Below are 40,681 nucleotides of genomic sequence, written 5' to 3'. Positions count from 1 at the left end.
CTATGATAGGCGGCCACCGCCCCCCCCGGAGTCAGCCCCCGCAATGCCCCAGATCACCCACTTCAAAACCCCGTGCCCCGAGCACATCAATAGCCAGATCCTGCAGATGGTGGTCGACTACCTGACCGACATCAGCCTGGTCGCTATCCCGCCGAGCAACCTGCTGTACAACGTGTACCAGTACGCGATCGGCTACGAGGTTCACCTCTATCTGGAGGCGTTGAACGGGGCGAAAGGGCTTGCCGTGGAGCTGCTCGTCGCGACCGACGATGACGACCCGGAGAAGGTCGTCGGCTTTTTGCTGTACCTGCCAGTCAAGGACGATCCCGACGCCTGCGCCGTGGCCTATATGGCCGTGCAGGCCGGTCATCGACGTCAGGGTATTGCCCGGCGCATGTTGCGGGAGATGGTCGGTCGCTATCCGCATGCCGAGCTGACCTGTGCCGTGGCCAAGGTGCCGTATTTTGAGTCGATGGGCTTTCAGGTGCTGGGCGTGCGCGGTACTCAAGTGCTGATGAACACCCGCGATCACGGCACCGATGGCTTGAGGGCCCTGCTGGACGTGGCGTCGATCTACAGCTCGCTGGAGGTGCGGCAGATTCATACGTACCTGCTGCAAAAAAACGGCAAGCGGGCGATGCTCGATGCGGAAAAACAGCGTGACCGGCATCTGGACCAGATGACGCGCAAGGCCAATGAATTTGTCCGCCAACGATTGGGCCAACTTGATTAACTGTGGGAGCGGGCTTGCCCGCGATGAGGCCATCACATCCAATAATGATGTCGCCTGACACACCCACATCGCGGGCAAGTCGAATCGTCGCACCGCCGCTCCCACAGGGGATTTATGTTGGCTTTTCGAATGTGCAAAGCCCGGCCAAATGCCGGGCTTTTTCTTGTCTGGGATTCACGCAGATAAAAAAAGAGCCTCAAAGCTCTTTGATGGGGAGGAAGTAGAGCCTTCGAGGCTCAAGATGCGCATGAAGCAAGTGGTGAGCTTGGTAGGGGTTCAGTGCACTCACCACTTACGCAACGGCTTGAGCAAACAAGCGGCTGCGTAGTTCTATCGTAGAAAAGTGAGGTTTTGTGCTCAAGTACCGCTAGTCGAATCCCCCCGCCAGCCGGCGTTACGCAGGGCTTTGAGCAGCGTTTCGGCATCCAGTCCCGGCACCGCATGGCCATTACCCTCGGCAGTGTCGGAAGCCAGCAAGGCATTGATGATCGCTTCCTCCACGGCTTCGGTCGCGGCGAGGAACAATTCGCTGATGTGGTCGTTGTTGACCATGCTCAGGTTGTCGGTTGTCGGCGCCTTCTTGCTTTCATAAGCGGCGGGTGGCACATCATTGCCGGTGGCGAAGGCGATAAAGATGTCACCGCTGTGGTCTTCATTACCGCCGCCGGTGCGCGCGAGTCCGAGGCTGGCACGCTGCGCGAGACGCGTGCACTGATGCGGCAACAACGGTGCATCGGTGGCCAGGCAAACCACGATCGAGCCCATGCCGGGATGCGGCAGCGAAGCCTTGAGGAACGGCGAGTCAGCCTGTTCCATGTAGCGCCCGACCGGGTAACCGTCGACGCGCAATTCGTTGCGGATGCCGTGGTTGGCCTGAACGATCGCGCCGACGGTCCAGCCGCCCTGAGCGCTGTTCAGCCGGCGCGAAGCGGTGCCGATGCCGCCCTTGAATTCATGGCAAATCATCCCGCTGCCGCCACCGACGCATCCTTCCGTCACCGGGCCGTCCACCGCTGTGCGCAGGGCTTCGGCCACATGCTCGATTTTCACATGGAAGCCATTGATGTCGTTGAGCAGGCCGTCGAAGGTTTCCAGCACCACGGGCATGTTCCAGTAGAGCCGCCCGTCGTCCGGCTGCTGCTCACGGTCCAGCACGATCAGCGCGTCACGCACCACGCCCAGGCTGTGGGTGTTGGTGAAGGCGATCGGGCTGGTCAACAGGCCGGCCTCACGGACCCACTCAAGACCGGTCGCGTCGCCGTTGCCGTTGAGCACGTGGACGCCGGCAAAGCACGGTTGTTGGCTGGTTGAACCGGCGCGCGGCTCGATCACGGTGACGCCGGTGAGGATGTCGCGTCCGTTGGCGGTGCGTCCTCGCACATTGCTGTGGCCGACTCGTACGCCAGGTACATCGGTGATGGCGTTGAGCGGGCCGGGTTGCAGTTGGCCGAACTGAATGTTCAGGTCGCGGGCACGTGGTTTCATAGGTTTTCTCATCTTCAATTCCTGGCAGAAAAAAGTGGTCTCGCCCCCTGTAGGAGCTGGCTTGCCAGCGAAGACGCCAGCACATCCAGCATTGCTGTCGACTGACACACCGCTTTCGCCGGCAAGCCAGCTCCTACAAGGGATTACAGCCCCGGACGCAACCTGTAGGAGCTGGCTTGCCAGCGAAGACGCCAGCACATCCAGCATTGATGTCAACTGACACATCGCCTTCGCTGGCAAGCCAGCTCCTACAAGGGATTACAGCCACGGACGCAACCTGTAGGAGCTGGCTTGCCAGCGAAGACTCCAGCACATCCAGCATTGATGTCGACTGACATACCGCCTTCGCTGGCAAGCCAGCTCCTACAAGGGATTACAGCCCCGGACGCAACCTGTAGGAGCTGGCTTGCCAGCGAAGACGCCAGCACATCCAGCATGGATGTCGACTGACACACCGCTTTCGCTGGCAAGCCAGCTCCTACAAGGGATTACAGCCCCGGACGCAACCTGTAGGAGCTGGCTTGCCAGCGAAGACGCCAGCACATCCAGCATTGCTGTCGACTGACACATCGCCTTCGCTGGCAAGCCAGCTCCTACAGGGGGTTTTGCGGTGGGTTTACTGGCCGTTTTTCACATTGCTCCAGATCCGCGTGCGGACGCGCTCGATTGCATGGGGCTGCGGTTGCAAGATGAACAGCTTGGCGATCACCTCGGCGGTGGGGTAGATATTCGCGTAGTCATGCACCTCGGCCGAGAGCAGTGCAGTCGCGTCCATGTTGGCGTTGGCGGTGAGCGCCAGATTGGTGGCAGGTGCTATCACTTCGGGACGCAGCAGATAGTTGATGAACACCAGCCCCTGCTCGGGGTTGAGGCTGTCTTTTACGACGACCAGGTTGTCGGACCAAAGAGGCGCGCCTTCGACAGGGATGCTGTACTCGATGTTCACCCCCTTCGCGGCTTCGTTGGCGGCTTGCTTTGCACCAAACACTGTTCCTGACCACGTCAGCGCCACGCAGATATCGCCATTGGCCAGGTCGCTGCCGATCTTCGACGAATTGAAGTAGGTGATGTACGGACGCAACTTGAGCATCAGCGCTTCGGCTTTTTTATAGTCTTCGGGGTTGCTGCTGTTGGGTGGCAGACCGAGGTAGTGCAGGGCTATGGGCATGATCTCGGCGGGCGCGTCCAGAATTGCCACGCCACATTGGCTGAGTTTGGCCAGGTTCTCTTCTTTGAACAGCAAATCCCAGGAGTTCACCGGTGCCTGATCACCGAGGACTTCGCGGACCTTGTCAACGTTGTAGCCAATCCCGTCGGTGCCCCACAGGTAGGGTATGGCGTACTGATTGTCGGGGTCGTTCGCGCGAAGTTTTTCCAACAGCACCGGGTCGATGTGCTTCAGATTGGGCAGTTGGCTGCGATCGAGTTTCTGCAAGGCGCCCGCCTTGATCAGAGCCGGCAGAATGAAGTTACTGGCGACCACTACGTCGTAACCGCTATGGCCTGTCATCAGCTTGGCTTCCAACACCTCGCCGCTGTCGAAGGTGTCGTACACGGGCGTGATGTTGGTGTCGCGCTGGAAGTCCTTGAGGGTGGTCGGGCCGATGTAGTCATACCAGTTGTAGACGTGCACGGTCGGGCCCTCGGCGGCAACCGCCGACAGCGAGACCGCCAGGCAGGCGCCCATCCCCAGATTGAAATACGAGCGGTGACGACTCATGATGCGGCACTCCTGGCCTGCTGCAGGCCGGTGATGAACAGGTGCTTGCAGCGTATCGGCAGGGGCTGGATTCACCCATTCCCATCATGGGTTACTCGAAAGGGGTAGTGCGTGGACGCGTTGTTGAAAGAGTTACCGGTGCACCAAGGGCTGGCGCGGGTATTTGCCGCGGTGGGCCAGGACGGATTCTGGCGCGCGCTGGTGGACACCTTGCGGTTGCTGGTGCCGCTGGACAACGCGTTGGTCGCGGTAATGCGGTCGGGGCGAGTGCCACGCCTGCTGATCGATTTCGACTCCAAGGGCAGCGGCGACGAGCATGAAGAACTGGCCGACTACAGCGCCGGCATGTACCTGCTCGATCCATTTTATCAGGCGGCGTGCGCCGGCATTGCCGACGGCCTGCACAGCCTCGAATCGGTCGCCCCCGACCAGTTCCAGCACAGCGAGTATTACCTGAGCTACTTCCGCACCGTGGTCGGCGGTGACGAGTTGCAGTTCATGGTCAATGTCGATGGCGCTGTACTGGGTTTATCCCTCGGTCGCTCAACGCGCTTCACCCTTGAAGAGCAGGGTCGTCTGCTGTGCGTGCGCGACTGGGTGCTGGCGGCGATGCGCCGACACCTGCAATTGCTGCCGCCGGACGGGCCGGTCGCCGAGGCAGTGGCCGGTGACCTGGCAACCCTTTTGGATCGCTTCGACGCACGCCTGTCGGTCCGGGAAATCGAAACAGCGCGGCTGATTCTGCAGGGCTTCTCCAGCAAAGCCATCGCCCAGCAAATGGGCATCTCCCCGGAGACAGTGAAGGTGCATCGACGCAACCTCTATCACAAGCTCAACGTGAATGGCCACGGCGAGTTATTTGCCCTGGTGTTGCAGCCACGCTGATCCCCCAATCCCCTGTAGGAGCTGGCTTGCCAGCGAAGAGGCCGGTGCATCCAACATCGATTCAACCTGCCACACCGCCTTCGCGAGCCTGCTCGCGAAGGCAGCGCCTCGGTCCATCTGAAACACAGTCGCCTGGTGCTCAATCCGCCAGCGAGAACACCAACGCCTTCAACCCGGCCTCGACATCCGCATCCGGAAACTCCGGCGGATTCTCCAGCCGTTGCTCAAACCGCAGGCTCGGCGCTTCGCGGGTGACGCCGTCGATGAGGAAGTCCGAACCGAACGCCGGGTCGTTCATGCAGGCCAGCACCGCGCCCTGAGGGCTGAGCAGTTCCGGCAGGCGGCGCAACACGCGCTGGTAGTCCTTGGTCAGCAGAAAACTGCCTTTCTGAAACGACGGCGGATCAATGATCACCAGGTCATAAGGGCCTTTGCCGATCACCTTGCCCCAGGATTTGAACAGGTCGTGGCCGAGAAACGTGACCTTGCCCAAATCGTGCCCGTTGAGGCGGTGGTTGTCGCGGCCACGGCTCAGGGCCGGGCTGGACATGTCCAGATTGACCACATGCGTCGCGCCACCCTCGATGGCCGCCACCGAGAATCCGCAGGTGTAGGCAAACAGATTCAACACCCGCTTGCCTTCGGCATTGGCCCGCACCCAATCGCGGCCGTAGCGCATGTCGAGGAACAGGCCGGTGTTCTGTTTGCGGCCCAGGTCCACCCGATACTTCAGGCCGCCCTCGGTGATCGTCAGTTCGTCGATCTCTTCGCCCAACAACCACTCGGTGGTGCTTTGCAACAGGTAGCGGTGTTGCAGGGCCAAGGTGTGCGCGGCGGATTTCTCCCACTCAGACGATTGAGTGAGGTCCATCAGCTGCTGCTTCAACGCTTGCAGTTGCGCAGGTTCAGGCTCTTTGAACAGCGACACCAGCACCACACCCTGCAGCCAGTCGACCGTCAATTGCTCCAGTCCCGGCCAGCAGCGGCCGCGACCGTGGAACAGCCGGCGGGTTTCTGCGGGGGCCGTTGCCAGGGCCGTCAGCAAATGGGCGTTGAGGGTGGAGAGGGCGTCTGAGTTCATCGGGCAGCGTCGGCAATGTGAAGGGGCGGCATTTTAACCACAATCGGGCCAAAAACGGATTACACAAAACCTGTAGGAGCGAGCTTGCTCGCGATGGAGTGTCAGTCACCACGCCGTATCTGACACACCTTCGCGAGCAAGCTCGCTCCTACAGGATTTTTTTGCGCTTAGTTATCACGATTAATTTAACTCTGCGTGAGGATTTGGCGATCTACCGGCCCCCATACTCGGCTCCAACGAACAACAACCGGGAGCCAGCCATGTCGACGTCAGCTGCTTCACCCAAGCCCAGTCATCCGCGCTGGCTACGGTTGACCCATTGGCTGAACGCCCTGGCGGTGCTGGTCATGGTCACCAGCGGTTGGCGCATCTACAACGCCTCGCCCCTGTACGACTTCAGTTTTCCCAAATCGATCACGCTGGGCGGCTGGCTCGGCGGTGCGCTGCAATGGCATTTCGCGGCGATGTGGTTTCTGGCCGCCAACGGGCTCGTCTATTTGATCATCAACCTCTTCAGTGGTCGTCTGAAACGGCGCTTTTTCCCGGTTTCGCCATCAGGTGTTCTGCATGACTTGGGCGCAGCGTTGAGAGGGCGGTTGGGGCATGCCGATCTGAGTCATTACAACCAGGTGCAACGGCTGGCGTACCTGTTCGTGATGCTCGATATCACGCTGTTGGTGGTCTCCGGGCTGGTGCTGTGGAAGTCCGTGCAGTTCCCGCTGTTGCGTGAACTGCTGGGCGGCTACGAAGGGGCGCGGCAGGTGCACTTCATCGCGATGTCGCTGTTGGTGGCCTTCGTCGCGGTGCATCTGGTGATGGTCGCGCTGGTGCCCAAAACCTTATTGGCGATGATCGTCGGTCGCAAGGAGCCGGTATGAAAAAGCGCATCGAAGGCTCTGGGCTGGACGAATCATCCATCCTGACCGACGCCAGGAAAATCATCGCCCCACAGATCGAGGACCGTTCACGCCGCGCCTTCCTGATGCGTGGCCTGACCCTCGGCGGCGTGGCGATGTTGTCCGGCTGCAACCTCACCGACAACGAAAGCGTCGAGACCGCGCTGTCCTCCATGTCCCGGTTCAACGATCGGGTGCAGGGCTGGTTGTTCAACCCCAATGCGCTGGCGCCGACCTATCCCGCGTCGATGATCACCCGGCCGTTTCCTTTCAATGCCTTTTACGGCATCGACGAGGCGCCGACGGTGGAGGAAGCGGGTTATCGACTGGAAGTCACCGGCCTGGTGGCGGACAAGCGCAACTGGCGGCTCGAAGAGCTGCGCGCCATGGCCCAGACCGAGCAGATCACCCGGCACATTTGCGTCGAAGGCTGGAGCGCAATCGGACGCTGGGGCGGTGTGCGGTTCAGCGATTTCCTGAAACGGGTCGGTGCCGACACCGATGCCAAATATGTCGGCTTCAAATGCGCCGACGACTATTACACCAGCATCGACATGGCCACCGCACTGCATGCGCAAACCCTGCTGACGCTGACCTACGACGGCGCGGTGTTGCCTCGCGAGTACGGCTTCCCGATGAAACTGCGCATGCCCACCAAGCTGGGCTACAAGAACCCCAAACACATTCAGGCGATTTTCGTCAGCAACACCTACAGCGGCGGCTACTGGGAAGACCAGGGCTACAACTGGTTCGGTGGCAGCTGACGACGCTTGGCAACTTCATCGCGCAGCCACCGCTGCGCTCATTCGTAACCTGTGCTTCAAGGAGTTTCATCATGAAAAAGCTGACCACCGTTGTGCTGTCCATGTGCCTCGCCGTAGGTGCCGCCAGCGTGTTCGCCGCCGACACCATGAGCAACGACAGCATGAGCAAGGACTCGATGTCCAAAGACGCCATGCACAAAGACACGATGAAAAAGGACGCGATGTCCAAGGACATCATGAAGAAAGACAGCATGAAGAAAGACAGCATGTCGAAAGACGCGATGAAAAAAGACAGCATGAAAAAAGACGCCCCATCACAGTAAATCCAAACACCCGCAATCCCTGTGGGAGCGGGCTTGCCCGCGAAGGCGTCATAACAGCCGACATCAATATCGACTGTCAGGCCTCTTTCGCGGGCAAGCCCGCTCCCACAGGTTTTCCACCCGGTTTTAGGGGGTATGACTTCAAGTCATGCCCTCATGACTTTTAATGGTTACAGCCCCGCAAACCCCCAGTGTTAAAAAATCGCAAACACAGCTCATCAACTACAAAAAAGAGCGTTTGCACCCATGACTCATCCTCATCGCCACGTCTTGCGCTCTTCGAACCCCGACATTTGCCACGCGACCCCAACGGTCCGCGTGCACCTCTGATCAACCAAAATCCCTGAAGAGAATGCCCCATGAAAGAACTCGACTTGTACATCGGTGAAGGTTTCGAAGGCCCTGGCGTGAACGCCGCGCACATCAACATTCTGATCGGCCCGCGCAACGGCCCGGCTGGCCAGGCTTTCGCCAACAGCCTGGCATCGCCAAGCCAGGGCCATTGCCCGTTCATGGTGATTGCCCAGCCGAACATTCCGGTCAAGCCAATGACCCTCTACGTGAACAAGGCCGCCATCAGCAGCGACCTGCACGGCAACGCCACCTGGGGCGCCTCGCAAGCCGGTATTGCCAAGGCTGTACTCGAAGCGCTGCTCGACGGCACCTTGCCGCCGGAAGCCGAAGACGAGTGGGCCATCGTCACCGCCAACTGGGTCAACCCGGCCTGCGATGACCTCGATGCCGTTTACCTGAACAACTACAACGCCTGCCGCACGGCGATTCGGGCAGCGCTGACCGGCAAACCGGAAACCGCGCAACTGGCGGATGTGGTCGACCACATCAGCAACCCTTTCTACACGCCAAAAGCCTGAGGTCTGCGCCATGCAATACATCCGTTTGGGCAACTCCGGCCTGCAAGTCTCCCGCCTGTGCCTGGGCACCATGAATATGGGCACCCCGGACTGGAAGCCGTGGATCTTCGATGAGAAGAAGAGCGAACCGATCGTCAAGCACGCGCTGGACAACGGCGTGAACTTCATCGACCTCGCCGACTTCTATTCCGCCGGTGTCGGCGAAGAAGTGGTGGGGCGCATCGTCAAGCGCCTGGCCCGTCGCGAAGACCTGGTGATCACCACCAAAGTCGGCTACGGCACCCGCACCGGGATCAATGCCAGCGGTCATTCGCGCAAGCACATCATGGACAGCATCGACGCTTCGCTGAAGCGTCTGGACATGGATTACGTCGATGTGTTCATGCTGCATTACTTCGATGTGAACACCCCGGTTGAAGAAACCATGAGCGCCATGAACGACATCGTGCGCTCCGGCAAGGCTCGTTACATTGGTGTGTCGACCATGCTCACCGGGCAACTGGCGAAGATCCTCATGGCCTGCGAGCGCAATGGCTGGGTCAAGCCGATCAACATGCAGCTGCAACTGAACTGCGCCTACCGCGAAGAAGAGCGCGAGATGATTCCGTTCTGCCGCGACCAGGGGATTGGCGTTTCGGTGTTCAGCCCGTTGGCCCGTGGCTTGTTGACCGGTGACGCGCAGTCGACGCGCAACCAGACCGACTTCTTCACCCAGCAGATGTACAGCGACGAAGCCTCGTTCCAGATCGCCCATTCGGTACAACGCGTGGCCCGCGCCCGTGGCGTGTCCAACGCGCAAATCGCCCAGGCCTGGGTGGCCAACCATCCCGGCGTGGATTGCATGCTGGTCGGCGCCGACACCACCGCGCAATTCGACAGTGCGCTGGCGGCGCTGGAGACCCACCTCGATGCCGAAGAACTGCACGAGCTGGAACGCAATTACACCCCGTGCGACGTGATCAACGATTACACCGCCGGCAAACGTATTTTGCGTTCGGCCCGTCCGGGTCTGGAACGTTTCAATCTGACCGAGGCTGTGGCATGAGCGCGCTGATCCGTAACGGCAACTTCATCGATGGCCAATGGTCCAGCGGTGGTTCGACGTACCCGGTGCTGAACCCGGCCAACGGCGAGTTGATTGCCGACGTGCAAAAGGCCGGCGCCGAGGAAACCAACCGTGCCATCGACGCCGCCAACCGGGCGTTGCCCGCCTGGCGCAAGCTGACCGCCAAGGAGCGCAGCCAGAAGCTCAAGCGCTGGAGCGAGCTGATGTTGAGCCACCAGAAGGATCTGGCGACCTTGCTCAGCCGCGAACAAGGCAAGCCACTGGCTGAAGCCATGGGCGAAGTGGTCTACGCCGCGAGCTTTCTGGAATGGTTCGCCGAAGAAGCCAAACGCGCCTACGGCGACGTGATTCCGAGCCACAAGGCCGATGCGCGGATCATCGTGGTCAAGGAAGCCATCGGTGTAGTCGCGGCGATCACCCCGTGGAATTTCCCGCTGGCGATGGTCACGCGCAAGGTCGGCCCGGCATTGGCGGCCGGTTGCACGATGATTCTCAAGCCTTCGGAAGAGACGCCGCTGTCAGCCTTCGCCCTGGCGGTGTTGGCCGAGCAGGCGGGCATTCCGGCCGGTGTGTTCAACGTCGTCTCCGGCGACGCCGTGGCCATCGGTGGGGCACTGCAAGCCTCCGGCATCGTGCGCAAATTGTCGTTCACCGGCTCCACCCGCACCGGCAAGTTGCTGATGCGCCAGGCCGCCGAGACCTTGAAAAAAGTCTCGCTGGAACTGGGTGGCAATGCACCGTTCATTGTCTTCGACGACGCCGATCTGGATGCCGCCGTCAAAGGCGCGATGGCTTCGAAATTCCGCAATACCGGGCAGACCTGTGTGTGCGTAAACCGTTTCTTCATTCAGGACGGCGTCTACGAAGCCTTCACCGGCAAACTCGCCGAAGCCGTTGCGGCGATGCGGGTTGGTAGCGCGCTGGAGGGGGAAACCGAGCAAGGCCCGCTGATCAACGCGGCGGCGCTGGCCAAGGTCGAGCTGCACGTAGGCGATGCGCTGGAGAAGGGCGCCAAGCTGTTGTGCGGCGGTCGTCGTCATGCGCTGGGCGGCACGTTTTATGAGCCGACCATCCTCGTCGAAGCCAACAGAGACATGCTGATCGCCCAGGACGAAACCTTCGGCCCGGTGGCCGCTTGCTTCCGCTTCAAGGACGAAGCCGAAGTGCTGCAGCGCGCCAACGACACGCCCTACGGCTTGTCGGCTTACTTCTACAGCCGCGACATTGGCCGCGTGTGGCGCATGGCCGAAGGCCTGGAAGCCGGCATGGTCGGGATCAACGAAGGGATCATTTCCACGGAAGTGGCGCCGTTCGGTGGCATCAAGGAATCGGGCCTGGGTCGCGAGGGTTCGAAGTACGGTCTGGATGACTACCTGGAAATCAAATACCTGCTGATGGGCGGCCTGTAGGCGTGTCCTGAAAACCTGTGGGAGCGGGCTTGCCCGCGATGACGGCCATACATTCAACAGTGATGTTGACTGACACTCTGCTATCGCGGGCAAGCCCGCTCCCACAGGTTGACGCCGCAACCGGCTGACATTGCGCACGCCATGCCACCCACAAAAACGATCGGTTTCATTTCTCCGTCAATAACAACAACTGGAGACTTACATGTCCGTACAACCGGTAAAAATCGACGACCTGCCCATCGGGCGCTTTCACATCAAAATCGCCGGCCTGACGTTCGGCGCGCATTTCACTGACGGCTACATCCTCGGCCTGATCGGCATCGCGTTCACCTTGCTGAGCCCGCAGATGCAGCTGGATGCATTCTGGCAGGGCCTGATCGGTGCCTCCGCGCTGATTGGCCTGTTCCTCGGCAGTCTGTTTTTCGGCTGGATCTCCGACAAGGTCGGCCGGCAAAAAATCTTCCTGGTCAGCTTCGTGCTGATCACCATCGCTTCGGTGATGCAGTTCTACGCCGAAACGGCCATGGGCCTGTTTCTCTGTCGGGTGCTGATCGGCATTGGCCTGGGCGGTGACTTCAGTGTCGGCCACGCCATGCTCGCCGAGTTTTCACCAAAGAAACATCGCGGGGTATTGCTCGGTTCGTTCAGCGTGATCTGGACCTTCGGCTACGTCGCGGCCACTTTCGTCGGCACCGCCATGCTCAGTCTCGGTGACGACGCCTGGCGCTGGATGCTGGCTTCGTCGGCAATCCCGGCGGCGTTGATTCTGATCGCCCGCATCGGCACGCCGGAATCGCCGCGCTGGTTGGTCAATCAGGGGCGGATTGCCGAGGCGCGTGCCATCGTCAAGAAACACCTGGGCGACAACGTCGAACTCGACGAAACCCAATCCACCGAAACCCGTTCCGGCTACGCGGTGTTGTTCAGCCGTGAATACCGCAAGCGCACGGCGTTCAATTGCCTGTTCTTCGTGTGTATTGTGATGCCGTACTTCGCCATTTACACCTTCCTGCCGTCGATTCTGCAGAAGATGGGGTTGGCAGAAGGTTTTGGAACGGAGCTGATGCTCAACATGCTGCTGATCCTCGGCGCGCTGATCGGGATCTGGTGCACGGTGAAGTTTTCGCGGCGTGGCTTCCTGATCAACTCGTTCATCATTCTGGCGGTCGCGTTGTTTCTGCTGGCGGTACTGCCAAGCAGCGCGGCGTTCTTGATGGTGTTGGTGTTTGGTCTGTTCACGTTGGTGTTGTCGGCGGTGAGCAATCTGGTGGGGGTGTTTCCGGCCGAGAGCTTTCCAACGGAAGTGCGTGCCAGCGGGATCGGCCTGGCCACGGCGGTGAGTCGCTTGGGTTCGGCGGTCAGTACCTTCCTGTTACCGGTGAGCGTGGCGGGGATCGGTTTGAGCCCGACCATGGGCATCCTGGCGGCGATCCTGGCGTTGGGCGCGTTGCTGTCCTGGGCCTGGGCGCCGGAGACTAAATCCTTGACGCTGAGCCAGGCGTGCAAGGCGCAGAGCCCGGTGGAGGATGGTTCGACGGTGGCGGTGAAGGTCACTGCCCCGGTTTAAAGCGCTGTCGAAAAACCTGTGGGAGCGGGCTTGCCCGCGATGGCGTCGGCACAATCGCTATCAATGTGCCTGAAAAATTGCTATCGCGGGCAAGCCCGCTCCCACAGGGACTTCAGCGTTTCAGGGATTGCTGACCAGGCCCAACCATTCGGTAAACAACCGCACCTTCGACAACCCCTGCTTGTCGTTCGCCACATCCAGCCAATAGCCATAAGGCCCGACCACCTCTACCGGGGTGATCGGCAGCAGGCTGCCATTGGCCAACTCCTTCTCAATCATCTGCCGGTCGATCACCGCCAATCCACCCCCTGCCAGCGCGGTATGGATCACCTGATCCAGCGTGCTGAATTCCAGCCCTTGCCCGGCATCGATATCTTCCCGGCCCATGGCCGCCAACCAGTTTTCCCAGACCTTCAAGCGCTTGCCGTCGTGCAGGATGTGCAGCAACGGAAACCGCCGCAGATCCGGTGGTTGCCCGTCGGCGAACAACTCCGGGCTGGCCACCGCGATGTGCCGTTCCATTACCAGCAATCGACTGCTGCAATGGCTGGCGGCTTCGAGGCCGAAGCGGATGTGGCAATCGATTTCCGCGAGGTTTTCGTGGCTGCTCTGGTTGGTCACGCTCAGGCTGATGTCCGGGTAGCGTTGGCAGAACACCCGCAGGTGCGCCGACAACCAGCGAGTCGCCCAGGTCGGCGGTGCGAGAATCCGCAGGCGCTGGCGCAGGTTAGGCACGCGCACCGCTTGCAGGGCGCGTTCCATATGGTCGAAGGCTTCCGCCAGTTGCGGGGAGAGGGCGGTGCCGGTCTCGGTCAGCGTCAAGCCCTGGGGCGTGCGCACGAACAGCGCCACACCGAGGTAGTCTTCGAGCTGCTTGATCTGGCGGCTCACCGCACCTTGGGTGACGTTCAGGCCCAACGCCGCCTGGCTGAAACTGCGATGCCGCGCGACCTCTTCGAAAACGCGCAGCATGTTGAGCGAGGGCAGTTGACGCATGGAAGTGGAGGCTCCGCACCTGACGCCGAAGTGGGGCAGGTTTATTGTTTTTGGCGAATGTTCTGTAGGGCGTATCTGACTCCTGTGGCAGGGGCGGATGCAAGTGTTGTTTGGGCTATAGCCTTCGCGGGCAAGCCTCGCTCCTACAGATTTATGGTGGTGCGCGAAACCCATAACCTGTAGGAGCGAGGCTTGCCCGCGAAGGCGTCCTCAAGGACGCCAAAAATCCCGGATCAGAAGTAATACCCGATGTTCATGTACAACTGATTCTCCCAATGATCCGTCCCGCCAGCCCCCAAGCTCTGGGTGTAGCTGCTACCGCCGATGTACGGATCATTCTTGCCATACAGCCATTCCGTGGCGATCCACAGTTTGTTCAACGAGAACGAGGTGCCCAGAATCATCCGTTCGGAGGTCTTGAACTCACTGGCGGATTTGTCGAAGGCGCTGTAGTTGACGTACAGCTTCACGCCGCTGATCTGATCGAACAGGTACTTGCCGGCGACGTCGTAGCTCAAGCCCGCCACGTACAGGTTGCCGCGGCTGGCAACGTTATACGTACCGTCGTAACCGCCGAGGGTCACCAGCTCGTCGGTGCCGGCGTTGCGCGGCGACATCTGTTGCCGCGCCGCTTGCAGTTGCACGCCCCACGGACCGTTCTTGCCCAGATAGTGCACGGCCACGGCGTTGCGACGACCGTCGTTGTCGGTGTCTTTGTTCTCCAGGGTCGAGGTCAGGCCGGAGATCCCGACTTCGGATTTCCACGGCCCCAGGTCCAGTGCCTTGGCCACGCGCAGCACCACGGTGTTGCGTTCCTGGTTATCGCTGCCGTCCGCCACGTAACTGTCGGCCCCCGACACCACGCTGGAATAGGTCACGCCTTTGCTGGTGCCTTTGCCTTGCCACGCCGGTCGCAAGTAGTAGCCGGCCTGGAGGTTCCAGTCGCCGCTTTGCTGGATGTACTTGGCGCCAATCTGTTGCACGTCTTCCAGGCCAATGACGTTGCCCAGGGTTTCGTAGAAGGTGCTGCCGAAGTGCGGCTGCAAACCGAACGGCACCGTGTTCAGGCCCACTTGCACCTGCTGGTCGGGGTTGAACTTGTAGCCGGCCCAGGCGAACTTGGCGAACTGGATATCGCCGTAATTCTTGGTGTACTGGTACGGATAAGAGCGTCCGTAGAAACGGTATTGCGCCTCGCCGATCCAGGTGTCGGAGTTGTACTTGGCGCTGAGGAACACCGTGTCCAGGCCGAACTTCTGGATGTCGCGGTCCGGGTCGTAATCCCAACGCGCACGGACGGCGCCGCCGAGGTCGAGGTTGTCGGTGACTTGAACGGCCATGGCCGGTGCCGCGAAGGCGCCGAGCACGGGGATCAATGCGATGGAACGGATAGCGCGAGGGGTGGTGGTGCGCACAGTCTTACTCCGGATTTCTGATTATTATTGGCAACAGCAACCCCGGCCGCAGCGAACGCTGCAGCGTAGGGAAAAGGGTTTTCAGATCAGAGGGCTTATGGTCGGATCAGCCTCAATGCAGGCGCGACGGCAGGCGTGACCGGTATCGCCGAAGCTCCGGGGGCCGCCGCCAGCAGCGTTTGGGTATAGCTGTTTTGCGGACGCAACAGCACCTGTTCAGCAGTGCCGTACTCGACGACTTCGCCTTGGCGCATGACCGCGATGTAGTCACTGATCTGTGCCGCCACCCGCAAGTCGTGGGTGATGAACAAAATGCTCAGGTTCAGTCGCTGTTGCAGTTCGGCCAGCAACTCCAGCACCTGCTTCTGCACCGAAACATCCAGCGCCGAGACGCTTTCATCGGCGATCAGCACTTCGGGGCGCATCGCCAGCGCCCGGGCAATGCCGATGCGCTGGCGCTGGCCACCGGAAAACTGCCGCGGTTTGCGCTTGAGGGCGTCGCGTTTGAGCCCGACCTGCTCCAGCAAGTCGCCGGCCTCGGTCCACGCATCCTTGGCCGACAACCCACGTAGCTGCGCGGCGCGGGCGATGATGTCGCCGACCCGATGGCGCGGATTGAGCGAGCCGTAAGGGTCCTGGAAAATCATCTGGATCCGCCGCCGATTGGCCGCCAGCGCCGAACCGCGCAAGGCCAGAAAATCCGTGTCACCGACCCAGACATGACCGCTGTCACTGTCCACCAGCCGAATCGCGGCTTTGACCAAGGTGCTTTTGCCGGAGCCGGACTCACCGACAATGGCCAGGGTTTTGCCCCGTGGCAGTTGCAGCGACACATCCTTGAGCGCCGCCACCGAGCGGCCGCCGACGTTGTAGGTCTTGGTCAAATGTTCGATGCGCAGCGCCAGTTCGCCGTCGGCGCTGGGCACGTGCAGTTCCGGGTGCAGAGCCGGCACCGCCGCGATCAATTTGCGGGTGTAGGGGTGTTCAGGCGCATGCAGCACCTGGTCGCGCTCACCGATTTCCACCAGCCTGCCACCTTCCATCACCGCGATGCGGTCAGCGATTTCCGCGACCACGCCAAAGTCGTGGGTAATGAACAGAATCCCGTGCTGGCCACGCCCGCGCAGCTCGCGCACCAGCTTCAATACTTGCGCTTGAGTGGTGACGTCGAGGGCGGTGGTCGGTTCGTCGGCGATCAACAGGTCCGGGTTCATCGCCAGGGCCATGGCGATCACCACGCGCTGGCATTGGCCACCCGACAGTTGGTGGGGAAAGCTGTTGGCGATCCGTGGCGGGTCGGGCAAATGGGTCGAATCGAGCAGCGCGAGCATGCGTTCACGGCGTTCGGCGGCGGGCATCTGCGGTGCATGAATGTCGAAGATTTCCTCGACTTGCTGGCCGATGCGGATGGCCGGATTGAGCGCGGCCATGGGCTCCTGGAAAATCATCGCGATGCGGTTGCCGCGGAGCTGGCGCAGGGCGTTTTCTGGCATTCGGCAGATGTCGTCGCCGAGAAAGTCGATCACGCCTTCACTGTGCCGCAGGCCTTTGGCGTAGTCGCCCATGATGGCCGCCGACAGTACCGACTTGCCGGAACCGGACTCGCCGATTACGCAGAGGATTTCGCCTTTGCGCACATCGAGGCTGATGCCTTGCACGGCATGGCTGCGGTCGGCGCCGGCGGGCAGTTCGATGGAGAGGTTCTCCACGCGCAGCACTTGTTGCAGGTTCTGTTGTGGGTTCATGCTCAACTCCTTGTGCCTTTCTGGGCGTGTTCGTCCAGACCGTCCGCCAACAGGCTCAGGCCCAGCATCAGGGTGGAGATGGCAATGCACGGGAAGATCACCAGGTGCGGGAAAGCGACGGCCATGCTGCGGCCTTCGTTGATCATGCCGCCCCAGTCCGGGGTCGGCGGTGGCAGGCCGAGGCCGAGAAAACCGAGGGCGCCGATCATGATCGCGGTGTAGCCGATGCGCAGGCAGAAATCGACGATCAGCGGCCCGCCGCAGTTGGGCAGGATTTCCACCAACATGATCCGCAGCGACCCTTCGCCCTGGGTAATGGCGCTGAGCACGTAATCCCGGGAGCGGATGTCGATGGTCAGTGCGCGCATGATGCGGAAGATCGCCGGAGCGCTGGTGAAGGTCACCGCAATCAGGATGTTCAGCGCCGAAGCCCCGAGGGCGATGATGATCACGATGTACAACACCAACACCGGGAACGACAGCACGGTGTCGGCAACATAGGACAGCAGGGCGTCGACCCGGCCACTGAAGTAACCGGCGCACAGGCCCATGGCGATGCCCACGGCGAACGCGGTCAATGTCGCGAGCACCGACCATAACAGCACGGTGCGCGTGCCCCAGATCAGCCGCGAAAGAATGTCCCGGCCGATCATGTCGGTGCCCAGCAAAAAGCTCAGGCCATTGCCGTCGTCGGTCATCGGTGTCAGCAGCGGGGTGAAGCTTTCCAGTGGATCGTGGGGCGCCAGCCAGGGCGCGAACAGCGCCAGCAGCACCCAGCCACCGACCAGCAGCAGGCCGAGCAATGCCAAGGGATGTTTGAACGAGTGCAGGAAGCTCATTGGCCACCTCCGCCAAGACTGCGCAAGGTGATGCGCGGGTTGAGCCAGGTGTAGGCCAGGTCCGAGAAGATTTTGGTCGCGCCGACCACCACGCCACTGATCATGGCGCAGGCTTCAATCAGGTAGACGTCATGGTTCAGCGAGGCGGTGTACAGCAGCGAGCCGAAGCCTTTGTAGGCGAAGAACACTTCGACCACGATCACGTTCGACAGCAGCCACGGGATGTACAGCATGATTACGGTAATAGGGGCGATCAGCACATTGCGCAGGGCATGCCGCAGGACGATGCGCGACGTCGACGCGCCTTTGAGGCGGGCAGTGCGGATGTACGGCGCCTGCATTACTTCGATCATCGAGGCGCGGGTAATCCGCGCCAGATAGCCAATGCCGAACAGGCACAGCACCATCAGTGGCAGCGCCAATTCAGCGGCGCTGAAGCCGTCGCTCATGCTGCTCACGCCCGGCAGCCAGTTGAGCCAGAAGACGAAAATTGCCGAGACGAACACCGCACTGGCGAAGTCCGGAATCGACGTGGTGACGATCGACAGAAACGACACCAACCGGTCCAGCGCCGAACCCTGACGGATGCCCGCCAGAATGCCCAGCGTCAGTGCCACCGGCACCATCACCAGCAGCGCCAGCCCAGCGAGGATCAGGGTTTGCCCAAGGTTGGGTAGCAACAGGTCGATCACCGGCTCACGAAAGTGCACCGACGTGCCCCAGTCGCCACAGAGAAAATCCTTGAGCCACACCAGGTAGCGCCACAGGAAGGGTTGGTTGTAGCCATGTTCCACCAGCCACGCGGCGCGCTGGTCGGCGGCAGAGTAGGGGCCGAGGACGTTGATCGCCACGTCCTCGATGTTCAGTTCGAGGGCTGCGAACACGATCAGTGACACCGACAACAGGGTCGCTATCAACGCCAGTAATTTGCGCAACAGAAATTCAGCCATGCTTGCACGCTCCGGCTATTCAAGGGAGGCCGGCCCGCCGCACCCGCAGGTGTGGCGAGCGGTTGTGGGGCTGTGCGTCAGGCGCTCAGCCAGACCTCATCCATCGGGTAGAAGTGCGAAGGGTGGACCTTGAAGCCCTGGACCTTTTTGCTGGTGGCGGTGAAGTTGTCTCCCCAGAACGGCTGCACCATGACGCAGGCGTCTTGCAGGATCCGCTCGACTGCTTCCATGGCCACGGCCCGCTGTTTCGGGTCGACGATGCCCATGGCCTTGTCCAGCGCGGCGTCGAACGCCGGGTCGCTGTAGTGGCTTTCGTTCCAGGCCGCACCGCTGCGGTAGGCCAGTTCCAGGGACATCACGCCCAGCGGGCGGTGGGCCCAATACGTCAGGCTGAACGCTGCCTTGTTCCAGATCGGCCAGTATTGGGTGGCCGGGATCACTTTGAGGTTGATGCGGATGCCGGCTTCGGCGCAGTTCTGTTGCAGGATCTGCGCGCAGTCCTGTTCGTAGCGGCCTTGGGTGTTACCGACGATCAGGTCGATGTCGATCCCGTTCGGATAACCTGCTTCGGCGAGGAGCTTCTTCGCCTCCGCCACGTCCCGGACGCGTTTGGGCAGCGCAACGTATTCCGGGTGCGACGGGGCGACGTGATGGTCTTCGCCGAGTGTGCCCATGCCGCGATAGGCGATCTTCAGCATCTGTGCGTTATCGGCGCAGAGCACCACCGCTTTACGAATGCGCAGGTCGTCGAACGGTTTCTGGTCGCAGGCCATGCGCATGACGACGGTCTGAGCCGATTTGCAGGTCAGTAATTGCGCGCCTGGCAGACGCTTGGCCAGGTCCAGCTCGGCCACGGTCACCCGGTACAACACGTCCACTTGCCCGGCCTGCAAGGCCGCCAGATGCGAGGAAATGTCGGTGCCCATGTCGACGTAGCGCAACTCGTCGAGGTTGGCCGGTTTGCGCCAGTAATCGGCGCGCTTGGCGAAGGTCGCCTGCTTGTTGACGGCAAACGATACGAGCTTGAACGGACCGGTGCAGAGGGGGTTTTTCGCCCAGTCATCACCGGCCTTGAAGCTGCGGTGAACGATGGCGCAGGTGAAGGCGTTGAGCATTTCCGGGATTGCCAGGATCGGCCGTTTGAGCACCAGGCGGAACTGGAAGTCATTGATTTTTTCGAAGGCGCTGATGTCCTGGAACGCGGTGCGGTTGACCGACTTGGAGTCGGCGGCAATCCAGCGTTGAATGTTGTGCTGCACGTCGTCGACGTTGAACGTGTCGCCGTTGCTCCACTTCACGTCCTGACGCAGGTTGAACGTCCAGGTCTTGAGGTCCTCGGACGGGCTCCAGCTTTCGGCCAGGTACGGGTGTGTGATGTTGTCGGCGTCGACCCAGGTCAGGAATTCCAGGGAGTTGCGCAACAGGTTCGAGGCTTCGATCCAGGTGATCAGCATCGGGTCCTGGATTTCCTGGATGGCACAGGCAAAACGCAGGCTACCGCCCTGGCGCGGTGCGACGGCATCGTCTGCGCGGGCTGAATTGCCGAGCAGGGCGGAACCGAGAAAGGTGCTGGCGCTGGCCACGGTGACGCCTAACAGGGCGGCGGTGCGCAGGAATTGTCGACGATTGATCTCGCCACTTTTGACTTGAATGCACAGGTCGTTGACTGCTGGGTGCGGCAGGGCGCCGTCCAGAGTTGTTAGCTCGTCGAGATGGGGCATGGGGCAGCTCTCATGTTGTTTTTATTTGAGATGGCCGCAGTTTTGTCATCGGCGCAAAGATCGACAAACGATAAATTCAACGCGCAAACGTTCGATAAATGCATGTTACTGAGCGAGTGGATCGCGGGTGCTTGAACTAGACGGTCAGATAGCCCCCTGTAGGAGCGAGCTTGCTCGCGATGGCGGTGGGACATTCGACAAAAATGTTGCCTGACACGGCGCCTTCGCGAGCAAGCCCGCTCCCACATAAAGCAACCCGGCGTGAAGCCGGAATCGTCCTACACAACACATAAATGCATGTTACTCAGGAAATTTCCCACAAGGCATGGGATGCTTTACACCTCGCCAGCCTCCCACGAGTGAGCTTAATGAAACGCAAAATGCCCGCGCTCAATGCGCTCAAGGCCTTCGAAGTGGCCGGCAGCACTGGCAGCTTTACCCGGGCCGCCGAGCTGCTCAATGTGACTCAGAGTGCGGTCAGCCGGCAGGTGCGTCAGCTCGAAGAACAGCTGGGCGAGAACCTCCTGGAACGGCGTCATCACCATCTCGAACTGACCAGCGCCGGGCGAATTCTGCTGCGCGCGCTGCATCAGTCCTTCGACAAGATCGAGCTGACGGTGCGCAGCATCCAGCAGAAAACCCATTCCAATCGGCTGCACATCAATGCGCCGCCGACCTTCACCAATCGCTGGTTGATGCCGCGTCTGGGGCGCCTGCGGGAGAAGCATCCGGAGCTGGAACTGAGCATCACCACGCGTCTACAGGACAGCCTGGCGGAAACCAGTACGCTGGACTGCGCGATCCGTTTTGGCGACGGCGAATGGGATGGTCTGGACAGCTCGCTGCTGATCCAGGAACGGCACATCGCCGTGTGCGCGCCGTCCTTGTATGCGCGGGAGTGGAGCGAGCGGGGCATCGACCTCAATCGCCTGACGCTGCTGCATGTATTGGCCCGGGAGGACCAGCGCTACCTGACCTGGAAACACTGGCTGGACGCCGCACGCATCACCGGTGTCGACACCCAGGGGGGTTATGAATTCGACCTGCTGGACCTGGCCATCCGCGCGGCCATCGACGGCTTGGGGATCACCATTGCCGACTGGCACATGGTCGCCTCGGAACTGGCCAGCGGGCAGCTGACCCAAGTGCTGAACGTGCATGTGGAAGGACATCAATCGTATTGGCTGGTGACCCGGCCGGAACAGACGCAGATGCCGCAATTGCAGGTGTTCAGCCAGTGGTTGCAGGAGGAAATCTGGTTGGCGCAACGGCAGCTAGAACCCTCCACCGCCGCCGTCTAATCCCCACACAAACCCTGTAGGAGCGAGGCTTGCCCGCGAAGGCGGTGTATCAATCAACATTGAAGTCGACTGATACACCGCCTTCGCGGGCAAGTCGGGTCGCCGCATCGCTCGCTCCTACAGGGGAAATTGTTGTTTGGGGTAATGTGCATTTTTCGAATGTTTAGCCGCGCAATAAATCGTTTGTTCAACCCGCTCAGGATGCCAAGACTGCTCGAACTGGATAAAAACAACGATGGGCGATTCACATGCGACTCGAGCGAAATTTTGTTAACGGTCACTTCATTGAGCCTGCCAGCGACGCGCTGATCGCAGTCTACAACCCGGCGACTGAAGCCCTGGTTGGCCACGTTTCGGCGGCCAGCAGCGCTGAAGCCACCGCTGCCGTAGACGCTGCCGCCGCCGCCCAGAAAACCTGGGGCAAACTCACCAGCATCGAACGCGCCGAACACCTGCGCTCGTTTGCCGATGCCCTTGAGGCCTGCGCCAAAAACATCGGTGAGGCCCTGGCTGCGGAGTCCGGCAAAAGTGTCAGCGACGCCAGCAACGAAGCCCGTTACGCCGCGCAGATCACCCGCTACCACGCCGAGTGGGCGCGCCGTATCGAAGGCGAGATCATTCCCAGCGACACCCCGGACGAAAACCTGTTCCTGCACCGCGAAGCGATTGGCGTGGTGGCGTGCCTGATTCCGTTCAACTACCCGGTTTACACCTTGCTGCGCAAAATCGCCCCGGCGTTGATTGCCGGCAACACGGTGGTGGTGCGTCCGAGCAACAACACGCCGACCTCGGCCTTCGAAATCGCCAAGGCCGTCCGGCAATCCGGCTTGCCGGCCGGTGTGGTCAACATCCTGACCATGGACCACGCCACCGCCGCCGCCGTTTGCACGCACAAGGCCGTCGGTTTGATCACCTTGACCGGCAGCGTCAACGCCGGGCGCATCGTGCTTGATTACTGCAAGGCCAACATCGCCAAGCCTTCCCTGGAACTGGGCGGTAAAACCCCGGCGATCATCGAAGCCGACGCCGATCTTGAAGCCGCCGCCAGCGCGATCGTGGCCTCCAAGACCACCCACTGCGGCCAGTTATGCACGGCAGTGGAGCGGGTCTACGTGCAGGAAGGCGTCTACGACCAATTCCTCGCGCTGCTCAAAGCCAAGATCAGCGCGGTGAAGTTCGGCGACCGCGCCACCGACGCCAGCCTGATGGGCCCGTTGGTCAACGCCAGTTCGCAACAGAACATCCACGCCATGGTCGAGCGCGCCATCGCCGACGGTGCTGTACTGGAAACAGGCGGTTTTATCCCGCAAGGCAACGGTCATTTCTACCCGCCGACCCTGCTCAGCGGCTGCCGCCAGGACATGGAAATCATCCAGGAAGAAATCTTCGGCCCGGTGCTGCCGGTGCTCAAGTACCGCGACATCGACGAAGCACTGGCCATGGCCAACGATCATCAGTTCGGCCTGTCGTCGGTGCTGTACACCGAGAACTACCGCACCACGATGAAAGTCGCCAACGCCATCGAGGCTGGCGAGTTGTACGTCAACCGCACTCCGGCCGACCCGTACCAGGGCTTCCACGCCGGCTGGAAACGTTCGGGCCTGGGCGGCGATGACGGCAAGCACGGCATGCTCGAATTCACCCAGACGCGGCTGGTGGTCATGAAGTACTGATCCGCCCGCAACACCGATCAGTTTAGGGAGAACCGGATGTGTAGGAGCCAGGCTTGCCGGCGAAGGCGGCCTTGAAAACGCCTTCGCCGGCAAGCCTGGCACCTACACAACGCGGTTCTTCACGTTAAGTGATCGGCACTAGCTTCACGCCACACCCATAAAAACAATTATTTGGGGCGCCCGGACCACCGGGCTGCCCGAGGTCACATTGATGTCCAAGCCTGCAACCACTGTTGCCGCTGTTCAGGGTTCGAACGCGGGTTCAAAAAGCCACAGTGACAAGGGAAGTCGCTACATCCAGTTGATGCTGCTGGTGCTGGCCGCCGGTGCGATTTACCCGATCCTCTACCTGCGGCAGGTCTACCAGACCACCATGCTCGACGTGTTCCAGATCAACCACAGCGAGCTGGGTTATCTGTACTCGATGCTTGGTACGATTTTCCTCCTCAGCTACCTGCCGAGTGGCTGGCTGGCTGACCGCATCGCCCCGCGTTTCCTGATCTTCTTTTCGCTGGTCGCCACCGGTGCCTTGGGCCTTTGGTACTCCACCGCGCCATCGATGACCGGCCTGATGATCATCTTCGGTTGCTGGGGCCTGACCACCGGCTTGACGTTCTGGGCCTCGGTGCTCAAGCGCGTGAAAATGATCGCTCACCACACCGAGCAGGGCCGCTTCTTCGGCATTCTCGACGGTGGTCGTGGCTTGGTCGAAGCCTTGCTGGCAACCGTGGCCCTGGGCCTGTTCGCTTTCGCCACTGAAACCCGTGGCGAGTCGGCGGCCGAAGGTTTCAAACACGTGGTTTACCTGTACGCGTTTACCTGTATCGCCATCGGCTGTGTGCTGGTGTTGATCAAGGACCCGAAGTCCATGGAAGACACGGCAGCGGTGGAGAAGGGCAAGTACAACCTGCTCAACGACCTGGCGACGTTGGTGAAAATCCCCGAACTGTGGCTGGTGACCGCCATCGTCTTCTGCGGTTATCACATCTTCTGGGCCACTTACAGTTTCTCCGATTACCTGCAGGGCGGCGGCATGACGGCGGTCATGGCCGGCACCATCACCACCATCAAGTTGTGGATGCGCCCCATCGGCGGCATCGGCGGCGGCTGGCTGGGTGACAAGTTCTCGAACATCTCGGTGCTGATCGTCGCGCTGTTGCTGGCGTCGCTGGCGATGGTCGGGCTTATCGTGTTCCCGGCACTCAATAGCATCGGCCTGCTGATCGGCACGGTGATTTTCATCGGCCTGATGACTTACGCCATTCGGGGCTTGTACTGGGCGATCCTCGACACCTGCAACATTCCCCTGCGCATCACCGGGCTGGCGATCGGCATTGTGTCGGTGGTCGGTTACCTGCCGGATGCTTTTATTCCCTTGATCAACGGCTACCTCACCGAACATTTTCCCGGTGCCTTTGGTTACAAGCTGTATTTCGGCTACATCGCCTTCGTCGGCCTGCTCGGGACCCTCGCGGCCCTGACCTTGCGCGCACGTATCAATCGTCAATCTTTGAACAAAACAGGTGCCTGAGATGAAAATCGTCGCCCTTGAAACCCATATCGTTGCCGTACCGCCACCGCACATCGGCGGCATGTACTGGTTGTTCGTCAAGATCAAGACTGATTGCGGCATCGAAGGCGTAGGCGAAATCTACGCTGCGACCTTCGGCCCCAAAGCCATGCTGCCGATCATTGAAGACGTGTTCGAACGCTACCTGCTCAACCACGACCCGCACCACATCGAGCGTTTCTTCCGCCAGGCCTATTCGAGCGGTTTCACCCAGCGTCCGGACCTGACCATGATGGGCGTGGTCAGCGGCCTGGAAATGGCTTGCTGGGACATCATCGGCAAAGCGGCGAACAAACCGGTGTACGAGTTGCTGGGCGGCAAGGTCAACGAACGCCTGCGTTCCTACACCTACCTGTACCCGGTCAACAGCAAAGGCGAGTACGACTACGACGACCCGGACCTGGCCGCCGAGTGCGCCATCGAGAACATGAACAAAGGCTTCACCGCCGTGAAATTCGACCCGGCCGGCCCGTACACCGCGTACTCCGGGCACCAGATTTCGCTGGAAGTGCTGGAGCGCTGCGAAACCTTCTGCCGCAAGATCCGCGAAGCGGTGGGCGACAAGTGCGACTTGCTATTTGGCACCCACGGGCAAATGGTGCCGTCGTCGGCGATCCGCCTGGCCAAGCGCCTGGAGAAATACGATCCGCTGTGGTTTGAAGAGCCGGTGCCGCCGGGTCAGGAAGACGCCATGGCACAGGTCGCGGCCAAGACCTCGATTCCCATTGCCACCGGCGAGCGGCTGACCACCAAGTATGAATTCTTCAAGCTGTTGCAGGCGGGCGGGGCGTCGATCCTGCAGATGAACGTCGCGCGCTGTGGCGGTCTGCTGGAGGCGAAGAAGATCGCCAGCATGGCCGAAGCGTATTACGCGCAAATCGCGCCGCACTTGTACAACGGGCCGATTGGCGCGGCGGCGAGTTTCCAGTTGGCCACGTGTACGCCGAATTTCCTGATCCAGGAAAGCATCATGACCTGGGGCGGTTTCCACGCCGAAGTGCTGACCAAGCCGCTGCAATGGGAGGACGGCTACATCATTCCGTCCACCGAGCCGGGCCTGGGCGTGGAGCTGAACATGGACGTAGTGCGCAAGCATTCGCCGTACACCGGCGAACGCCTGCACCTGCAAATGGCGGCAACCCCGGCTGACGTCAAAGACACATCGCCAGCCAGGGGCTGACGAAAATGGCGCAATCCCTGTAGGAGCGAGGCTTGCCCGCGAAAGCGGTGGGTCAGTCAATTTCAATGTTGACTGACACGACGCCTTCGCGAGCAAGCTTCGCTCCTACAGGGGACGGCGCGGGTTTTATGAATAACGACTTACGCGGTAACCGTGCATGACTTACGACTACATCATCGCTGGCGCTGGCGCCGCAGGTTGCATCCTGGCCAATCGGCTCTCGGCGTCCGGGAAATACTCGGTATTGCTGTTGGAGGCGGGCGGCAAGGACAGTTCCCTGTGGTTCAGGATTCCGGTCGGCTTCGCCAAAATGTATTACAACCCGACCTTCAACTGGATGTACTACAGCCAGCCGCAAAAGCAGCTGAACAACCGTGAAATCTATGCCCCGCGCGGCAAGGTGCAAGGCGGTTCGGGGTCGATCAACGCGATGATCTACGTCCGTGGCCAGGCCCATGACTTCGACGACTGGGCAGCCAACGGCAACGACGGCTGGGGTTTCAAGGAAGTGCTGCCGTACTTCCGCAAACTGGAAAACCACCCGCTCGGGGACAGCGAATACCACGGCGGCAGCGGCCCGATCAGCATCACCCCGATGAAGGGCCAGACCCATCCGATCTGCGACGTGTTCCTCAAGGGCTGCGACGAACTCGGCTACCCGCACAGCGACGACTTCAACGGCCCGAAATTCGAAGGCTCTGGCATCTACGACGTCAACACCCGCAACGGCCAACGCTGCTCCAGCAGTTTTGCGCACCTGCACCCGGCATTGAGCCGGCCGAACCTGACGGTCGAACATTACGCCCTGGTGGATCGGGTGTTGTTTGATGATCAACAGCAACGTGCGACCGGGATTTCAGTCACCCAACACGGCGTGGTTCGAACCTTTACCGCAAACAAGGAAGTGATCCTCTGCGCCGGAGCCGTGGACACGCCGAAGATTCTGCAATTGTCCGGTGTGGCCGATAAGGCGCTGCTGGCCAAACACAACATCCCGCTGGTCAAACACCTGCCGGCGGTGGGGCAGAACCTGCAAGACCATTTGTGCGCCAGCTATTACTACAAGGCCAACATCGAGACGCTCAACGATCAGCTGAGTTCGCTGTTCGGCCAGTTCAAACTCGGTCTTAAATACCTGTTCACCCGCAAGGGCGCACTGGCGATGAGCGTCAACCAGGCCGGCGGTTTCTTCCGTGGCACCGAGCAGCAAGCCAATCCGAACCTGCAGTTGTACTTCAACCCGCTGTCGTACCAGATCCCGAAAAACAACAAGGCCAGCCTCAAGCCCGAACCGTATTCAGGTTTCCTGTTGTGCTTCAATCCGTGCCGTCCGACCAGTCGCGGGCACATCGAGATCGCCTCGAAAAATCCGCGGGACGCCGCGCTGATCGACCCCAATTACCTGAGCACGCAAAAGGACATCGACGAGGTCATCCAGGGCAGCCGCCTGATGCGCAAAATCATGCAGGCGCCTGCGCTGAAAAACATCACCGTCGAGGAAGTATTGCCAGGTCCGGTCGTCGAGACGGACGAGCAGATGCTGCAGTATTTCCGTGAAAACAGCGGTTCGATCTACCACCTGTGCGGTTCCTGCGCCATGGGCGCGGACGAGCGAAAGTCGGTGGTGGACAAGCGTTTGAAAGTCCATGGCCTGGGTGGTTTGCGCATCGTCGATGCGTCGATTTTCCCCAACGTGACCTCCGGTAATACCCATGCTGCGGTGCTGATGGTCGCGGAGAAGGGGGCCGACCTGATCCTGCAGGACGCCTGATTTCATCGCTGCCTGTATCAAAAATGAATTTCCGTCGAGTCCGCTGCTCATACCAGATAGGCAGCGGATTTACGCCCGCGAAATCATTTTTACAATCAGGGAGCGGCAAAGTCATGAGTCCAGTATCGGCGGCGGGGGATAACCTTCCTGGCGGGTTGATTCTTGTGGTGGAGGACGATCCGCTGATCCTCGAATTTCTCTGTGAAATTCTTCAGGAAGAAGGCTTTGTGGTTGAGCCGCATGTCAGCGCGGACGCCGCGTCGGCGTATCTGGAACAGCATTCGCAAAAAGTCGGGTTGTTGCTGACGGACATCACCATGCCGGGAAAACTCAACGGCGCGGACCTGGCCAATCTGTTCGGCGACCGCTGGCCGGACAAGCCGATCATGATCATGTCCGGGTTCGAGACGCCGGAAAGCTCAGGGGTCAGGCATGCGGTTTCGTTCATCAAGAAACCGTGGGCGCTGGGGCAATTGCTTGATTGTGTGGAAGGTGCGCTGAAGTCACGCCGCACTTTGTAGGAGCTGCCGGAGGCTGCGATCTTTTGATTTTGATTTTTTAGAAGCGAAGATCAAAAGATCGTCCGAACGCGGCCCGAGCCTTCGGCAGCTCCTACAGGGATCGTGTACATTCGCTGGCAGACCTTTGAGAAAGGAAGCGACCTTTTGTCTGTTTACGAATCCGTCTTCAATACCCCGTACCGAGCTTTCCTGTTCGATATGGACGGCACCGTCCTCAACTCCATTGCCGCCGCCGAGCGGATCTGGGCCGCCTGGGCCTTGCGCCATGGGGTCGATGTCGAGTCCTTCCTGCCCACCATCCATGGCGCTCGCGCCATCGATACCATCAATCGCCTGGCGCTGCCCGGGGTGGATGCCGAGGCTGAAGCGGCGTTTATCACCGAAGCGGAAATCGAGGATGTCGAAGGCATTGTCGAGGTGCCGGGTGCGGCGAACTTCCTGAAGTCGCTCCCCGCCCAGCAATGGGCCATTGTCACCTCAGCGCCCAAGGCCCTGGCGTTGCGCCGGATGGCGGCAGCGGGGATTCCTGAGCCGGCGGTGATGGTCACAGCCGAGGACGTCAGCGCTGGCAAGCCTGATCCTGCGGGCTATCGACTGGCTGCCAAGCGGTTGGGTGTCGACGTGACGGAGTGCCTGATTTTCGAAGACGCCACCGTGGGGATTCTCGCGGCCGAAGCGGCGGGTGCGGACCTCATCGTAGTGACAGCAACTCACGATCATCCGATCGAAACCTCGCATGCCACATTAGCCAGCTACGACTCGGTCGAGGCCCGCACAGACGCCGACGGCCTAATCCGCCTACAGAAAATCTAATGTAGGAGCTAGCTTGCTTGCGAAAGCGGTGGCTCAGTCAACAACAATGTTGGATGTGACGGCCCCTTCGCGAGCAGGGGGATAGGTGAATGGGCTAGTAAACCCCAGGAATCAACCGCCAGCTCCGGGCGCAATAGGCCTCGTATTCACTGCCAAACTGCGCCCTCAGCAGCGCTTCTTCCGAATGAATGCGCGCGATCAGCGGGATCAGCGTCAGCGCGGCCAGCAACAGGCCAACACCGGAACGAAAGGCCAGCGCCCAACCCACGGCGTTGACCACCAGCCCCAGATAACTGGGGTTGCGCAGGCTGCGATAAATCCCGTCGGTGACCAGGCTGTGCCCCGGCTGAATCGCCACCAGACCGCTGAAACGCTTGCCCAGTACAAACACCGGCCAGATCCGCAGCGCGCCGCCGACGATGAACAACAACGCCCCGAGCCAGCGCACGCCTTCTTCACCGAAGGTCCAGAAGTCGATCCGGTCGGTGTAAGCCGGCAGATAACCACTCAACAATCCGATCACCCCGAAGGCCGGGAGCACCCAGCGATTGGCCCGGTCTTCGCGCTCCCCGGAACTCAGATTGACCTCGGTGAACAGCGACGCGACGGTCATCACCAGAGTGGCCAGCACAATGACCACCAGCGGTGCATGGGAGAAAAAAGCGGCAAAGCCGCCCATCCCCCACACCGCCAGACCGAGATAGGCGAGCGTGCCGATGACGGCAAAAAACGCCAGTTTGGCCGAGATTTTCATCTGCACCTCCACAAGTGACTACACCCCTCATTGTAGGAGCTGGCTTGCCAGCGAAGACGGCAGCACATTCACCATCAATGTCACTGGCAGATCGCTTTCGCTGGCAAGCCAGCTCCTACAGGGTTCTGGCGTTGCGGCGGATGACTTGCGGTGGTTGGCCGAACGCGCGCAGGAAGGCTTCGCGCATGCGGCGGCAGTCGCTGAAACCTGACGCTCCGGCTATCTGATCAAGGGTCAGGCGTCCGCGCTCCAGCATCTGCCGTGCCGATTCCAGGCGCAGGTTCTCGATGGCCTTGGCCGGCGACTGGCCGGTTTCGGCGCGAAAGGCCCGGCTGAACTGCCGAGGGCTGAGGCGCGCGACGTCCGCCAGTTGCTCCACCGACAAGGTCTCGGTGAGGTGTTCCCGGGCATAACCCAGAACGGTCTGAATGCGGTCGGATTTCGGTTCCAGTTCCAGCAGCGCCGAGTGCTGCGACTGACCGCCCGCGCGGCGGTGGTACATCACCAGCTTCTGCGCCACGGAGCGGGCCAGTTCGGCACCATGGTCCTTCTCGACCATGGCCAGCGCCAGGTCGATGCCAGCGGTCATTCCGGCGGAGGTCCAGATCGAACCGTCGATCACATAGATGCGGTCTTCCTCGACCTTGATCGACGGAAACCGTGCTTGCAGGTCCCGCGCGTAAGCCCAATGCGTCGTCGCCCGGCGTCCGTCGAGCAAGCCGGCCTGGGCCAGAACAAAGGCCCCGGAGCAGATCGATGCGGTGCGCCGAGCGGTTTTAACGCTGTCGCGCAGGTAACTCAGCACACCTTCAGGCGCCTGCTGGAGGATGGCATCGCCGCCGACCACGATCACCGTGTCGAACACCCGCTCATCAAACGCCTCGGTGCCGACACTCAAACCGCCAGAAGCGCGGTAGGTGCGGCCGTCCTCGGACAGCACGCAGACGTCATACAGCGTTTCGCCCGCGCTGAAGTTGGCGTACTCGAACACCGGCATGGCCGCCAGCGCCATGGACTGGAAACCCTCGAAAACCACAAACGCCACGGAAGTCATTGCCAGGTCCTCACAGGTCGTGTCCGAAAAACGTACTTTAAACGTCATTTGCGACGAGGGTAAGTCAATTTATAACGGTTCACACCCGGCGAACTTATCGTCTCACTGTGAAGGAAATTGAACATGGCCCTCTCGTCCAAAGGTACTGCACTGATTACTGGCGCTTCTTCCGGCATCGGCGCGGTGTATGCCGATCGCCTCGCCCGGCAAGGTTACGACCTGATTCTGGTGGCCCGCAGCCAAGCCAAGTTGAACGCCCTGGCCAACCGACTGAGCAACGAAACCGGGCGCACCGTGGAGGTGGTCGCCGCCGATCTGAAAGACAAGTCCGACCTGCTGCGCGTCGAAGACATTCTGCGCCGTGATGCGAGCATCACCTTGCTGGTCAACAACGCCGGGGTCGGCGCTGTTATGCCGCTGCTCGGCAGCCCCGTGGATGACATGGAAGACATGATCACCCTCAACGTCACCGCGTTGATGCGCCTGGCTTATGCGGCGGCACCCGGTTTCGTCGCCCGTGGCACCGGGACGCTGATCAACATTGCTTCGATCGTTGCCATCGCGCCGGAAATCCTCAACGGCGTGTATGGCGGGACCAAGGCGTTTGTCCTCGGCCTGAGCCAATCCATGCACCGTGAGTTGGCGGATAAAGGGATTCGTATCCAGGCCGTGTTACCCGGCGCCACCGCCACCGACTTCTGGAGCGAGGCCGGCAACCCGGTGGAAAACCTGCCGCAAGAGATCGTGATGTCCGCCGAGGACATGGTCGATGCCGCGCTGGCGGGCCTGGCGCAAGGCGAAGTGGTGACCATTCCGGGCCTGCACGATGGCACTCAGTGGGACGCCTACGAAGCCCAGCGTCAGACGCTTTCCGGGTTGTTCGGCAACTCCACGGCGGCCCCGCGCTATCGCTGATCCAACAGCCACGCATACCCTTGTAGGAGCTGGCTTGCCAGCGAAGACGGCAGCACATTCACCCTCAATGCGACTGGCAGATCGCTTTCGCTGGCAAGCCAGCTCCTACAGGGATCGCGTGTGGGTGAACTAAGCTTGGATAAGGATCATTCACCACCGGCGACGAGTCGGTGGCGCGCCAAAGGGAGACGAGCATGCTGCACATCAGAACGCCCTTGATTCTGCATCCAGACCTGTCGACCCCAACCCGGCGGATCTGGCTCAAGCTGGAAAACCTGCAACCCAGCGGCTCATTCAAACTGCGCGGGATCGGGCTTTTGTGCAGCCAGGCGGCTGAGCAGGGCAAACGCAAAGTGATCTGTCCTTCTGGCGGCAATGCCGGTTTTGCCACTGCCGTGGCCGCCGCCCGGCTGGGGTTGAAAGCCTGCATCGTGGTGCCGCACACCACGCCGGAATCGACCCGCGCACGGATCAGCAAAACCGGTGCCGAGGTGATCGTCCATGGCAAGGTCTGGGACGAAGCCAATCTGCGGGCCAAAGAACTCGCCCAGGGCGCGGACACCGAATACGTGCCGGCCTTCGATCACCCGGTGTTGTGGGAAGGGCACAGCACGATGGTCGATGAAATCCTCGAGGATTGTCCCCAGGTCGATGCGATTGTGATGTCGGTGGGGGGCGGAGGTTTGCTGGCGGGGATTCTCACCGGATTGATCCGCCACCATCGTCTGGATTGCCGGATCATTGCGTGTGAAACCCAGGGTTCGGCGTCATTCGCTGCGGCTGTCAGTGCCGGGCATCCGGTGATATTCCCCCGGATCGACACGGTCGCCCGGTCGCTCGGTGCGACTCAAGTCGCCGCGTGGCCGGTTCAGCACATTGTCGATTTCCCGCATGAGTGCGTGGCGCTCAGCGATGACGAGGCGATCATGGGGGTGGTGCGTTATGCCAACGACTTGCGGCAGTTGGTCGAGCCGGCATGCGGTGTTTCGTTAGCGATCGGCTATCTGGACCATCCGGCGATTGCCGGCGCCCATGACGTAGTGATTGTGGTGTGCGGCGGTGTCAGCATCAGTGCGCAACTGGTCGCGGGATGGGCGCGGTTATCCGCCAGGAGTGAAGCAAGGTAGGGCCAGAAACGCTATCCAGCTGTCGCGAGCCCCACCACTACTTCATCCGCATTCATTGGCCGGCAGCATCGCCTTCCTGGATGAGGATGGCTTTGGCCAAGTCTTCGTCGCTGGCGTTGAGGCCGGGATTGTCCTGACGAATCTGCTTTAACACCGATTCAAGATAAACCCCACGAATCGCACCGCCACTGGCAACGAAGCTGGACGCATCATCCCGGGCAGGAATCATCAATTTGTGGTCCTTGAACGTCGAATACAGCGAAGCGGAGACCCCGGCGGAGGTGGCGACATCGCCCGCATCCACCTTGGCCAAAGCAGAGCCGAAGGGTAAACACAGCAAAAGTGAAGAAATGATAATCAGACGGCGCATGACGGTGTCCTCTGAAAGCGTGAAGCAAAAAGGAAGTACCTCATCTTTTAGGATGCATGGCGGTCCTCAGGAGTTCCCTGCTGATAGGTCATCAGTCCAAAGCCATCAAAATTCACCCCCTCGCTGCGCAGACAATCACTTCGACCAACACCCGCTCACTGTAGGAGCTGGCTTGCCAGCGAAGGACTCACATGCGCCACGTTTTATCCTGTTAAAACGCGTCATCGTTAACGTCCTTCGCTGGCAAGCCAGCTCCTACAGAGGGGCGCCAGGCCGGTGGGGCGTCGGGTTTTTCAGGTTGATGCTGTGCAGATAATCACCTCGACTAACACCCGCTCACTGTAGGAGCTGGCTTGCCAGCGAAGGACTTACATGCGCAACGTTTTATCCTGTTAAAACGCGTCATCGTTAACGTCCTTCGCTGGCGAGCCAGCTCCTACAGGGGTGCGCCAGGCCGGTGGGCCGTCGGGTTTTTCAGGTTGTTGACGCGCAGATAATCACCTCGACTAACACCCACTCAATGTAGGAGCTGGCTTGCCAGCGAAGGACTTACATGCGCAACGTTTTTTCCTGTTAAAACGCGTCATCGTTAACGTCCTTCGCTGGCAAGCCAGCTCCTACAGGGGGGCGCCAGGCCGGTGGGCCATCGGGTTTTTTAGGTTGTTGCCGCGCAGACAATTACCTCGACTAACACCCGCTCACTGTAGGCGCTGGCTTGCCAGCGAAGGACTCACATGCGCAACGTTTTATCCTGTTAAAACGCGTCATCGTTAACGTCCTTCGCTGGCAAGCCAGCTCCTACAGAGGGACGCCAGGCCGGTGGGCCGTGGGGGTTTTTTAGGTTGATGCTGTGCAGATAATCACCTCGACTAACACCCACTCACTGTAGGAGCTGGCTTGCCAGCGAAGGACTTACATGCGCCACGTTTTATCCTGTTAAAACGCGTTATCGTTAACATCCTTCGCTGGCGAGCCAGCTCCTACAGGGGGGCGCCAGGCCGGTGGGCCGTCGGGTTTTTTAGGTTGATGCTGTGCAGATAATCACCTCGACTAACACCCACTCACTGTAGGAGCTGGCTTGCCAGCGAAGGACTCACATGCGCCACGTTTTATCCTGTTAAAACGCGTTATCGTTAACGTCCTTCGCTGGCAAGCCAGCTCCTACAGAGGGACGCCAGGCCGGTGGGGTGTCGGGTTTTTTAGGTTGTTGCCGCGCAGACAATCACTTCGACTAACAACCGTGGATCAGCCAATTTCGCTTCGCCACAGGCACGGGCCGGGGCATGGCCTGCCGGTATCCAGGCATCCCACACGGCATTCATCGCTTCGAAGTCCGCCATGTCAGCCAGCCAGATGGTGGCTTGCAGCAGCTGTTCCCGGGTCGAACCGGCTTCCTTGAGCAGGGCATCGACCCGTGCCAGAGCATCGCGGGTCTGGTCGGCGACGTTATGACGGGATTCGCCGACTTGTCCGGCCAGGTACACGGTGTTGCCGTGGATGACGATCTGGCTCATGCGTTGGTTGGTGTGTTTGCGCTCGATTGTTTGCATCAATTGCTCTCCTGTGGAATGGCCCCGCTCAGAAGCGTTGCACGGAAAAACTGTCCAGCCATTGAGGTGTCTTGCCGGCGATGCAGTCGGCGACCAACTGGCCGGTTGCGCCCGCCAGGGTCAAGCCCAGGTGCTGGTGGCCGAAGGCGTAGATCAATCGTGGTTCGTTCGGTGAGGGGCCAATCACCGGCAACGAGTCGGGCAAGGAAGGGCGGAACCCCAGCCATTTGCGCGCAACCGGTTCGGTCAGGCCCATGACCCGGCGCACGTGGCGTTCCAGATAGTCAAAACGTTTTGGATTGGCTGGGTCGTTGATCGAACCGAGCTCCACCGTGCCGGCGACCCTCAGGCGTCCGGCCATGGGCGTCATGTAGAACGCGCTTTCCACCGGGCAGCACGGACGGTTGAGCAGGGTGTCTTGCAGGTCGAATTCGATGTGGTAACCGCGCTCGGTATCCAGCGGGATGCGATCCCCGACCTGGCGTGCAAGCGCTGCAGACCAGGCGCCGCCGCACAGCACGACGCGGTCCGCGCGATAAGTCTGGCCTTCGGCACTCAGTAATTGCAGGCCGTCAGGCTGGCGTTGTACGCCCGTGATCGTCGCCTGACGCAACGCACCCTCGGCGATCAGCGGCGCCGCCAGCGCTTCGATGAATGCACGCGGGTCGTCCATGTGGGATGAGTCGGGAAACAGAATACCGGCCACCGATTTACCCGCGAGGGCCGGTTCCAGTCGTTCGACTTCTGCCGAACTCAATACCTGCTGCGCAATACCCAGGGAACGACGCAACTCGATGGCGGACTGCGCGCCGGCAAAACCTTGTTCAGTGCCGTAGGCATAGAGGCAACCGTTGTGACGCAGATGTTGATCGGCTTGCGGACAATCAGCCAGCAACGGCGCATAACCGCTGTAGGTGTGCTGGAGTATTTTGCTCAGCGCCAGGGTGTTGGCTTCACAACGCGACGCGCGACATTCATTGAGAAAACGCAGCAGCCAGGGCATCAGCCGAGGCAGGCGCGCCCAGTTAACGACGAAGGGCGACTCCGGCGAAAACAGCAACGACGGAATGGCCTTCAGCAAAGAAGGCTGCGCAATCGGCATCACGCCGTAAGGCGCCAGGGTGCCGGCATTACCGTAGGACGCGCCCGAGGCAATCGCGTCGCGCTCCAGCAATAACACCTGATAACCCTGCTTGCGCAGCCAGAGTGCCGTGGCAACCCCGACAACGCCTGCGCCGATAACGGCGACTTCGCAATGAACTGGCTGTGTCATGTCCTCAGATCCGGTTGTGCATATAGAGATGACCCTGGCGTGCCAATTGGCTGATGACGCCCAAGGCTTTGACCAACTGCTCCCGTGACAGGGCAGCCGAGATGTTGATGCGCACCGCTTGCGGCGAGAGCTCCGGACGCAAGGTGAAGGCGCCCCCGGCGAGCAGCACCACGCCACGGTCATGGCACAGACGGGCGAAGCGCGAACCGGTCCAGGGTTCCGGCAACACCAGCCAGGCATGGGTGCCGGTGGCGCTGTGCTGGAATTCCAGGCCTTCGAGATGCGTGGCGAGCAGCGCCTGGCGGATCCGCAGTTCTTCGCGTTGTTCCGAGACCAATTGGTCGGCATGACCGTCTTCGATCAGCCGGGTGGCGATCAACGAGGTCAGCGGCGAGGTGCTCCAGCAATCGATGCGCTGCATGGCGGCGATGTCTTGCACCAGCGGTGGCGGCGCCATGACAAAGCCCATGCGCAAGCCCGGTGCGATGCATTTGGACAGGGCCGAAATGTAAATCGTGCGCTCCGGCATCAACGCCGCGAAAGCGGGCGGCGATTTATCCAGCAGCGGTCGGTAGACGTCATCTTCGATGACCAGCAGGTTGGTTTCACGAATCACCGCCGCCAATTCTTCGCGGCGCTCGGCATCCAGGGTGATGGCGGTCGGGTTGTGGATCGACGGCACCAGAAACAACAGCCGCGGCTGATGTTCGGCACACGCCTGGCGCAACGCCTCGGGGGACATGCCACGGGCGTCGGCGTCGACCCCGATCAGGATCAGGCCCAGTGAGCGGCACAAGGCATTGATGCCTTGATAGGTGACGCTGTCGGCCAGCACGGTATCGCCGCTGTTGGTCAGGCTGCGCAGGGTGCTGGCAATGCCATGTTGGGCGCCCTCGACGATCAGCATCTGCGAGGCCTGGGCCTCCACGCCGGTGTGGCGCAACCACTGCGCGGCGGCTTCACGGGCCCAAAGCGGGCCTTCGGACGGGTGATAGTCCTTCATGTCGCCAAAGCGCGGGTCGCTGGAAAGACGCGGCAGCAATTGCGCCAGGACCCGATTGAAACCATCGGTGGCCGGGCGATTGACGCTCAGGTCGACAGTGCCCGGATCATTGCTCGGCGCCGATTGAAACTGCGCGGCCGGGTGCCGTGGCTGCGCGACTTGCGTGCCACGCCCCGGACGGCTTTCCACCAGGCCTTTCTGCTGCAACACGGCCATGGCTTTGGTCACCGTGGTGATGTTCACCCCCAATGCACTGGCGAACTCGCGATGCGGCGGCAGACGCTCGCCCGGTTTGAGCTTGCCGTTGCCAATCGCCTCAGCCAGTGAATCAGCCAATTGCGCGTAAAGGGTCTCGGCCTTGTCGCGCTGCAAAGCGGCGCTGGCTTTCAGTTCTTCCAGCAGTTGTTCGAATTGACTCATGGTGCTTTTATCCCTGCTTGTCATGCTTGTAGCAAGACAATAAGCAAATTTGCATTGCTTTTTATCCGATACAAAGCCCATTGACAAGCTAAATAACCGTGATTAGTGTGTGAGTTGTAATGCTTGTCATGCAACACAATAAGAAAATGGCTGCCATGCTCAGCCCAATGGGTACGCACATGACTAACGAAACGTTCCAGCCGGGTTCGCCCTCGGCGCACCGGCACCACCGACTGTTCAGCCTGTCAGCGGGCGGCACAGAGTATCCGGTGTGTTGTCCTCCTCGCGCAAAGTCTTCGATGAAATTATCCGGTCGATCGACTCCATCCATCACAGCGGAGGTCATTCAATGAACAACGCCCAGCCAACCGAGACAAAACCAGGTCAACAACGCCTCAGCGGGGCCCTGCGCCAGCGCCATATCACGATGATTTCCCTTGGCGGGATCATAGGCGCCGGCCTGTTTGTCGGCAGTAGCGCAACGATCCAGGCGATTGGCCCGGCGGCGTTCCTGAGTTATCTCGCTGCCGGCATCGTGGTGATGCTGGTGATGCGCATGCTCGGTGAAATGGCCGTGGCCTTGCCTGGCGTCGGCTCCTTTACCGAATACGCGCGTATCGGCCTGGGCAATTGGGTCGGCTTCACCAGCGGCTGGTTGTACTGGTACTTCTGGGTGATCGTGGTGGCGGTAGAAGCGGTGGTCGGCGCCAACATCCTTCAGCAATGGATACCGTTGCCGGCGTGGATGATCGGTCTGAGCCTGTTGGCGATCATGACGGCCATCAACTGTCTGTCCGTGAAGTCTTACGGCGAATTCGAATACTGGTTCGCTTCATTAAAGGTGTTCGCGATCATCGTCTTCATTTTCGTGGTCGGCGCTTACCTCTTCGGCTTTGCCCCGAGCACCAGCGACCTGTTGGGCAATCTGGTGAACGATCGCGGCTTCATGCCTTATGGCGTGAGTGCGATTCTGGCCGGTGTACCGACGGTGATCTTCGCCGTGGGCGGCGCGGAGATCGCGACCATCGCCGCCGCTGAATCCGACGATCCGTCGAAGAACGTGGCGAACATGACCCGTTCGGTGATCTTCCGCGTCATCACCTTTTATGTCGGCTCGATCTTCCTGATTGTCTGCGTGGTGCCCTGGGGCCAGATCGTCGCCGGTCATTCGCCGTTCGTGGCGGCGCTTGAAGTCATGCGCATCCCCGGCGCGGCGATGATCATGCAAGCCGTGGTGCTGGTGGCCGTTCTGTCGGCACTGAATTCCGGGTTGTACGTGTCTTCGCGGATTTTGTTCGGCCTCAGCCAGCGCGGCGATGCACCGGCCAAACTGTCGACTCTCACCGGGCGCAAAGTGCCGAGAGCTGCCGTGCTGCTCAGCAGTGTGATCGGCTACATCGCGATCATGGCGGCGATCATTTCTCCGGAAGGCGTGTTCCTGTTTCTGGTCAACGCTTCCGGCGCGGTGATGCTGTTCGTTTACCTCGCCGTGGCGTTGGCGCAGATCAAGGTTCGGCGCCAGGTCGAGGCCACAGCGTCGGCCCGGCTGACCCTGAAAATGTGGCTGTTCCCTTGGCTGTCCTATGCTGTGGTGGCAGTCATTGCGGGTGTTTTGGTCGCCATGGCGTTCCAGGAATCCTTGCGTACGCAGTTCCTGGCCAGCCTCGTCAGTCTCGGCGTGGTATCCGCCGCTTACCTGATGCTCAAGCGCCGACGCCTGCAGGCCAACAAGCCTCATGTCAACGCCATCGACATTCTGGCGGGCTTACCCACACGGTCATGAAACCCAGGGAAGTCGAGCCACGGACGGCGGTTGAGTTGTATGGCTTGTCACGGTCCAAAACAATAATTTGCCAATAGGTGATCTATGTCCGACTTCAAGTTTGATACCCAGGGTTTCTCTCGACGCGGGTTGCTCAAGGCGACTGGCTACGGCTCGTTGGCGGCGATAGTGAGTAGCGCGATGGGCCCGATGTCCTTCGCGTTTGCGGCCGGGAAACCGATCAAAACCGTGCGCGAGGGCTATCTGACGGCGGCCTGCCTCGGCGACATGCCTCTGGGCGCGTTGCGTGAAGGCACACCGGTCGGCACCGATCTGGAGTTGCTGAAGATCATCGCCGATCGCCTCGAACTCAAACTCGACGTGCTGACCATGGGCTTCCCTGCGGTGGTCGAAGCGGTGAGGTCGGGGCGCGCCGACTGGTTCGGTGGCAACTTCGCCTGGAACCCGATGCGCTCGAAGATCCTGCTGCTGACCGACCCGGTGTTCTACACCGGTGCCTACGTGATCATGCGCGACAGCGAGCCGTTCGATAACACCATCACCGTGAACGACGTGAAGGGCCGCACCATCGGCGCCATCACCGGCTATTTCACTATCCCGGACATGAAGAAAATCGAGGGCGTGAAGGAGGTCAAACTCTACGACAACACCGACTCCTGCTTGCGAGACGTGCGCGCCGGGCGCCTGGATTTTGCCGTGCTGGATGCCCCGACCATCGACTACATGATCCTTCAGGACCCGAGCCTCAAGCTCAAACAGATCCCGATGTCCTACGATGAAAAATTCCCCAGCCTGACCGCCAAATTCGAGGCGATCTGGGGCGTGCATCCGCAGAACCAGGACTTGTTCGATGGCATCAACCAGGGGCTGCGCTGGCTCAAAGCCACGGATCAGATCCGGCCGATCCTCGCCAAGTACGGGATCAAGAACCCCGACTACCTCGTGCCTCCGACCAAGGACCCGCGCATCGGCGTGGACCGCGATGAGAAGGGCAACCTCATCGGCCCGTTCGAACACCCGCCGCGTGATTTCAGTCAGGCTTTTGCCTGAGTCGTTGTGTCATCCACTTACGGACATTGCTCATGGCTGAATCAACTCCACTGGTGCGGATCGAAGGGCTCTACAAGTCCTTCGGC

36 protein-coding genes (1 of these 36 running past the window's edge) are annotated in these 40,681 nt (G+C 60.7%); 21 read left to right on the top strand and 15 right to left on the bottom strand.

What is annotated here, in order from left to right:
• Window positions 1-43: 43 nt before the first annotated feature.
• Complete coding sequence (locus tag AEQ67_RS16270) at window positions 44-733, top strand: GNAT family N-acetyltransferase (RefSeq protein WP_059404857.1); 690 nt, start codon at window positions 44-46, stop codon at window positions 731-733.
• Between the two features lie 357 nt (window positions 734-1,090).
• On the opposite strand, the gene AEQ67_RS16260 is transcribed toward AEQ67_RS16270, so the two are convergent.
• Entirely contained in the window at window positions 1,091-2,218 is a 1,128-nt protein-coding gene (locus tag AEQ67_RS16260) for a DmpA family aminopeptidase (RefSeq protein WP_059404855.1), read from the bottom strand.
• A 616-nt stretch (window positions 2,219-2,834) separates the two neighbouring features.
• Window positions 2,835-3,938, bottom strand: coding sequence for a polyamine ABC transporter substrate-binding protein (locus tag AEQ67_RS16255; RefSeq protein ID WP_059404854.1), 1,104 nt, complete (start codon window positions 3,936-3,938; stop codon window positions 2,835-2,837).
• A gap of 111 nt (window positions 3,939-4,049) precedes the next feature.
• Between AEQ67_RS16255 and AEQ67_RS16250 the strand changes: the two genes are divergently transcribed.
• Window positions 4,050-4,823: a helix-turn-helix transcriptional regulator gene (locus AEQ67_RS16250; RefSeq protein WP_059404853.1), complete on the top strand. Its 774-nt coding sequence runs from the start codon at window positions 4,050-4,052 to the stop codon at window positions 4,821-4,823.
• A gap of 139 nt (window positions 4,824-4,962) precedes the next feature.
• On the opposite strand, the gene AEQ67_RS16245 is transcribed toward AEQ67_RS16250, so the two are convergent.
• A complete protein-coding gene (locus tag AEQ67_RS16245) occupies window positions 4,963-5,904 on the bottom strand; it encodes a class I SAM-dependent methyltransferase (protein WP_059404852.1) in 942 nt (313 codons plus the stop codon).
• Between the two features lie 260 nt (window positions 5,905-6,164).
• On the opposite strand from AEQ67_RS16245, the gene AEQ67_RS16240 reads away from it, so the two are divergent.
• The 7 genes from AEQ67_RS16240 to AEQ67_RS16210 all read left to right on the top strand — a co-directional run bounded on the left by AEQ67_RS16240 (window position 6,165) and on the right by AEQ67_RS16210 (window position 12,801).
• Window positions 6,165-6,782 carry a cytochrome b/b6 domain-containing protein gene (locus AEQ67_RS16240; protein WP_059404851.1) on the top strand — a complete coding sequence of 206 codons (618 nt, stop codon included), beginning with the start codon at window positions 6,165-6,167 and terminating at the stop codon, window positions 6,780-6,782.
• Entirely contained in the window at window positions 6,779-7,564 is a 786-nt protein-coding gene (locus AEQ67_RS16235) for a molybdopterin-dependent oxidoreductase (protein WP_059404850.1), read from the top strand. The genes AEQ67_RS16240 and AEQ67_RS16235 overlap by 4 nt, the downstream gene beginning before the upstream one ends.
• A gap of 71 nt (window positions 7,565-7,635) precedes the next feature.
• A complete protein-coding gene (locus tag AEQ67_RS16230; protein WP_059404849.1) occupies window positions 7,636-7,887 on the top strand; it encodes a pentapeptide MXKDX repeat protein in 252 nt (83 codons plus the stop codon).
• Window positions 7,888-8,246: 359 nt separating this feature from the next.
• Window positions 8,247-8,759, top strand: coding sequence for a formaldehyde-activating enzyme (fae, locus tag AEQ67_RS16225; protein ID WP_054615233.1), 513 nt, complete (start codon window positions 8,247-8,249; stop codon window positions 8,757-8,759).
• A 10-nt stretch (window positions 8,760-8,769) separates the two neighbouring features.
• A complete protein-coding gene (locus AEQ67_RS16220) occupies window positions 8,770-9,804 on the top strand; it encodes an aldo/keto reductase (protein WP_059404848.1) in 1,035 nt (344 codons plus the stop codon).
• On the top strand, window positions 9,801-11,234 hold the full coding sequence (locus tag AEQ67_RS16215) for an NAD-dependent succinate-semialdehyde dehydrogenase (protein WP_059404847.1): 1,434 nt from the start codon (window positions 9,801-9,803) through the stop codon (window positions 11,232-11,234). Before AEQ67_RS16220 ends, AEQ67_RS16215 begins: the two co-directional genes overlap by 4 nt.
• 202 nt (window positions 11,235-11,436) lie before the next feature.
• Window positions 11,437-12,801, top strand: a complete 1,365-nt coding sequence (locus AEQ67_RS16210; RefSeq protein ID WP_059404846.1) for an MFS transporter — start codon at window positions 11,437-11,439, stop codon at window positions 12,799-12,801.
• Window positions 12,802-12,921: 120 nt separating this feature from the next.
• Here AEQ67_RS16210 and AEQ67_RS16205 read toward each other — a convergent pair whose 3' ends face one another.
• The 6 genes from AEQ67_RS16205 to AEQ67_RS16180 all read right to left on the bottom strand — a co-directional run bounded on the left by AEQ67_RS16205 (window position 12,922) and on the right by AEQ67_RS16180 (window position 20,467).
• A complete protein-coding gene (locus AEQ67_RS16205) occupies window positions 12,922-13,797 on the bottom strand; it encodes a LysR substrate-binding domain-containing protein (RefSeq protein ID WP_059404845.1) in 876 nt (291 codons plus the stop codon).
• A 233-nt stretch (window positions 13,798-14,030) separates the two neighbouring features.
• On the bottom strand, window positions 14,031-15,212 hold the full coding sequence (locus tag AEQ67_RS16200; protein WP_059404844.1) for a hypothetical protein: 1,182 nt from the start codon (window positions 15,210-15,212) through the stop codon (window positions 14,031-14,033).
• A 95-nt stretch (window positions 15,213-15,307) separates the two neighbouring features.
• Window positions 15,308-16,957 carry a dipeptide ABC transporter ATP-binding protein gene (locus AEQ67_RS16195; RefSeq protein ID WP_059404843.1) on the bottom strand — a complete coding sequence of 550 codons (1,650 nt, stop codon included), beginning with the start codon at window positions 16,955-16,957 and terminating at the stop codon, window positions 15,308-15,310.
• 2 nt (window positions 16,958-16,959) lie between these two features.
• A complete protein-coding gene (locus AEQ67_RS16190; RefSeq protein WP_059404842.1) occupies window positions 16,960-17,796 on the bottom strand; it encodes an ABC transporter permease in 837 nt (278 codons plus the stop codon).
• Entirely contained in the window at window positions 17,793-18,746 is a 954-nt protein-coding gene (locus AEQ67_RS16185) for an ABC transporter permease (RefSeq protein ID WP_059404841.1), read from the bottom strand. Before AEQ67_RS16185 ends, AEQ67_RS16190 begins: the two co-directional genes overlap by 4 nt.
• Before the next feature lie 77 nt (window positions 18,747-18,823).
• On the bottom strand, window positions 18,824-20,467 hold the full coding sequence (locus AEQ67_RS16180) for an ABC transporter substrate-binding protein (RefSeq protein ID WP_059404840.1): 1,644 nt from the start codon (window positions 20,465-20,467) through the stop codon (window positions 18,824-18,826).
• Between the two features lie 368 nt (window positions 20,468-20,835).
• Between AEQ67_RS16180 and AEQ67_RS16175 the strand changes: the two genes are divergently transcribed.
• From AEQ67_RS16175 to AEQ67_RS16145, 7 genes are all read left to right on the top strand, one after another.
• Complete coding sequence (locus AEQ67_RS16175; protein WP_059404839.1) at window positions 20,836-21,768, top strand: LysR substrate-binding domain-containing protein; 933 nt, start codon at window positions 20,836-20,838, stop codon at window positions 21,766-21,768.
• A 248-nt stretch (window positions 21,769-22,016) separates the two neighbouring features.
• Window positions 22,017-23,441 (top strand): aldehyde dehydrogenase, encoded by a 1,425-nt coding sequence (gene aldA, locus AEQ67_RS16170; protein WP_059404838.1) that lies wholly within the window; start codon window positions 22,017-22,019, stop codon window positions 23,439-23,441.
• Window positions 23,442-23,652: 211 nt separating this feature from the next.
• The gene (locus AEQ67_RS16165) at window positions 23,653-24,972 is read left to right on the top strand and encodes an MFS transporter (protein ID WP_059404837.1); all 1,320 of its coding nucleotides are present in this window, start codon (window positions 23,653-23,655) and stop codon (window positions 24,970-24,972) included.
• A 1-nt stretch (window position 24,973) separates the two neighbouring features.
• Window positions 24,974-26,191, top strand: coding sequence for a mandelate racemase/muconate lactonizing enzyme family protein (locus AEQ67_RS16160; protein WP_059404836.1), 1,218 nt, complete (start codon window positions 24,974-24,976; stop codon window positions 26,189-26,191).
• Between the two features lie 157 nt (window positions 26,192-26,348).
• Window positions 26,349-27,962 (top strand): GMC family oxidoreductase, encoded by a 1,614-nt coding sequence (locus AEQ67_RS16155; RefSeq protein WP_059404835.1) that lies wholly within the window; start codon window positions 26,349-26,351, stop codon window positions 27,960-27,962.
• A gap of 113 nt (window positions 27,963-28,075) precedes the next feature.
• On the top strand, window positions 28,076-28,483 hold the full coding sequence (locus AEQ67_RS16150; RefSeq protein ID WP_059404834.1) for a response regulator: 408 nt from the start codon (window positions 28,076-28,078) through the stop codon (window positions 28,481-28,483).
• A 144-nt stretch (window positions 28,484-28,627) separates the two neighbouring features.
• Entirely contained in the window at window positions 28,628-29,296 is a 669-nt protein-coding gene (locus AEQ67_RS16145) for an HAD-IA family hydrolase (protein WP_059404833.1), read from the top strand.
• A 94-nt stretch (window positions 29,297-29,390) separates the two neighbouring features.
• Here AEQ67_RS16145 and AEQ67_RS16140 read toward each other — a convergent pair whose 3' ends face one another.
• Window positions 29,391-30,050 carry a methyltransferase family protein gene (locus AEQ67_RS16140; protein ID WP_059404832.1) on the bottom strand — a complete coding sequence of 220 codons (660 nt, stop codon included), beginning with the start codon at window positions 30,048-30,050 and terminating at the stop codon, window positions 29,391-29,393.
• A 115-nt stretch (window positions 30,051-30,165) separates the two neighbouring features.
• Window positions 30,166-31,104 (bottom strand): GlxA family transcriptional regulator, encoded by a 939-nt coding sequence (locus AEQ67_RS16135; protein ID WP_059404831.1) that lies wholly within the window; start codon window positions 31,102-31,104, stop codon window positions 30,166-30,168.
• Between the two features lie 123 nt (window positions 31,105-31,227).
• Between AEQ67_RS16135 and AEQ67_RS16130 the strand changes: the two genes are divergently transcribed.
• Both AEQ67_RS16130 and AEQ67_RS16125 read left to right on the top strand, forming a co-directional pair.
• Complete coding sequence (locus AEQ67_RS16130) at window positions 31,228-32,019, top strand: SDR family NAD(P)-dependent oxidoreductase (protein WP_059404830.1); 792 nt, start codon at window positions 31,228-31,230, stop codon at window positions 32,017-32,019.
• A gap of 194 nt (window positions 32,020-32,213) precedes the next feature.
• Window positions 32,214-33,146, top strand: a complete 933-nt coding sequence (locus AEQ67_RS16125; protein WP_059404829.1) for a pyridoxal-phosphate dependent enzyme — start codon at window positions 32,214-32,216, stop codon at window positions 33,144-33,146.
• A gap of 52 nt (window positions 33,147-33,198) precedes the next feature.
• Here the strand turns inward: AEQ67_RS16125 and AEQ67_RS16120 are convergent, their stop codons facing one another.
• The 4 genes from AEQ67_RS16120 to AEQ67_RS16105 all read right to left on the bottom strand — a co-directional run bounded on the left by AEQ67_RS16120 (window position 33,199) and on the right by AEQ67_RS16105 (window position 37,762).
• A complete protein-coding gene (locus AEQ67_RS16120; RefSeq protein ID WP_059404828.1) occupies window positions 33,199-33,516 on the bottom strand; it encodes a DUF2388 domain-containing protein in 318 nt (105 codons plus the stop codon).
• A 1,199-nt stretch (window positions 33,517-34,715) separates the two neighbouring features.
• The gene (locus tag AEQ67_RS16115) at window positions 34,716-35,066 is read right to left on the bottom strand and encodes a RidA family protein (RefSeq protein ID WP_059404827.1); all 351 of its coding nucleotides are present in this window, start codon (window positions 35,064-35,066) and stop codon (window positions 34,716-34,718) included.
• Between the two features lie 28 nt (window positions 35,067-35,094).
• Window positions 35,095-36,339, bottom strand: a complete 1,245-nt coding sequence (locus AEQ67_RS16110; RefSeq protein ID WP_059404826.1) for an NAD(P)/FAD-dependent oxidoreductase — start codon at window positions 36,337-36,339, stop codon at window positions 35,095-35,097.
• Between the two features lie 4 nt (window positions 36,340-36,343).
• Window positions 36,344-37,762, bottom strand: a complete 1,419-nt coding sequence (locus AEQ67_RS16105; protein ID WP_059404825.1) for an aminotransferase-like domain-containing protein — start codon at window positions 37,760-37,762, stop codon at window positions 36,344-36,346.
• Between the two features lie 349 nt (window positions 37,763-38,111).
• Between AEQ67_RS16105 and AEQ67_RS16100 the strand changes: the two genes are divergently transcribed.
• From AEQ67_RS16100 to AEQ67_RS16090, 3 genes are all read left to right on the top strand, one after another.
• Window positions 38,112-39,545, top strand: coding sequence for an amino acid permease (locus tag AEQ67_RS16100; RefSeq protein ID WP_082377866.1), 1,434 nt, complete (start codon window positions 38,112-38,114; stop codon window positions 39,543-39,545).
• An 84-nt stretch (window positions 39,546-39,629) separates the two neighbouring features.
• Window positions 39,630-40,595, top strand: a complete 966-nt coding sequence (locus AEQ67_RS16095) for an ABC transporter substrate-binding protein (RefSeq protein ID WP_059404824.1) — start codon at window positions 39,630-39,632, stop codon at window positions 40,593-40,595.
• 32 nt (window positions 40,596-40,627) lie between these two features.
• On the top strand, window positions 40,628-40,681 hold the beginning of the coding sequence (locus AEQ67_RS16090) for an amino acid ABC transporter ATP-binding protein (RefSeq protein ID WP_059404823.1). 723 nt of this gene lie beyond the right edge of the window; only the first 54 of its 777 coding nucleotides appear in the window; it begins with the start codon at window positions 40,628-40,630; its stop codon lies beyond the right edge, outside the window.

Origin of the sequence: Pseudomonas sp. RIT-PI-q (assembly GCF_001297125.1) — a bacterium.
In the GTDB taxonomy this organism is placed as follows: Bacteria; Pseudomonadota; Gammaproteobacteria; order Pseudomonadales; family Pseudomonadaceae; genus Aquipseudomonas.
This window is presented reverse-complemented; position numbering and strand designations above follow the sequence as displayed.

Excerpts from the sequence above, each read along its gene's own strand:
- AEQ67_RS16235 (WP_059404850.1), top strand. The coding sequence starts at position 6,779 with ATGAAAAAGCGCATCGAAGGCTCTGGGCTGGACGAATCATCCATCCTG.
- AEQ67_RS16245 (WP_059404852.1), bottom strand. The coding sequence starts at position 5,904 with ATGAACTCAGACGCCCTCTCCACCCTCAACGCCCATTTGCTGACGGCC.
- AEQ67_RS16120 (WP_059404828.1), bottom strand. The coding sequence starts at position 33,516 with ATGCGCCGTCTGATTATCATTTCTTCACTTTTGCTGTGTTTACCCTTC.
- AEQ67_RS16210 (WP_059404846.1), top strand. The coding sequence starts at position 11,437 with ATGTCCGTACAACCGGTAAAAATCGACGACCTGCCCATCGGGCGCTTT.
- AEQ67_RS16175 (WP_059404839.1), top strand. The coding sequence starts at position 20,836 with ATGAAACGCAAAATGCCCGCGCTCAATGCGCTCAAGGCCTTCGAAGTG.
- AEQ67_RS16160 (WP_059404836.1), top strand. The coding sequence starts at position 24,974 with ATGAAAATCGTCGCCCTTGAAACCCATATCGTTGCCGTACCGCCACCG.
- AEQ67_RS16115 (WP_059404827.1), bottom strand. The coding sequence starts at position 35,066 with ATGCAAACAATCGAGCGCAAACACACCAACCAACGCATGAGCCAGATC.
- AEQ67_RS16185 (WP_059404841.1), bottom strand. The coding sequence starts at position 18,746 with ATGGCTGAATTTCTGTTGCGCAAATTACTGGCGTTGATAGCGACCCTG.
- AEQ67_RS16260 (WP_059404855.1), bottom strand. The coding sequence starts at position 2,218 with ATGAAACCACGTGCCCGCGACCTGAACATTCAGTTCGGCCAACTGCAA.
- AEQ67_RS16215 (WP_059404847.1), top strand. The coding sequence starts at position 9,801 with ATGAGCGCGCTGATCCGTAACGGCAACTTCATCGATGGCCAATGGTCC.
- AEQ67_RS16130 (WP_059404830.1), top strand. The coding sequence starts at position 31,228 with ATGGCCCTCTCGTCCAAAGGTACTGCACTGATTACTGGCGCTTCTTCC.
- AEQ67_RS16205 (WP_059404845.1), bottom strand. The coding sequence starts at position 13,797 with ATGCGTCAACTGCCCTCGCTCAACATGCTGCGCGTTTTCGAAGAGGTC.
- AEQ67_RS16165 (WP_059404837.1), top strand. The coding sequence starts at position 23,653 with ATGTCCAAGCCTGCAACCACTGTTGCCGCTGTTCAGGGTTCGAACGCG.
- aldA (WP_059404838.1), top strand. The coding sequence starts at position 22,017 with ATGCGACTCGAGCGAAATTTTGTTAACGGTCACTTCATTGAGCCTGCC.
- AEQ67_RS16150 (WP_059404834.1), top strand. The coding sequence starts at position 28,076 with ATGAGTCCAGTATCGGCGGCGGGGGATAACCTTCCTGGCGGGTTGATT.
- AEQ67_RS16240 (WP_059404851.1), top strand. The coding sequence starts at position 6,165 with ATGTCGACGTCAGCTGCTTCACCCAAGCCCAGTCATCCGCGCTGGCTA.
- AEQ67_RS16255 (WP_059404854.1), bottom strand. The coding sequence starts at position 3,938 with ATGAGTCGTCACCGCTCGTATTTCAATCTGGGGATGGGCGCCTGCCTG.
- AEQ67_RS16180 (WP_059404840.1), bottom strand. The coding sequence starts at position 20,467 with ATGCCCCATCTCGACGAGCTAACAACTCTGGACGGCGCCCTGCCGCAC.
- fae (WP_054615233.1), top strand. The coding sequence starts at position 8,247 with ATGAAAGAACTCGACTTGTACATCGGTGAAGGTTTCGAAGGCCCTGGC.
- AEQ67_RS16095 (WP_059404824.1), top strand. The coding sequence starts at position 39,630 with ATGTCCGACTTCAAGTTTGATACCCAGGGTTTCTCTCGACGCGGGTTG.
- AEQ67_RS16125 (WP_059404829.1), top strand. The coding sequence starts at position 32,214 with ATGCTGCACATCAGAACGCCCTTGATTCTGCATCCAGACCTGTCGACC.
- AEQ67_RS16220 (WP_059404848.1), top strand. The coding sequence starts at position 8,770 with ATGCAATACATCCGTTTGGGCAACTCCGGCCTGCAAGTCTCCCGCCTG.
- AEQ67_RS16270 (WP_059404857.1), top strand. The coding sequence starts at position 44 with ATGCCCCAGATCACCCACTTCAAAACCCCGTGCCCCGAGCACATCAAT.
- AEQ67_RS16190 (WP_059404842.1), bottom strand. The coding sequence starts at position 17,796 with ATGAGCTTCCTGCACTCGTTCAAACATCCCTTGGCATTGCTCGGCCTG.
- AEQ67_RS16195 (WP_059404843.1), bottom strand. The coding sequence starts at position 16,957 with ATGAACCCACAACAGAACCTGCAACAAGTGCTGCGCGTGGAGAACCTC.
- AEQ67_RS16105 (WP_059404825.1), bottom strand. The coding sequence starts at position 37,762 with ATGAGTCAATTCGAACAACTGCTGGAAGAACTGAAAGCCAGCGCCGCT.
- AEQ67_RS16230 (WP_059404849.1), top strand. The coding sequence starts at position 7,636 with ATGAAAAAGCTGACCACCGTTGTGCTGTCCATGTGCCTCGCCGTAGGT.
- AEQ67_RS16100 (WP_082377866.1), top strand. The coding sequence starts at position 38,112 with ATGAACAACGCCCAGCCAACCGAGACAAAACCAGGTCAACAACGCCTC.
- AEQ67_RS16155 (WP_059404835.1), top strand. The coding sequence starts at position 26,349 with ATGACTTACGACTACATCATCGCTGGCGCTGGCGCCGCAGGTTGCATC.
- AEQ67_RS16135 (WP_059404831.1), bottom strand. The coding sequence starts at position 31,104 with ATGACTTCCGTGGCGTTTGTGGTTTTCGAGGGTTTCCAGTCCATGGCG.
- AEQ67_RS16110 (WP_059404826.1), bottom strand. The coding sequence starts at position 36,339 with ATGACACAGCCAGTTCATTGCGAAGTCGCCGTTATCGGCGCAGGCGTT.
- AEQ67_RS16140 (WP_059404832.1), bottom strand. The coding sequence starts at position 30,050 with ATGAAAATCTCGGCCAAACTGGCGTTTTTTGCCGTCATCGGCACGCTC.